This is a genomic window from Haloferax sp. ATCC BAA-644 (assembly GCF_000336975.1).
GTDB lineage: Archaea > Halobacteriota > Halobacteria > Halobacteriales > Haloferacaceae > Haloferax > Haloferax volcanii.
Genome location: NZ_AOLF01000004.1, coordinates 1 through 44,217, shown reverse-complemented (window position 1 = coordinate 44,217; position 44,217 = coordinate 1). Strand labels below are relative to the sequence as shown.

38 protein-coding genes and 6 pseudogenes are annotated in these 44,217 nt (G+C 58.5%); 12 read left to right on the top strand and 32 right to left on the bottom strand.

Translation table 11 applies throughout. From position 1 onward, the window contains the following. Positions 1-106 (top strand): IS6 family transposase (locus tag C458_RS17770; RefSeq protein WP_008573311.1); only part of this gene is annotated, 106 nt, incomplete at its 5' end. A gap of 3 nt (positions 107-109) precedes the next feature. Here the strand turns inward: C458_RS17770 and C458_RS18915 are convergent. The 4 genes and pseudogenes from C458_RS18915 to C458_RS03665 all read right to left on the bottom strand — a co-directional run. After that, a pseudogene (locus C458_RS18915) lies at positions 110-583 on the bottom strand (hypothetical protein); the annotation flags it as partial. After that, positions 576-1,265 carry a nucleotidyltransferase domain-containing protein gene (locus tag C458_RS17760; protein WP_008573309.1) on the bottom strand — a complete coding sequence of 230 codons (690 nt, stop codon included), beginning with the start codon at positions 1,263-1,265 and terminating at the stop codon, positions 576-578. The pseudogene C458_RS18915 and the gene C458_RS17760, both read right to left, overlap by 8 nt. A gap of 419 nt (positions 1,266-1,684) precedes the next feature. Continuing rightward, positions 1,685-2,152, bottom strand: a complete 468-nt coding sequence (locus C458_RS03670) for a hypothetical protein (protein ID WP_008573308.1) — start codon at positions 2,150-2,152, stop codon at positions 1,685-1,687. After that, a complete protein-coding gene (locus C458_RS03665) occupies positions 2,133-2,441 on the bottom strand; it encodes a DUF6516 family protein (RefSeq protein WP_008578693.1) in 309 nt (102 codons plus the stop codon). The genes C458_RS03670 and C458_RS03665 overlap by 20 nt, the downstream gene beginning before the upstream one ends. A 416-nt stretch (positions 2,442-2,857) precedes the next feature. On the opposite strand from C458_RS03665, the gene C458_RS03660 reads away from it, so the two are divergent. After that, positions 2,858-3,142, top strand: a complete 285-nt coding sequence (locus C458_RS03660; protein WP_008573305.1) for a PadR family transcriptional regulator — start codon at positions 2,858-2,860, stop codon at positions 3,140-3,142. 110 nt (positions 3,143-3,252) lie between these two features. Here the strand turns inward: C458_RS03660 and C458_RS17755 are convergent, their stop codons facing one another. From C458_RS17755 to C458_RS03620, 10 genes and pseudogenes are all read right to left on the bottom strand, one after another. Beyond that, complete coding sequence (locus C458_RS17755; RefSeq protein ID WP_008578692.1) at positions 3,253-4,434, bottom strand: tryptophan--tRNA ligase; 1,182 nt, start codon at positions 4,432-4,434, stop codon at positions 3,253-3,255. 834 nt (positions 4,435-5,268) lie between these two features. Then, positions 5,269-6,141 (bottom strand): hypothetical protein, encoded by an 873-nt coding sequence (locus tag C458_RS03645; protein ID WP_008573300.1) that lies wholly within the window; start codon positions 6,139-6,141, stop codon positions 5,269-5,271. Between the two features lie 410 nt (positions 6,142-6,551). Beyond that, positions 6,552-8,138 carry a hypothetical protein gene (locus C458_RS17750; protein ID WP_008578687.1) on the bottom strand — a complete coding sequence of 529 codons (1,587 nt, stop codon included), beginning with the start codon at positions 8,136-8,138 and terminating at the stop codon, positions 6,552-6,554. Next, the gene (locus C458_RS03635) at positions 8,135-9,352 is read right to left on the bottom strand and encodes a poly-gamma-glutamate biosynthesis protein PgsC/CapC (protein WP_192815226.1); all 1,218 of its coding nucleotides are present in this window, start codon (positions 9,350-9,352) and stop codon (positions 8,135-8,137) included. Before C458_RS03635 ends, C458_RS17750 begins: the two co-directional genes overlap by 4 nt. Then, the gene (locus C458_RS17745; RefSeq protein ID WP_255348184.1) at positions 9,349-11,247 is read right to left on the bottom strand and encodes a CapA family protein; all 1,899 of its coding nucleotides are present in this window, start codon (positions 11,245-11,247) and stop codon (positions 9,349-9,351) included. Before C458_RS17745 ends, C458_RS03635 begins: the two co-directional genes overlap by 4 nt. 347 nt (positions 11,248-11,594) lie before the next feature. Further along, a complete protein-coding gene (locus tag C458_RS18340) occupies positions 11,595-11,762 on the bottom strand; it encodes a hypothetical protein (protein WP_008573292.1) in 168 nt (55 codons plus the stop codon). A gap of 88 nt (positions 11,763-11,850) precedes the next feature. Then, on the bottom strand, positions 11,851-12,711 hold the full coding sequence (locus C458_RS03630) for a hypothetical protein (protein ID WP_008573290.1): 861 nt from the start codon (positions 12,709-12,711) through the stop codon (positions 11,851-11,853). Between the two features lie 307 nt (positions 12,712-13,018). Next, a pseudogene (locus C458_RS17740) lies at positions 13,019-13,838 on the bottom strand (IS5 family transposase). 220 nt (positions 13,839-14,058) lie between these two features. Next, positions 14,059-15,123: a TrmB family transcriptional regulator gene (locus tag C458_RS03625; protein WP_008573287.1), complete on the bottom strand. Its 1,065-nt coding sequence runs from the start codon at positions 15,121-15,123 to the stop codon at positions 14,059-14,061. A 119-nt stretch (positions 15,124-15,242) separates the two neighbouring features. Further along, on the bottom strand, positions 15,243-17,243 hold the full coding sequence (locus C458_RS03620) for a glycoside hydrolase family 15 protein (RefSeq protein ID WP_192815227.1): 2,001 nt from the start codon (positions 17,241-17,243) through the stop codon (positions 15,243-15,245). Between the two features lie 97 nt (positions 17,244-17,340). Here C458_RS03620 and C458_RS03615 point away from each other — a divergent pair, with 97 nt between their 5' ends. The 4 genes from C458_RS03615 to C458_RS03600 all read left to right on the top strand — a co-directional run bounded on the left by C458_RS03615 (position 17,341) and on the right by C458_RS03600 (position 22,129). Then, entirely contained in the window at positions 17,341-18,828 is a 1,488-nt protein-coding gene (locus C458_RS03615) for an extracellular solute-binding protein (protein ID WP_049897105.1), read from the top strand. Between the two features lie 63 nt (positions 18,829-18,891). After that, positions 18,892-19,884, top strand: a complete 993-nt coding sequence (locus C458_RS03610) for a carbohydrate ABC transporter permease (RefSeq protein ID WP_008573282.1) — start codon at positions 18,892-18,894, stop codon at positions 19,882-19,884. Beyond that, entirely contained in the window at positions 19,884-20,858 is a 975-nt protein-coding gene (locus C458_RS03605; RefSeq protein ID WP_008573280.1) for a carbohydrate ABC transporter permease, read from the top strand. The genes C458_RS03610 and C458_RS03605 overlap by 1 nt, the downstream gene beginning before the upstream one ends. A gap of 2 nt (positions 20,859-20,860) precedes the next feature. Then, positions 20,861-22,129 carry an ABC transporter ATP-binding protein gene (locus tag C458_RS03600; RefSeq protein ID WP_008573279.1) on the top strand — a complete coding sequence of 423 codons (1,269 nt, stop codon included), beginning with the start codon at positions 20,861-20,863 and terminating at the stop codon, positions 22,127-22,129. Between the two features lie 216 nt (positions 22,130-22,345). Here C458_RS03600 and C458_RS03595 read toward each other — a convergent pair whose 3' ends face one another. Beyond that, positions 22,346-22,819, bottom strand: coding sequence for a hypothetical protein (locus C458_RS03595; RefSeq protein WP_008573277.1), 474 nt, complete (start codon positions 22,817-22,819; stop codon positions 22,346-22,348). A 127-nt stretch (positions 22,820-22,946) separates the two neighbouring features. Between C458_RS03595 and C458_RS03590 the strand changes: the two genes are divergently transcribed. Then, complete coding sequence (locus C458_RS03590) at positions 22,947-24,125, top strand: PQQ-binding-like beta-propeller repeat protein (RefSeq protein ID WP_049897104.1); 1,179 nt, start codon at positions 22,947-22,949, stop codon at positions 24,123-24,125. Here the strand turns inward: C458_RS03590 and C458_RS03585 are convergent. Both C458_RS03585 and C458_RS18665 read right to left on the bottom strand, forming a co-directional pair. Continuing rightward, entirely contained in the window at positions 24,122-24,772 is a 651-nt protein-coding gene (locus tag C458_RS03585; RefSeq protein ID WP_008573273.1) for a DUF6735 family protein, read from the bottom strand. The genes C458_RS03590 and C458_RS03585 overlap by 4 nt on opposite strands. A gap of 67 nt (positions 24,773-24,839) precedes the next feature. After that, positions 24,840-25,049, bottom strand: a pseudogene (locus C458_RS18665) (hypothetical protein); the annotation flags it as partial. Between the two features lie 8 nt (positions 25,050-25,057). Here C458_RS18665 and C458_RS03575 point away from each other — a divergent pair. Further along, entirely contained in the window at positions 25,058-27,097 is a 2,040-nt protein-coding gene (locus C458_RS03575) for an ABC transporter permease (protein WP_239638799.1), read from the top strand. Here C458_RS03575 and C458_RS03570 read toward each other — a convergent pair whose 3' ends face one another. Then, the gene (locus C458_RS03570; RefSeq protein ID WP_008573270.1) at positions 27,098-28,027 is read right to left on the bottom strand and encodes an ABC transporter ATP-binding protein; all 930 of its coding nucleotides are present in this window, start codon (positions 28,025-28,027) and stop codon (positions 27,098-27,100) included. It lies immediately after the preceding gene. Positions 28,028-28,737: 710 nt separating this feature from the next. On the opposite strand from C458_RS03570, the gene C458_RS03565 reads away from it, so the two are divergent. Further along, entirely contained in the window at positions 28,738-29,076 is a 339-nt protein-coding gene (locus C458_RS03565; protein WP_008573269.1) for a hypothetical protein, read from the top strand. A gap of 43 nt (positions 29,077-29,119) precedes the next feature. On the opposite strand, the gene C458_RS03560 is transcribed toward C458_RS03565, so the two are convergent. The 10 genes and pseudogenes from C458_RS03560 to nikR all read right to left on the bottom strand — a co-directional run bounded on the left by C458_RS03560 (position 29,120) and on the right by nikR (position 34,686). Further along, positions 29,120-29,446: a hypothetical protein gene (locus C458_RS03560; protein ID WP_049897103.1), complete on the bottom strand. Its 327-nt coding sequence runs from the start codon at positions 29,444-29,446 to the stop codon at positions 29,120-29,122. Between the two features lie 6 nt (positions 29,447-29,452). Then, positions 29,453-29,806 (bottom strand): hypothetical protein, encoded by a 354-nt coding sequence (locus tag C458_RS03555; RefSeq protein WP_008578681.1) that lies wholly within the window; start codon positions 29,804-29,806, stop codon positions 29,453-29,455. A gap of 79 nt (positions 29,807-29,885) precedes the next feature. Next, positions 29,886-30,101: pseudogene (locus C458_RS18875) on the bottom strand (PemK-like protein); the annotation flags it as partial. Then, a complete protein-coding gene (locus tag C458_RS03550) occupies positions 30,098-30,457 on the bottom strand; it encodes a helix-turn-helix domain-containing protein (protein ID WP_008573265.1) in 360 nt (119 codons plus the stop codon). The pseudogene C458_RS18875 and the gene C458_RS03550, both read right to left, overlap by 4 nt. Before the next feature lie 64 nt (positions 30,458-30,521). Continuing rightward, positions 30,522-30,857 carry a hypothetical protein gene (locus C458_RS03545; RefSeq protein WP_008573263.1) on the bottom strand — a complete coding sequence of 112 codons (336 nt, stop codon included), beginning with the start codon at positions 30,855-30,857 and terminating at the stop codon, positions 30,522-30,524. Continuing rightward, positions 30,857-31,024, bottom strand: a complete 168-nt coding sequence (locus C458_RS18330) for a hypothetical protein (RefSeq protein ID WP_008573262.1) — start codon at positions 31,022-31,024, stop codon at positions 30,857-30,859. The genes C458_RS03545 and C458_RS18330 overlap by 1 nt, the downstream gene beginning before the upstream one ends. A gap of 218 nt (positions 31,025-31,242) precedes the next feature. Then, positions 31,243-31,680: pseudogene (locus C458_RS18870) on the bottom strand (hypothetical protein). 495 nt (positions 31,681-32,175) lie between these two features. Further along, on the bottom strand, positions 32,176-32,715 hold the full coding sequence (locus tag C458_RS18660) for a hypothetical protein (protein WP_239638797.1): 540 nt from the start codon (positions 32,713-32,715) through the stop codon (positions 32,176-32,178). Positions 32,716-32,750: 35 nt separating this feature from the next. Then, positions 32,751-33,656, bottom strand: coding sequence for a halocyanin domain-containing protein (locus C458_RS03530; protein ID WP_204365584.1), 906 nt, complete (start codon positions 33,654-33,656; stop codon positions 32,751-32,753). 601 nt (positions 33,657-34,257) lie between these two features. Beyond that, positions 34,258-34,686 carry a nickel-responsive transcriptional regulator NikR gene (gene nikR, locus C458_RS03525; RefSeq protein ID WP_008573258.1) on the bottom strand — a complete coding sequence of 143 codons (429 nt, stop codon included), beginning with the start codon at positions 34,684-34,686 and terminating at the stop codon, positions 34,258-34,260. A 595-nt stretch (positions 34,687-35,281) separates the two neighbouring features. Between nikR and C458_RS03520 the strand changes: the two genes are divergently transcribed. Beyond that, positions 35,282-36,322, top strand: a complete 1,041-nt coding sequence (locus tag C458_RS03520) for an ABC transporter substrate-binding protein (protein WP_008573257.1) — start codon at positions 35,282-35,284, stop codon at positions 36,320-36,322. 351 nt (positions 36,323-36,673) lie between these two features. Here C458_RS03520 and C458_RS03515 read toward each other — a convergent pair whose 3' ends face one another. Then, positions 36,674-38,275, bottom strand: a complete 1,602-nt coding sequence (locus C458_RS03515) for an oleate hydratase (RefSeq protein ID WP_008573256.1) — start codon at positions 38,273-38,275, stop codon at positions 36,674-36,676. A 168-nt stretch (positions 38,276-38,443) separates the two neighbouring features. Then, positions 38,444-39,097, bottom strand: a complete 654-nt coding sequence (locus C458_RS03510; RefSeq protein ID WP_004061589.1) for a helix-turn-helix domain-containing protein — start codon at positions 39,095-39,097, stop codon at positions 38,444-38,446. 274 nt (positions 39,098-39,371) lie between these two features. Between C458_RS03510 and C458_RS18910 the strand changes: the two are divergent. Then, positions 39,372-40,038: pseudogene (locus tag C458_RS18910) on the top strand (aminotransferase class V-fold PLP-dependent enzyme). 94 nt (positions 40,039-40,132) lie between these two features. Here C458_RS18910 and C458_RS03505 read toward each other — a convergent pair. After that, positions 40,133-41,107 (bottom strand): ABC transporter substrate-binding protein, encoded by a 975-nt coding sequence (locus C458_RS03505; RefSeq protein WP_004061593.1) that lies wholly within the window; start codon positions 41,105-41,107, stop codon positions 40,133-40,135. Between the two features lie 525 nt (positions 41,108-41,632). Here C458_RS03505 and C458_RS03500 point away from each other — a divergent pair. After that, a complete protein-coding gene (locus C458_RS03500) occupies positions 41,633-43,438 on the top strand; it encodes a PAS domain S-box protein (protein ID WP_008573253.1) in 1,806 nt (601 codons plus the stop codon). A gap of 104 nt (positions 43,439-43,542) precedes the next feature. Here C458_RS03500 and C458_RS03495 read toward each other — a convergent pair. After that, positions 43,543-44,217 (bottom strand): HEAT repeat domain-containing protein (locus tag C458_RS03495; protein ID WP_008573250.1); only part of this gene is annotated, 675 nt, incomplete at its 5' end.

Genomic DNA, 44,217 nt, shown 5'->3' with positions numbered 1-44,217 from the left:
TCGGCTGAGTGTCCGCCAGTGGCTTGCAGTGTTCGTTCATTACTATAATTTTCAGCGACCGCATCAGTCGCTCGACGAAAGAACGCCAGCTCAGGAGGTTAACTAGACAGTGCCCGTATTTCTTTGTGGATTGATTCACTACGTATTCGTGTGTCTCTCGTGCGAGCTCGAACAGTGTCTCCGCACGATTTTTTGAAGCAAGCCCATCCTGATAATAGGTTTTGGCGCGATGATTCCGCCAGAGGTCCTGGAGATTCTCAGCGACATGCTGCGAGATAATACCGCGTCTCGCCGCTTCTGTATACACACCTGGATGTGTACCGGGAAGGTCACGAGGTTCGAGACCTCCCTCAAGCAGTTTGAATTCGATCACACGCTCAATCGCGACGAACGATGCCTCAATCACGAGTGTGTAGAAACCCTGTTCTAGAAGCACCGTCGCACCAGCGAGGAGACGACACGACTTCCGCAACTGAAGGATATCTGCTTCGTTCGTCTCAAGTCCAGATTCAATCGTACTAGGACGATGATCGAATGCGGCTTGCACTTCATCAACGAGCGTCTCGATTCGAGTACTACTCATCGGTCATCACAGCCGTCCGGACATGTTGGAACCCCGCGTCACCATAGACGGTGACACCGTCGCGAAAGATCTCGTGGAGTTTCTCGCTCGCTCGAAGTGCGCTTGCTTCGGACTCGACAAACGGTTCAAACGTGTAGCGGTCGCCGTCGAACCGTTCTTCACCCAGGTCAGCGGCGACCGTCGAGACGACGCGTCGCGCGATAGTCCGGTCACCCTCAACGAGCACAAAGACATCAATATCGCTTTTTCGGTCGGCTTCACCACGGGCGACACTGCCAAAGACGAGAATGCCGAGTACGTTCGTGACTGCATCTGTCTGTTCGATTGAGGCGTTGACCCGTTCAACGAACGCTCGAACCGGTGCGTGATACTCCACTTGCGGAATCCCCAGAACAGGGTCGTCTTTCTGCAGTCGAGCGGGGTTGATTGAGACGTACTTACGCTGTGTTGTCTGTCGAACCTGTACGATATCAAGAGCTTCAAGGAACTCAACTGCTCGCCAAACTGTCGACCGACTCCGGTCTGTTATCTCACTCAATTCTTTGAGTGTGAACTCGGACTGGTGTGCATCGATGAGGTGGCGTACCACGTCATCGGCCGCACGCAGCCGAAACACTCCCGTGTCGCCACGTGGATCAACTGGCACGCAGACATTTATCCCTTGTTCTGTATTCTCAGACACTGTCTGATTATATGAAACAGCTTATAATAAACCTATGCGTCAACTCTCTGCAAAGAGACTTACTCCAACAGTCCACTCCCATACTGCGGTGTTCGGCACACGGAACACCGCCAGACCGGTTCACCAGCCCACGCTGCAGGCGGACTATCGTCGCGTGAGTCGAACCGATGTGGTGTCTGCTCACCACACGACTGACAGCGGAGCAGTTGCCGTGTTGGTGAGGTAGATGTCGGCTGTGACGGCGACGTGTCGGGAGACGCTCGTCGAAGTGCAATCGCCGGGACAATCCACGTCTCCGAGTCAGAGACCAACCGTTCACGACGGGAGTCCTCAGTAATCTGCGTCCCAACAGCGTCGTACCATCGGGAGCATGAATAAGGTTTCAACAGTTCAAGAAAATCGCAACCGCGAATCTCCGGCTACGCTGATGCGGGCGACGAAGACCCCTCATCACGCGGCAGACCGAACTCAACCTCAATCCGGACCGTATCGTAGGGGACGTACGGCTTCTTTGCGCGACCATCCGTCTCGAAATGGATGATGTCGTACTCGGCTAGTAGGTGTAGATCGTCGTGCACATCATGGACGTCGCGCTCCAAGCAACTAGCCAGCGCGCGGATACTCTCTGGCGGGCGTTCCATCACCTCTTCGAGGAGTTCCATCCGCCGGTCGGTTAGCAGTTGGCGGAGCCGCGTCCGGTCCTCGAAGTTGACGACATGCGGTACCTCTTCCCCCTGCTCCCACCGTTCGGCCCGCTCAAGAGCCGCTGCCTGCGCCTGTTCCGCTGGGAGTGACGTGATACGGAGAGTCGAAGGGTACTCGACCCCGTCCGGGTCGGGAGTGAATTCGTCGTGCGTCGGTTCAGTGTCAGTTGGTTCGTTGCTCATAGATCTCGTTCACCTCGTTTTGGAAATCGTCGACTAGGTCGGACAGCCCTGTGAACTCCAACTTCGTGATGTCGCCCTCAGGTGTATGTCGGTGGTGTCGACCGACGTCCAAGTGGTACGGCGAGTTATCGTACCGCAGGAGTGTGTCGCCATCAGCGCCCATGTACTGAAAGCTGTACTTTAGTCCCTGCGGGAAGTCTTCGCTCGACGGAACCTGCCACGCGACCATCTCGTACCGACTTCCGTCTGGCTTCTCATTTTCGTCCCGGTACACAACCGTTGCAGGCATCGGTTTCCTATGTTGTGGTACAACCCCAACAAAGTTAAAGCTTAGCGTTTGGAACGTCCCCGATAGACAGATTCCGTACACTCAGCACTACTTTGAGCTTTTTAGCGATAGTATCTCGAATTTACTCTTTCTTTGGATGGTATTCAACGCCGTCTCACGCGGTGCTTGACTCTCGTGTGAGAAAGTCCGTCTCAAGCCCATTTGCAATCGCAGCGGGGCGTCGTCGAATGCTGCTTGCACCTCACCGACGAACGTCTTCGTTCAGTCGAAACTCAGCGGTCGGAGCATGGTAGGGCGGCATACCACGTCGTGGCCGTACGTTCCGATATAAACGTTCGTCTAGCGAGGTCACTGTGAAAACCTGACCGGGGGCCAACAGACGTTTATGTATTCTTAAACTAGCTGTGGGCAGCAAAATGTACGATCTGACCGGGTTCCAACGCGACCTGCTGTATGTCACCGCCGGCTTGGATGAGCCGCACGGACTCGCAATCAAAGACCAACTTGAGGGCTACTACGAAACCGAGATCCACCACGGCCGGCTATATCCTAATCTCGATACGCTCGTTGAGAAAGGTCTCCTCGACAAGGGCGAAAAAGACCGCCGAACGAACGTCTACGCAATCACCGCTCGCGGTCGCCGAGAAATCGAAGCCCGCGACGACTGGGAACAGCAGTATACGAGCGAACTTACAGAATAGTGTGTCGAAGGCGTGTTGAATGCATCTCGCGAGTCAATCAGTTTGTTCATGCAGAGATGTTGCCCAATCCAACTACCGCCAAATCAGTAAAAAGCGGTGAATTGAGATGTCTACTGATGTGAGAGTGCGTTATCCGGATATCCTGCTCGCCTTCTTGCAGCCTGCCGCTCGGTTTCAGTCAGCCGGTACGGAGACAACTCTTCATCCAGCGAACCGAGTGCCGACCGACGGGCCTGATGAGATTCGAGGAAATCCGCGATACGCTCTGCCGCGACTTCCTTGAGTTCACCACTCAATAGAGACCCCTCACGGTAATCTGCTGCCAGTTGTTCAACCCGCTCGTCGCTCTCCTCAAAGAAGTAGTGCAACAACAAGTATGAGACATCAACCTCTGGATTCCCACCTTGCGAGCGATGTTCCTCGATGCTCGTCTGTCCACCTGAGTACGCGTACGTCCGGATTTTATCGGTGACCGTCTCTCGGTCGTCCGAAAGGAGGATACTCGGGGCGTCGTCAGACGAACTCATCTTTCCCGGCCCTTCAAGGCTCGGGAGGAATTTCGAAAGCAATGCCCCGGGCTTTCGTACGTCGTACCGTTGTTTCGCGGCAATGTCACGACAGACGCGTACATGTGGGTCTTGGTCTACTGCAATTGGAACGAGTGTCGGATGGGGCCCTTCGACAAGTTGTGGAAGGAGCAGATGAGTTGCTTGCACGGCGGGATAGAACGACAGGCCGATATTCTCCGGTTCTCCGTACGTCGCGTCGACTGTCGATTGGGTCACTTCCTTTGCAAAGGCAGTAGCAAGTGGGTACACCACGTCGGCGTCTGCTGTATCAACGATGATGCGAGTGCGGTCAGGGTCGAAGCCGACGGCAAGGAGATCGCGGAGATTCTGGCGAGTGTAGTCGCTGATTTCGTCCAGCGATTTGTCCTTGAGAAAGTACTTCTCGTCGTCGGAGAACGGTATGTAGACGCGTGTGCCAGTCCGTTCTTGGAGATATTTTGCAAAGTAAAACGGGAAGATGTGGCCGATATGCATCGGCCCGGAGGGGCCACGTCCGGTCACGATTGAATGGGGTTCGCCATCGTTTGCGGCATCAAGGAACGAGTCTACATCTCGTTGGGCGTAGAAGACGTCTCGACGGACGAGCGGGTGGCCGGGGTCGGGGAACCGCGTTTTCTGTTCGGGGGTGAGCTGGTCGGCTCCGAATCGGTCAAGGAGTCGGTCGTAGTCGATGTCGCTTTCGACGGCGTAGGGCGTTACGGTGAAGTTGTCTTCTGCTGGCATTGGTGGTGTTGAGAGGGTGGTCACTTGGAGTGCGGTACAGCGAAGAAGCGAGTGAGCATCGCGGTGGTATCGTTGGGTGAAGCCCGTCAGACCCTACACCGAGATACTGTCCACTTCCCGTGACGCGTGCCAACGCCAGCAGCTGGCGGAGGAAGTGGACTGCATATGTCCGACGATGGGCACATGTAATATATATCCTATGCTTCGATAGTTACGTTTTCTTTAAATACTGCACTATCGTGGCTGTCGATTCAAGCTGCTGAACTCACTCTCTGAGTGTGTCACAGCGCTTCTGTCAGATTCCGGGATTTTCAACGGAGTGGCCTGAGGAGAACTCACGAACAGGTGAAAAATCACGTTCAGCCGTGCCACAACGTTGTCTTCTTGTTTACTCGCTTCAATCTCGCCGGAAAGGTCGCATCTTCTACCAGTAACTAAGGTCGTGGCTGCGCGCGCAGCGCCGTAGAAGCGAGCACGGAGCGGAGGGTGGGTCGGTGGGGTCAGGGTCGGCCCGGCAACCACCAAAAAAGAAGGCAACGTCGCGCCGTAGATCGTTCAGTATAGGTTGTTTGTCGACCGGGTTTTCAAGCGGGAACATATCTGAAGAAAGGATTTCAATAGAGCCGCAGCGAAAGAATCGATACAGAAACCAAGATGTCTGGAAACAAAGCAAACACCTCCACTTGGATTCGACGGGCGCTACTTCGATTGTCGAACGACTCGACTTTTCAGGCATGAGACGGCCGGAATCACCCGTCTCAAAACAAGGGAACAGCTGCCCAGCGCAGTGGGTCTGTGAGTGGGCTGAGAGTCCCCAGACGCCCCTCTGGGTGATTATGCCTCCGTGTTAATACGACGGCTGAGAATTACATATAATTCTCTGAAGACGATGGCGGCACCCACACCAAGTGATCCAAGTGCGGCTGCGGTCATGAGTGCGGGAACGAAGAAGACGGGATCAAGGACGTAGTCAAGGGGCGCGCCCGTCAGTACAAATGCTACGGAGTACCCGAGAACTACCGCCGCGTCGCCAAGCCACGCAAGTACAATCCCGCGAGAGTACAAGTAGACGACTGCCGCGACTGGAGCGCCGAATACGGCGAACGCGAATGGCTGGTATGCTGGGTAGAGTCCGTGAAACCAAGGCATCAATATGGCCGCGAGAACGCCGGCAGTGATAATGACAACCAGCGCTCTGTGGCGGTCCTCCGACGAGCCGAGGAAGCGTTCTGACAGCGAACGTTCGTTCGGTGGCGCCCAGTAGCGGGACAGCGACCCAATCACAATGGCAAGAGCGCCGAGAGCGAAGCTGAGACGGAGGTGGGTCGCAAGTGTCACACTAAGAATGTCGGCTTCCAATACGTCTGGCTGCGGGCTGAAAACCCTGCGTGCGAGCGCCGACGCGACTGGTAGGACGGGCGCTGCTGCGAGCGTGTACAGTACGGCACCACCGTGATAGTGGACAACAACAGCAAGCAACGCTGTGGGGAGATATAAGATAGCACCGGCATAAGCGTGTCCGATGTCATGGGATCTTGGAGTGACTGCGCGTATGGCACTAGACTGGGTGGTTACCCCGGTATCAGCGTAGGTCCCCTGCCAGTAGGTAGCATATATAAAAAACAGGAGGACGAACGAGATAACGACGGTGCCAGCAAGACGGTGGCGTGCGTCGGGGCTTCCGAGGATAATACGACGGGCATCCATCGAAAATTACAATTCACTGATTTGACAATAGAGTTATGACATTGTACTCTTTATCGACATGCTGATTCGGGCAAGAATAGCTTTGAAAGGAAGGTTTCAACAGTTTCAATTATGCTCTTGCGTAGCACATTCTTGATGTAGAACTGTCTTAGAGCTGTCTTGCGATTCTATGGTGAATGAGGCGAGGATAGAATCCGGTCGTTGGGCGGTCAGACGATTAGTTTTCGTTGCGACTGTGCTTTCGAGAGCTGTATCAACAATTTCCTACCGAAAAGCGTATCAAGTAACAAACGCCTCGTTGTTCGGGCTGAAATACCGCCCTGTCAATTTACTTGGAAATGGTAGAGGTGGGAAGAAATACCGCGAGACGTTGAGCCACAATAGGCGGCTATGGAGAAACTGCGTGAGAACTACGAAACTGACACTTCATCTAGCCTCTCAACCAGCGATCTGCTCTGGGCTCGCGAGTTGATTTCAGAATCGATCTGTCGCATGAACTCATCAACGGTGTTTCCCATAATCATCACCGGTTGACCGTGATCGAGCAGGCGATCTAACACGGCTTCTGGATCGGCATCAGCGTCTATCTCCGTGACCTCACACTTCGTTTCATTCGCGAATACGGAACTGCCACTGCCCATCACGTATCCAGCATCAATGATGCCCTGGTCAGCAAGATGATCGAAGTACGAAACGAAGGAGGCAGTTCGGCCGCGTCGGTCTGGCCGCAAGAATACAAATGGAATGATACGGTTAGAGTTCTCAAGAGCCTGTCTAACCGCCTCAGTGCTCTCGACGTCGTTCACCTCAGCTGCATTAAAAACGAGTCCGTTCGGGACTGTAGTCCATGCTGGCTGGATCTGATCGAGATACGCTTGGATTTCATCCGAAGGAACTGGGGATTCACCGACGGCTGTAAGGGTGTGGTTCACCGCGTGAACTGTCTCCGCTCCAAGTAGCCCCTGGTGCTCTTCTGGGATCGCTACTTGTTCGATTGTCGCTCCCGTGGCCGTGATCTCACGTTCCAGATACTCGTAGATGACCGGATGCTGTTCACCGCACACGATGTGAGCACTAGGAGGGATTGATTTGGCAAACGACCGTGCAATCTCAGTTCGATTTTCGCCAAGCGTGTCTTGATGATCACGCCGAATATTAGTTAGAACAATAACATGGGGATCTAGGAACGATTCGTTAATCAAACGGGTCGTGTACTCTGTGATACCTTGATTCTCAAAAATCGCGACATCTTCAGGAGCATATTTTTCGAGTTTGGGGACGTACTCTCGAAAAACGTCGATGTTCTCATATAGGGTCGTTCTGGGTCCTTCGCGGTTCAACGGGACCACACCACCGTTATGTATCAGATGGGGCTGATTCCCCGTGATTTTTGTCAATGTATCGTATCCACGCCGTCTAAACACATCGTCAAGCCGGCGAGTAGTCGAAGATTTTCCACGAATACCAGAGACAACTATCCGTGTGTCTATTTTCTGGATTGTCCGGCGGTGTTTGAATCCCCGAATTGGAAGCGTCGCTAGCGAGCGAATCCCCGCCCGTATCGATGTTGAGCCGACATCAAACGCTAATGATTGTTGTTTCTTGTCTTGAAGGAGAAAAACGGTTTCTGTAATGCTGGCAGCCTTACAGAATGACGTGGCTGCCGCCACAGCACCGGATTTGGTCTCGTATACTTCCGTCGACTGTGCAAGCACGTCGTCGCCTTCAACAAGCACCCACTCGCACTGGCCATCAGAATCCACGGTCACACACTGTACGTCAGCAACGCGCTCACTCGCCCGAGTACCATTGAACTGTTGTTCCGGCAGACCTTCGACGACAGATGCCGCGGCACGGATCTGAGTAACTGCCGCACGAGCCTGTTTGGGTGAAGAAAACGTCTCTGTAGACTGGCTTAAGACGAGACTGCCAGTTCGAAAGCGCCACCGCCACCCGGCTTGAGTATCGTACACCTCGAACCGAGTCTCACGGGTCATGGATCCGACTCCCGTGGTGTTTCATTATCGAGCGCAGCAGCATCTTGGGAATTATTAGGCCGATTCAATATGGATCGATCAGAGATCGCCTCTTCGTCAGGTTTCCGGATTGTTTGCCACTCAACGTACCCGAAGCACACGGCGACGATGCTCAGCCCGATTATTATTTCAGTCAAACCAAATTGACGGGGGAATCCTCTCGGTAGGACCGCTCCGGTGAGTCTGGTCAAGCACAGCAAAAAGACGAATGATCCAAACTGGAGTGGGATGAACAGCTGTCGACTGGCCGGCTGTGCGACATGTACGTTGTACGCGTTCACCCCCGCTAAGATACCGACAAAGAGCGCTGAAAGCCCACGTGTAATCGCTAATTCGATCGACAATGGTATGGCTGCGACGATTCCAAACGCTGCGCCAATACCGACGAGCACACGCCCATATAACAACGAGGAACGGTGGATAACTTGGATGGCAATATATGAGATTATGATTAAACAGATGTATAGATAGACGAGCCGGCGGTCAGCGAGCGAAAAGATTGCGAGCAACGCTACCGAAACCACTCCAATCCGGATATCGTACCGCTCGCGGACACGTTCTGACAAGAGCATCCCAATCGCGAACAATAGGACAGTTACAAGCCGAGGAAGAATAACCGGCGACAGAGGCTCATTAACGGCGACACCCTTCCACGTCGCCACATCTGCTGTACGCGAGTAGAGCGTAATAGGAGCGGCGGTCGCAAGTGTGGGGGCAAACTCCGCCGAGACGAAAAACCACCCAAGCCCGAATAAACACACGAACACCACCGCTGCCGTCAATAGGTCCCAGCGACGGGTCTCATCATCAAGCTGATGATAGTTATATGCAGCAAGGCCAGGCAGAATACTCCCGATAAACACAACAGTCTGGAAGAGGTCCTGAATAAGAAAGCCAAATGTCAGGAAGATTGTGACTGGTATTAGGCTCCCAATCAAGATTGCGTAGATCAGTTCAGCCCGGCCATAAATCAACGTCTTGTTCTTTAACAGTCCGAGTCCAAGATACGCGACCGCAGCACTAAAAACGTAGATCGGGAGCATAACGAAGCTTTTCAGGGTGTACACGGCGAGAATCGGTATCGCAATCGTACCGCCAAGCCGGTACCCATACACCTGTGTCAATCCTGCCACTGCTAAGAGTCCAAAAGCAGTAACGATAACTGCGACAATCACTGCCAGCGCACCTCGCCGTCAACCGGGACTGTGCGAACAGTTGCCCCTGGTGGACCTCGGATAGTATCGAACTGCCTACCGCCGCTGACATCAGCCGGCTCCCACTCAACGAGACTTAACGAATCAAATGCCGCCCGCAGGATATTGACCCCGTCAGGCGGGCTCAAGAACAGGAAGACATCGATATGTGTGGCATCGACAGGACGCTCTAATTCAAGTGAGAAGTTGGCCCATTCACGCTCTGTCGTCGCCAAGGATGTTTCCTGTGATTGGAACGAACTCCCAGATGTATCGTCGTACCACGAGACTAGTAGGCGAAGCTCTCCATCCGCGTTCGTCCGATATGTTCCTGACAGTGTGAACTCCTCGTTAGAAACTGGCAAACGGTTCCATGGCGATAGCAATGCTCGATTCTCGTTTGCTCGAACACGTACAAGTTCAATACCGCCGGAGCCATCCTGTCCAATCGGTTGGTCACTGCCACGTGTTTCACGACCGTAGCGCCACAGGGTGCCCTCGTACGCGTCGCTGTCAACATCGTGATCATCAAACGACCCGGTAATGAACCGTTCGCGACCGAGTTGTACCGGGTCATCAGAGTCAGCAACCCAACCACGCACTCTGCGTTGAATTCCACCATCGAGGGTCAGGTGTTCTGGTGGGGTCTGTTCGACATTAGGCTGGTACGCCAGTGTATCACCAGCAATCGCAAACGAATTATCTGAGAGGCCGGCGAGTTCCCACGTCAGCCGGTTTCGGAGTGGTCCCGTCACACCCCGTGGAGTGTATCCTTCAATGAGGATCGGTTCCGCTCGTGCCGACTGGACTCCGTTTGGAGTCACAGTCACCTGTAGGACGAACGATCGATATGTGGCCCACAGGTTTTGGTCAAAAAAGAGGTTCCCCATCGACCATGCGATCAGCGCGCCGTCACGGGACTCGAGTCCTCCCGACACGTGTGGGTGATGGTTTACCACTAAATCCGAACCAGCAGCGATTGCGGTATCAGTCAGATCTTGAAGCTCCCGGGTAGGCGTCCGTTGGTACTCTTCACCGCCGTGAATCTGTGTCACGATCACATCCGCACGTTCGGTCGCAGCCTGTACGCTGGCACGGATCGTTTCGGGCGTCGCTTCAGCAACCCCCGCACGATCCGGGACAGTGAGTGTTTCGTCATCTCCGTCGACTGTGTATGTCGCAGTCGTCTCATCAGCCGCCCAGTTGCGGTCATACTGTCTGCCCGCGGTCGTCGTTACCGAAACGAAGCCGACGGTTACCCCATCACGTTCGAGAACGGCTGGGGTGACTGCGGTGGAAGGGTCCGAACCGGCACCGGAATGAGCAACTTCGGCCGCATCGAGAGCCGCAACTGTCTCTTCGAGTCCTGGCGTGAGGGCATCGAAGGCATGTGTGTTCGCAAGTGCTGCGTAATCGATGCCGGCATCAGCCATCGCCGCTGCAGCGACGGGATGGCTAGTGAAAACAAATGCCTTCGACGGGTGTCGCCATTCTGATGTCGTTAGCGGCGTCTCTAAGTTGATTGATGTAATGTCCGCGTCCCCGAGTAGCGGCGAAACCGAGTTGAACAATCGGTCATGAGAGTCACGGCGGTCACCCGGTTGTAACCGGTAATAAAACCGGAGCGGATCGTCTCTTGGCTCGTAGTACCGTCGTCCAAACATCGCGTCTCCACCGAACGCTAAGCTGATGGCTCCCTCTCCCGACTCTAGTGTGATGTCTCTCGTCGAGCCTGGTGAGAGTGCCCTCGTAACTGAGTTGTGCTCCGGGTGGTCGAAGCGAACCCAAGCCGGGAACCTGCCAAAAGAAATTTGATATGATCCGTCAACATCAGTGGTGGTTCGTGCGATTTCGCTGCCGTTTCGATAAGCGGTCACCGACGCGTCTGCTAACGGGTCACTCCCTGTGGTGACGGTCCCGGTAGCTGTTGTCTCGCCGCTATCGCTATCTGAGACTGTCTGTCGAAGTCGCTCCGAACATCCAGTAAGAGAGGCAATTCCAGCGACTGAAAGCCCTATGAACCTTCTTCTATTCAACTTATATTACCCATCCACTCTTCATATTTGAGATCAACGATATGTCAGAGAGATTCTCGTTATCGGATATTTACAGAAAAATAATTAATCAGAAATTATCGCCGCCATGATCCCGTGTTGATTCTAGTATTTTATTAGAAAATCACACGACGGCCGAATATAATTATTATAAATGAGATACTAGAGTATCATTTACTATCCTCGTCGAGCAACTCCTTCAGCTGAACAAGGTCACAGAGGACGCTGTCGGGATAGCCGTCCGAGTGTCGGTAGACTTGTGCGATGCGGTCGGTTTCGGACTGTTCGTTTGCGGTCTCGCTCCGTTGGATGAATCGGAGTTGACTTCGTGTCGACATCGATCACCGCCGGAGTGTGTGCGCCGGCACCCATCACCGGCGCAAAAACACCATCACACAGTCGAATCCCGCAGACGGCTAACAATCCTCACATGCTTTCTGTTTTTAATTCAGATATTACCCTGTCAAAATCGTCAAAGGTTTCAGGTTTTATTCCCTCCTCGATGTTTTCTACTACCCTGTCTATCAGTTCCAGATTAATCCATTTGGACTCCAAGAGTAACATATTACAATCTGAGAGGAGAGCCTGAGTACAGATCTCTAAGTCCGCAATATCGTTCGCATCGGGTTTCTCGTTAGAATCCATCACTTGAAATCGCTGGAGGTAGACCTCTCCCTTCACATACTTCACTATATCTAATTCGTGCTGATGTAGGACTAATTTCTCACTATCCTCTTGCTTCTCCAAGTGGTCCTTGAAAGCTAGCCCTTTGAGGTTCTCATATCCGTATTCGTGAATTAGGTCTCTATACTCCTCAATACCGTTATAAAATTCGTCGACAGGTTCCCAATTCGAAGAACGGAAAATGTATTGTAGCGTCTCAACCATCCCGATACCCTGGGTCTGTTGTACCGCAAATCTTCGGAAATCATCGTCCGGGATGAGAGAGAGCGGGTTATCTGAGATTCGATATTCATTCCCGCTAGTCGGTGTTGGGGGAAGACAGTAATCCGCAATTGCAGCAATAATTTTCGACATGAGGTCCTGTTCCTCCGCTTTGACTAGATCGATGAAATTCCCGTAACTGAAGTAGACTTTCACATTATTAGAAGAACACACCTCATAGAACTCCTTGAAGAGGTCTGGATTCTTCTTTAGAGCAATCCAGTAGTTGGTGTCCATAATTACTCTCTTCATCTTGGCAATACTCACGAGATAGACCGTCTTAACTCCAGTCTTGAGGACTAAGTGAGCTAGCTCACTTAGATTTGATTCGGTTGTCTCCATGCTATAAAGTTTGAAGTTTCAATTGAGGGTCAGCTGGTCTTGTTGAGTTCCTCTGGCCCTGTTGAAATCCTATTGCCTCGACAACTTTTCCGCTGAAACAGCGGTTGGGTGGGTGTGCATACTATGTGTTCCACCAACAAACCTACAATCAAGACGGAGGTAGTGAGCGTATGTTACCGAATACCTCCATTAAGCTGGCTCTCCTTGGAATCGCTATCTTGGCGGCAGACACTGGTGCCGTGATTTGGGGGAATTATATCCTTTCTTGGATACGTAGCTCCAATAGCTGAGTCCTCTGTATCTAAGTTCAGAGTGCCTTGTCGATGTTGTGAGTGAGACAGCCGACAACGAGTTCCCGGAACTGCTTCCACCAGAGTCGTGAACGGACGAATGCGCCGTACTTCCGTTTGAGGCGAGATTTCTCCGTCTCGTTCTGACTACGCTGACCGTAGAGGTCGGCGTCCAGTCGAGCGTTCCACGCCTTGTGAAGCGACGAAAATTCTCGATGCTTGATGACCGGGCGAACACCAGATTCACGGGCCAACCTGCGAACCTTCTGGTCGTCGTATCCCTTATCGCCAAGAAGAACCGCTACTTCTCCGGTGTTTCGCTTGATGAGCGACGGCGCAATCTGCGAATCGTGTTTTCGCGTCGTCGTCACGTGTACATCGAGAATTACGTTCGACCTCGTGTCTACGAGAAGCGTGACTTTCAACTGCTGAATCGTCAACTTCGCTCGTCGTGTAATGCTTCGAGGCGTGACTCCGGTCGAACCCGGAGGCGTCGATTCCGACGACACCGTTAGTCGGTAGAAGCGTAACTGAGAGATTAAGAAGAACACGCCACACAGCCATGTCGAGTCGATTGAACGCTTTACACAACGTTGAGGGAGAGGGGAGTTCCATCAGGTCGATGGCACTCCGAACCCGGGGCATCTCGATGAGTTCGTCGAGAAGCGTTCGGTACGTCGTATTCTTCCGCACCTTGAGGCATAGCAGGACAATGTGTTGGTGTAGTGTGTATCGGAGTTTCGAGAACTTCGAGGAGTAGCGAGCGACAGCTCGACGAGCTAAGTGAAATGCCTGCTCAACGAACTGGAGTAACCGAGATTTTGGGAGGGCTTGCATCCGGTCAGACTACCGGGCGAACCTGTAACTTACTGAGGATTTCAACAGAGCCGTCTCACTCGCAACATCGACCTCGTAGATGTTCCCTGACTCCGATTTCACCTCGTAGATTCCTCCCTTTGTAGTAACGAGACGTCCTCTCTTCAGTTCGAACTCGCTTAGTGTGCAGCCCGAGTGTCTCTTGAGACGGCGACTAGTCGGTGAGAACGTACAGGAAACGCTATGCCTGTTCTATATCACTGACCGAGCGGAAAATGACGCGTCGGGCCTCGAAATCCTCCAAAAACGCCTTCGAGCCGCCGACGGTAAACGTGTCGTCAGGCGTCTCAACGACGAACGACTCTTGGGTCGGGAAGTCGTTCGAGAAGGGCCGAACGAGGCTCTGTTTCACCGCCACGATCGTCCCAGTCGTCGTCTCGAACGCCGCGTTACTCTGGGTGGGACGGATGTCCATCTCGGCCGTAACGACAGCTCCATCCATCAGATGTAGCGTCGCGTCGAACACCGCATTGCGGAAGCTCGTGAACGTCGCCGGCAGTTGGCTTTTCGACCCGACATGCACCTGCTCGCCCATCGGCCAGTAGTTCGCGATAAACGAGTCGAACAACGAGGAGACGATGTGCTCCTCAGCGTGGTAGATGGCATATTCATCGGAGTTCGAGTTCAGTATCGCATCTGCCGAGGCAATGATACCGTCACCCCGGTCAACGGTCAGCGTTACTGGCGCCGGGGCGCTCCACGTCTGGATGATACTCGCAGTCGCACCGTCGATCGAACTCGTGCCGTCGTATTCCGTGACGAGAAGCATACAAAATACTCCCCGGCTCTGGGCCTCTCTGAGCGAGTCTTCGACCCGATGAAGAACCGATGCGGGAAGTGCGAGAACGAGTTCGGATTCAGCGGTGTCGATCAGCTTGTTGAGCTGAGCGAGTATCGTCCGTCGAGATTTGATGATACTGAACTTCTGCTGTTCGTAGCTCTCGGAGTCAAACAGATCCTCTAACTGGGATTCGACAGTCTGTAGTTGAGAAACGAGATTATCGATGCCCTCTGCGGGCGGAATCGCTCGCAACTGCGTCGGTTGGACGTGATCGTCGATTTCGATGAGGTCGCGCTCTTCGAGTTTTCCGACGATATCGTACGCGTAACTCTTAGAGATGTCAGCCTCTTCAGAGACGACTCGGATTGTCGTCGCCCCGTTACGGAGTATTGTCACGTATGCTCGCGACTCCTTGTCCGAGAGCCCAATTCTCATGAGGCTGTCCACCACCTCGTCTTCCACCATACCCAAGTGTTCGGCCAAGGCGGGAGATAAATCTTAGTAAAGATGAGAGTACAGGCAGGGAGCTGTCCGACGCGTGACTGCCTCGGACCCCGTTGTTGAATGTAACAACCCTACTCGGTTTAGGCACCTCGGGTAACACGGGACGCGTGCGTTGCCAGTCGAATGGCGTGGGACCAACCCAACGGCGTTGCGCTGTCAGGTGCTCCGGTGTCGAAGAACTGCTCTGGGAGATAGCCCGATGGAAGGCAGAGACTGCCGTCGAGATCAATTTCGTCAAACAACCGGTCCGCCCACTTTTCGGGGTCGTACTCGTCAGTCGACGAGAAGAGTCGAATCGACTTTTCGGCCGCGTACGCCCCCCAGCCAGTCGAGACGGTCCAAACCTTCTCGCTTCCCTGCCCTCGCTGCCGCCACGTATCGCCCTCGAATCGCGTGAGTCCGGAGATGTCGCCGGTCTCTTTCCAGAGCCTGGAGAACGCGGTGTGGAGGTGACGCTCAAGCCGCCGCAATCGCGTGTCACCGATATCCTCGATGGCCCGGTAGGCGAGGTAAGCGTCAACGAGCGAGAACGTCGTGCTGTCGACTCGGTCGTCCAAGTCACCGTCACCGTCGTCTAATCGGAGCGCGTAGATACCCTCGTCGGGGTCCCACGCCATATCGAGCGCGTCGAAAACCTCCGTTGCCCGCGTCGCTGCGCGCTCTCTGGTGGCTGCATCGCACGTGACGGCCGCGATCGTGCTGTAGGCCTGAACGAACTTCGCGGCAGTATGCGTGAAACGACCATTCGTATTCTCCCACGCGTTTTCGCACATCGTCGGAAAGCCATCGTCTTCCAGCGAACTGTCGAGCCCGTCAACTCCCGACTGTAACGCGTTCTCGATGGCCTCGACGGTGACGTTTCGGAGCGACTGTCGGTACGCCGAGAGATACTCGGCGAGGAAAACGAGGACGCTCGCAGTCTGGTCGGCTTGGTACTGCGTTTCCGTGCCCTCGATGTGGCCGTTTGCCCATCCCGGCGCAAGCCGGCCGTTCATCGGCCACACCCGGTGAGGCCACCGGCCGTCAGGTAACTGTGTCCGCAAGTAGAACTCGGCGCTCTGTCGGTGTATCTCGGCTACATCGAACCCGAGCGACTCGTCGGCTTCCAAGAGAAACGTCGAAACTTCTCCGTCGTCTCGGAACCACGTGTAGCCGTAGCCGCCGGAGTACTGGTAGTACGGGTCGAAGTCCGGCCCCGCAATTCGGGCCCCAGTCGGTGCGGAGAGTAACTCAAGGACCGAAAGGTCAGTCGCGACAAGTCGGTCCGCGACCGTGGGGTACTGGCCTGCCTGCCGTGCCGTCGCGAGAAGCGCGGCTGAATCGCTGTTGGTTCGTCGCGTCCGGGTCGCGACCGCAGAGAGCGCATCCGAGCGAGACTGCGTTTCGATGTCCGACAGCAGGGTGACGAGACTGGTCTCACCGTCTTCGAAAGCGACGCGGACCCCAACACCGCCGGTGAGGCGACTCTCCTCGTACTCTTCGGACGCGCCGAACTCCGGAAACGACCGCGATTCCGCGGCGAGTATCTCGTCGAACCGTTCGAGCACTTGGGGCGTACACTCCACGAACTCAGTCGAGGTACCGAGATAGTCGTGTTCGCGGTTGTGGTACACCTCGACGGCCTCGTCGTGGACGAGCTGCCCGACGCGCCCATCTCTCCCCTCCGGGCTGATCTCGACGAACCCGGCCAGTTCGGCATCTTCCGGTGCACCGTCGCCAAGCTCAAACGTCGTCGTGTGGGCGAGTCCATCGGTAACGTCGCGTTGTATCACGTCGAATCCATCGAGACGGTGCGTCGTCTCGACGAGCGACCGGCCCGCTCGGTACGTCTGGCTCCCCGTGTCGAGCGCATCGAACCACTCGACCGCGTCACCGACACGGACGCCGAAGCGTGAGGACACGATGCCGCCGAATCCCGAAAGTGGGTACGAGTAGTCTCGGAGCGACCCGGCTGGTGAAACGTGAACGAGGCGTTGGTCCGACCCGCTGAATCTGCCTTGCCGCGTACGCCGTTCGCCCGGAAATACGTCGGTTGCGTCTTCGTTCTGCTTGTAATCGTCGAGTGACCGTCGGAGTCCCATACACCTACTGGCCACAGAGTTCAGATAAAGTTCTTGTGATATCTCAAATCTAATCCCTAAAGTATAAGTGTCCCTATTTTGATGAACAATTCGGACGATGACAGCGAACCCAGAGACGAGCAAGACGACGAAGAAGAGCGTCTCACGACGGCGGTTTATCGCCGCTGCTGGTGCGACGGGAGTCACAGCGGGCCTCTCCGGCTGTGCGAGTATGTTCGGCAACGGCTCCGACACCGGCGGACAGGTCGGTTCCGAAAGCGGTGGAACGACCGTCGTCTGGGGCTTTGACGCGACTGTCGCACAGGACCACGCGGACCAACTCCGTACTGCATTACACGAGAAAGGGGGACTCTCGGACGACATCCGCGTCGAGTTCCAGCCGGGCCAACCGGACAGCGGGAAGCGTCGCTCGACGTACAATCGGCTCCTGAGCTCTCAGGAGACGACGCCGGACATGTTCATGATGGACAACGGCTGGGTGAACATCTTCATCCAGCGGGGACAGCTCGCTAACCTCTCTGAGGTTCTCCCCGAAAGTGCGCGTTCGACCATCGAAAACGAGTACTTCGCTGGATTCACTGAGACGGCCATCGACCCCGCCAGCGGGGACCTGTTCGGTGTTCCGCTGTACCCCGACTACCCGACGATGTTGTACCGGAAAGACCTCGTCGAAGAGGCCGGCTACAATCCAACTGAGGAAAACTGGGCCACCGAGCCGATGACGTGGAAGCGGTGGTCGAACATCGCTGCCGAGGCGCAAGAGGTCTCGGGCGTCGATTACGGCTTTACCACCCAGTGGGATATCTACGTCGGAACCGCCTGTTGTACCTTCAACGAGGTCCTGTCTTCGTGGGGCGGCGCCTACTTCGGTGGTCGCGAGAACCTCTTCGGTCCCGTCGGCGAACGACCCGTCACCGTCGATTCGGACCCGGTCGTTAACTCGTTGAATATGATGCGAAAGTTCGTCCACGACGAGAGCTTCGACGGGCAGTTCAGCGACTACGGCGGTGGCTTCACGCCGACGAACATCCTCGGGTGGATCGAAGACAGTTCGCTCGCGCCGTTCGTCGACGGGAACGCCGTGTTCCACCGCAACTGGCCGTACGCGATTAACCAAGCAGCGTCGGAGTTCGGCGACGACCTCGGGACGATGCCGCTTCCCTACGGCGTCCCCGAAAGCGAGGCGCAGTTCCCCGGAACCGGTGGGTCCACCTCCGCACTCGGTGGCTGGCACATTACTGTCAACCCGAACAGCCAGAAGCTCGACGCCGTCACACAGGTCATCCAAGCGTCGATGCGCGAGGAGTTCCAGCTGTTTCTCCTGGAGGTCGAGGGATGGCTACCGCCGCGGGCGAGCCTGTTCAACTCCGAGACGGCTTCGGAGCTCGAACCGACCGGCGACTACATGGATACGCTCCGCGTCGCCGGTGAGAACACGATGGCTCGACCGGTTACGTCCGTCTGGAACAACCAATCGAGCAAAATCGCAGAACAGGCTAATCGTGCGGTCGGACAAGAGGTGTCGTCGGCCGAGGCGATGGCGACGCTCCAATCCAGCCTCGAAGAGACTGAGAGAAGCAACTGACGAGCTGAGAGCTCCACACTCAACAGATCAAACCATGAGTCCCACACCTCTCGGAGGGATAGTATGAGCGCCGATACGGCTGCGGAGCCGGCACGCGAGTCACGGCAGTCGGGGCCAGTCGTCGTCTTCTTGCGGTGGCTGGAGAACCTGAGCGACACGCAGTACGCGTACCTACTGCTGACCCCGGTATTCGTCCTGCTTGGTATCGTGGCTATCTACCCGCTCTTGCGGACGTTCGAGCTGTCACTGTACGCCGTCTCGACTGACCTCTCCAGTGTCCGTTTCGTTGGTCTCGACAACTACGTCGCGCTGTTCACCGGAGAGAAAAACCGGTTCCTCCCCGGTGGAACGACGTTTCTCCCGACCGGATTCGATGCCGCGAGTCTCCTCGATAGCGCCCTCGTAATAACCCTCATCTTCGCCGTGGCCAGCGTATTGTTCGAGACCCTCATCGGACTGGGTCAAGCGCTCGTCTTAGATCAAGACTTCTACGGCCGGCGGTGGGTCCGTGCGGCGATTATCATTCCGTGGGCCGTCCCAATCGTCATCCAGGGGATGATGTTCTTCTTGATGTTCGACTCGAACGTCGGATTCGCGACGCCGATTCTCGCCGACCTCGGAGTAGTGGCACCAACCAACACGCTGAACGATACGGTCAGCGCGACGTTCATCATTATCGTCGCTGACATCTGGAAGACCTCGGCGTTCATGGCGCTACTCATCCTTGCCGGGCTCCAGAGCATCAATCGTAATCTGTACGACGTGGCCCGCGTCGCCGGTGCGAGCAAGTGGCAGCAGTTCAGATACATCACGCTCCCGCTCATCCTGCCGACCATCGGAGTTGCAGTATTATTCCGCTCGGTGCAGGCGATGCGCGTGTACGGTATCATCGATACGGTCTCAAGCTGTACTGCTGTCCCCTCACTCTCCTGCATGGTCGTCTCGACGTTCAACACGCACGAGGGGACGTCCGCCGCTATCGCGTTCGTGACAGCGGCCATCATCGGCGTCGTCGTGATGGGAATCATCCTGTGGCAGGGGGAGGACGCGATATAATGTCCAGCGAAACCGACGGCACGGCAGACGACGCCGGTCCGCTCGCGCGGTGGGCACGGAACGCGATCCACAACCCACGACGGGTGTATCGAGCGCTGTTCTACGTCGCGATGGCGTTTTTCATGGTCACGACAGTATTCCCGTTCTACTGGTTACTCGTCCTCGCGGTGACGCCGCAGGGGAACCTGCTTTCCGGGAGTTTCCTCCCGACGGTCGAAATATTCGGTGTCAGCGGCACGTTCCCGCTCCCCGTTCCGAAAGGATTCAATCCGACGGCATTCGTTACCGTCTTCGAACAGGTCCCGTTCCACCTGTACGTGCTGAATAGCTTCGTACTAGCTGCCACGACGACAGTTATCGTCCTCGTCGTCGCGAGTCTCGCGGGCTACGTGTTCGGACGGATCGAGTTCCCCGGACGCGCGCTGTTGATGCTCGGTATCCTTGCCATCAGCTACTTCCCGCCCGCAGCGTTCGTCATCCCGCTGTTTCAGGCGTTCGCCGGTAACGCCCCGATAACGATTCCGTTTATAGGTGTCCCGCTATTCACGCCGCCCCGACTACTGAACACCCCGGGGTCGATGATCATGCCGTTCAGCGCGCTGTTCCTGCCGCTGTCGATATTCATCCTCACGACCTTCTACGGGCAGATTCCCGACGGGTTGGAGGACGCCGCGCGNGCGCTGTTCCGCGTCATCGTGCCGCTTTCGGCACCCGGCGTGGCGACCGCGGGCGTCCTCACGTTCATCAGCGTCTACAACGAGTTCTTCTTCAGCTCGATTATGGCGACGTCACCCGAAGCGTCCAAGTGGTCGCCGATCGTCGGCGGGATTCTCAGCTACCAGACTCAGTACACGACGCAGTACAACCTCATGGCCGCAGCGAGTGTTGTGGGGGTTATCCCCGTCGTCATCCTCGTCATCATCGCGCAGGAACGCATCGTCAGCGGACTGACCGCAGGAGCACTTAAAGAATAACAATGGCACGAGTACGACTCGAACACGTAAGCAAGCACTACGACGACGTAACGGCGGTCGACGACATGAATCTCGACATCGACCACGGCGAATTCATCTGCTTTGTCGGCCCGTCGGGATGTGGGAAGTCGACGACGATGGAGAGTATCGCTGGACTCACGAAGCCAAGTGAGGGCGAAATCCACATCGGGGACCGCGAGGTGACGAACCTCCCGCCGAAGGACCGTGGGGTGGCGATGGTGTTCCAGAACATCGCGCTGTTCCCCCACATGGACGTCTACGACAACATCTCCTTCGGGCTCCGCCTCCGCAACTANGGGGTGGCGATGGTGTTCCAGAACATCGCGCTGTTCCCCCACATGGACGTCTACGACAACATCTCCTTCGGGCTCCGCCTCCGCAACTACGACAAGGAGGAAATCGAGCGCCGCGTCGAACGCGCCGCCGAAATCGTCCAGTTGCAGGGGATGCTCGAACGCATGCCCGACGAGATGTCCGGCGGCCAGCGACAGCGCGTCGCCATCGCCCGCGCCATCGTCCGTGAGCCCGATGTCTTTCTCATGGACGAGCCGTTAGCGAACCTCGACGCGAAGCTCAAGGTCCACATGCGGACCGAACTCCAGCGCCTCCACAAGGAACTGGACACGACCATCATCTACGTCACCCACGACCAAGAAGAGGCGATGACGCTCTCGGACCGTATCGCCGTCCTTGACGCCGGCCAACTCCAGCAGATCGACCCGCCGCTCGTCTGTTACAACGAGCCGGCGAACCTGTTCGTCGCCGGCTTCATCGGCTCGCCCTCGATGAACTTCGCCGAGGCGACGGTCACAGAAGACGCGCTTTCGACAGCGAACTTCTCGCTCGCGTTCGACCCGGCGTCTGTCGAGGCTGTGGAGGTAGGTGACGAGGTGACTGTCGGGATTCGACCCGAAGACATCTATCCCAGCGGAGCACGGGTCGAAGTCGAAGACTCCTCTTCGCTCATCGCCGCGCGCGTCGATATTCTCGAACCGATGGGTGACGAGATATTTGCGTACATGCTGTTGGGCGAGGGTCGAACCTCAATGGACCAGTCAGGGACTGATGACCAGTTGCTGATGAGCGTTGAGCCTGACTCGACGATTCGGGAAGACACGGACGTCGAAGTCGTGATAGACCGAGGGAATGTCCACCTCTTCGATACGGCGTCAGGAAACGCACTCGCCCACGGCCTATCCCCCGTTTCAGGCAAGTTAGAGACCGAGACGACAGCCGACGCAGACGACTGAAGCGACCCGGCAACCTCGCCGTCGGCGACGGTGAGACGCAGTAACTCTTGGAGGCCACCGAAAGAAACCGCTCTCTTGGGCCTCCTCTCCTCACACCAAGGGTGTGCCGAGCACAGATGGGTTCCGCAGTTTCTATCGAGGCGCGTTGACATCCATACTTTCCTGCAGGGCGGAGTTTAGCCTTGGTTTTCCATAATGGGGGGAGAATAGGTTCCGCTACCCCTCATCGTATAAGTGTATTAGTGGAAACGGTGAGGTCTGATATTCGTCAGACAGTCTAGATAGATTCCCAACGTAGAGAAGAATGCTGTTCACTCGTTGGTTATCGAAGTCGACTGCGAACGAGTCCGCCCCGTAGGCGGCGTGGTAGGCGCGGTGGCGTTCGAGTGAGCCAGTCACCTTGAAGTGGAAGAATGCGGCCGCCGTGTCGGGCTTGCTCTGTGTTTCGACCTGCGACTCGACGGATGCGGGGAGCGCGATTTGGGGCGTCTCCGTGTCGATACTCGCAGCGAATTCCTCCGCTTCCTCGACGGTTGCTTGCGAATGTGCCGGTGTCTCGCCGGTGAACACGTTCACCGGGGGTTCCGTCCCATTGGTGAACAGGACATCTTCGAAGGTGTGGGTCCCGAGGATCGCCTCGGGGGCTAACTCGCAATCGTCGAATGGATCGTCGCCTTGTTTCTCGGGCATCAAATCACGAGCCTCCGGCGGGACTCACCCATTCCGGCCCCTGAAAAACAGCAGTTGGCTTCGAGTAACCCGCCCACCGGTAGATACCCAAAACCCCTATGGATTCTGTATCCGATGTTTCGGTCAGATGCCCTCCATATCGCGCCGTGAATACCTTGTAGTCTCAGCCACGACAGTTCTCGCGGCAACTGCCGGCTGCCAGACCAATTCGTGTACTCCGACAGATCCTGGCGTCGCGCAGTGGCCACAGACACGTGCCTCTCCGCACAATACGAACGCCGTTCCCGATCAGCCGACGCTCACGGCTGGCGGTGATTATTGGACGAGTTCCCTCGCAGACGATATCGATATCACCGGACTCGTTGCCACAAATGATACGGCTGTCGTCGTCGGCCGCGCGCCTCGCGAGCAGAATGGTATCGTGACAACCGTACAACTCGACGACGGGTCCTCCGAGACGACCCACGAACTCAATCGGCGTCCAACTGGGCCGCCAGCCCTCGCGGATTCGCTCGCTGTGACGCCCGTACTTGGCGACTATACTGAACCATCGACTGGCGGGCTCGTCGCACTCGACACCGATAGCTGGACGACCACTTGGACACACGATACGGCTGGCAGACCCAATCCGGCGACCGTCGCTGACGACCTCCTCGTTGCCACGAGCGATCGGGGCGATGTAACCGCTCTTGAGGCGTCCACCGGCGACACGCGGTGGACGCGATCGTTCGGCGACGATCACCAGCGTGCAAGCATCCCGGCACCACCGGCCATCGACAATGACTCTGTGTACATCACGGCAGATGGCTCTGCCGCCCAAGGAATCTACGCGCTAGACCGCGAGACGGGTGAGACCCAGTGGGGGATCCCTGGGCCAAATATCCCGGAACCGCTCGTCCGCACGGAGGATGTCGTCCTCGCGAGCTACGACCGTTACGAACTCGTGGCGTTCGATGCCACCAGTGGAGACCGGCAGTGGTCAAAAGCGATGTACGATGGTGACCTGTTCGCGCCAGCGGTCGGGCACCGCCGCGTTTTCAGCGCGGACAAGAAAACCGTGTATGGGCTGGCCGTTGAGAGTGGAGACGTCCAGTGGGAACAAGCCCTCGATGTCGCAGGCCCCCCATCGGTCGTTGGGGAGTCAGTCGTCGTTCCGACGACTGACCGGACTGTCGGTCTGAGCATTGAGGACGGGAGCGAACTGTGGGCTCTGTCTGAGACTTCTGCAACGGGATGTGTTCCTATCAGTCGTGGTCTGCTTTACACGTCAGGGAATTCGGTGACGCTACGAACGAACTGTGACTAACCAGAACGAACGGGGTGCTGGTCGGTGCTGGGGATGCGCAGTTCTTGGCGGTCCCCGACTCGCTCGGCCAGCTTCCGTTGCAGGTACTGCCTCGCCGTCGACGGGGTGAACACGCCTGTGTCAAGTACGTCGCCGACGACGTGCTTAAGGGCCACGAACTGTCCCTGCAGGTGGTCGTCGCCGACCGGCTCGCCGTCGTACCAGCGCACCGTCGCAAGCGCGCCGTTCCCGACGGTCACCCCCTGTTCGACCGTCTCCGAGTCGTACTGGAGGCCGAACCACAGCGTCCGATAGGCGGTCACCTCGAACGTCGTCGACACCACGAAGAACGCCTCGTGGTGGAGGTAGTCGAGATGGTCCGCGACGATCTCATCGAGGGTGAGCCCGGTGGTGCGGGGTTTCGGCTCGACGACCGTCGACGGTTGATCCTCGCCAGCGAGGTAGCTGTCGACGGCATCTACCTCGAGGCCATCGGCCAGTTCCGCCAGCAGCTGTTTCGCCCACTTGGAGTCGGTGTCGTCGCCACCGAACGGCGATTCAGCCGAAATTCGGCGCTTGAGCTTCAGGTTCGCTGCGCCCCAATGAGAGTAGTGGAGCGTGTACTGTCCGTCTGTCCGTTCGTACGCAACGAGTGCGCGGTGACCCATCGAGCAATCACCTCACGGGGCGACCGCGACTGGATCGCCCCGCACCCCTCCCGGGGGACGAACAACTCTACTCGTTGATCGGCTTGAGGGAATTGAGATCGGCGTGGAGGACTTCGCCGTCGCGAACGACGTACCGCTTCGCAAGCACGGGGAAGCGGCAGTTCGTGAACCCCGCCGTCTGGATGTCGAGTTCTTCATCGGGTTCGAGATAGTTGGCCAGCTTTCGGAGGAACTCGTGAGTGACGAGACTTCCTTCGTAGTCCGGAAGTCCATCCTCACAATTCGTTGAACGGCACCGTAGTTCCCGCAACGAGACAGGAGGAACAGAAGCTGAGCAAGCGCTTGTTCACGTCTGACTCGATATACCCGACTACTAGACTGAACAGAATCAACAGTCTTCCCCAATCACAAGTTCTTATACAAGTGCGCAAAACCTGCTCCAGTATGCCCTCCATGTCAGTCGTACGAACAGAGTTCCAGCGATGCCTCCGAGGAAAGACGCCGTGGCTTCTGGCGCTCTGTCTCCTCCTCGTGAGCCGCGTCCCCACGAGTCCCGAACAGGCCGTCGTCCGACACCTCGGCGACGCCGCCGCGTTTCCACGCGCTCAGACCGCCGTCGCAATTGTCGTTCCGTTCGCCGCCGCCGCGCTGGGCTTCCGATCAGTCGTCGGCGAGCGCGAGAGCGGCACCGCCCGCGTGCTCCTCGGAACTGAACTCTCCCGCACCGACCTCGTCGTTGGGAAGGCTCTCGGCCGCGGAGCCGCCATCATGGTTCCCGTCCTCGTCACCATGCCGCTGCTCGTCGCCTACGGTACGTACACGTACGGGAGTATTTCTCTCCCCGTGCTCGCTGGCCTCCTCGTCGCGGCGGCCGCCTATGCGTTCGCGTGGACGACCGTCACCGTCTCGCTCTCGGCCACGATGTCCTCGACCACGCGCGCCGCCGGCGTCGTCTTCGCCGTCACGCTCCTCCTCGGGATATTCTGGAGCGACATCACGGTTGCGCTCCTCTGGAATCTCGTGACGGGCTCCACGCCGAGTAACGAGATGGCCCACCCCGAGCTGTTCTCTGCTCTCAAATGGTTCTCTCTCCCGAGCGCCTACTACGTGCTCACGGATTGGCTCCTCGGGGTCCCGGTCGGTCCCGGAAGTGCCGCGCTCCAAGTGAGCGACGCGCTCCGCAACAACGGGACGCTCGCCACGGCGTCCCCGCCGCTGCCGGTATGGGTCGGAGTCCCCATCTTCCTCGCGTGGCCTGCCCTCGCGCTCCTCGTGGGCGTCTCGGCAATCCGCTACGGCGACCTCACCCCGCGTGGTGGCCCCGGCCGGCTCCGCCGTACGTGGGCGAACCGTCCGTCACTCCCGCGTATCGCCGTAACGCCGGCCACAGCGGTCGTCGGCCGCGGAGGCTGGGTGGATTCGCTCCCCGGACGGTGGCAGCCGCTCGCGCGACGCGAGTTCCGCCGGCTTACGCACGGCTCCGGCGTCTGGCTACTCGGCGCGACAGTCCTCGTCGCCGGAGTCCTCAGCCTCTCGCCGTCAATACTTGTTCGAGATGCCCTCGGAGCGTGCGTGCCGCTTGCTGCCCTGCAACCGCCGATCAGCGTTATCGGCGGGTTTGGAACGCTTCTGCTGACATTTCGCACGGTCGTCACCGAACGCGACTCCGGGAGCATCCGTATGACGGCCGGGACGGCCGTTTCGCGCTCCGCGACGCTCGTCGGTGTTATCATCGGACGAGCCAGCGCAATCGCGTTCTCGCTCGTCCTCGCTGTCCTCGGAACGTGCCTCGTCGCCATCCCCCAGCACGGCGTCGCCCCACCACACGTACTCGTCGGGTTCCTTGCGGTTACTGTCGCTTTCGTCTACTGCATGACGGGATTCGGCGTCGCGCTCTCGACAGTCGTACGCCGGCAGATGATCGGGGGCGTCGCCGTCCTTGTGCTTGCCGGCCTCTACCTGACGTGGTTCCAGATTTCGAACATCGTCTACGGCACGCTCACCGGGACGGCCGTAAACGGCTTCTCCCCGCCAGCGAGCCCGACGTACCTTCTGCTCCGGTGGGCGCCACCAGCGAGCCTCTATCACGTCGTGACGAACGCCGTGCTCGGCGTCCCGAACTCTGCCGGGAACGCGGCCGGGGTACTCACCGACGCGCTTCAGTCGAACGTCTTCTCAAATATTGTGGTCGTGCGGGCGGCCTACGGCGCGGATGTCCCTGTCTGGTATCTTCATCCGGCGGTCGCCCTCGGGGAACTCCTCTGCTGGTTCGCACTCCCAGTCGCGCTCGCCCTCATCAGCTATCGGCGCCGCGCACTCGATTGATTACGGCGCGTCCTCGCTTGGCGCCGTCGGCTCACCGTCGGCCATGGCGACGAAGGCGTCCTCTATCGTGCCCACATCGACGTCGAACGACCGAATCGTCGCCCCGGAATCGGCGAGTGCTTCGAGCGCACGATAGCGAGTCGCGGCGTCGCAGACGGCCTCGATTCGACCGTCCGTTCGCGTGATACGCGTGACGCCATCGATGGCTCGCACGGCCGCGAGCGCGGTATCATCGGCGTCGGCGTCGATACGGAGGCGGCTTTCGACACCTGCCGTCGCGCGGAGTTCTGCCGGCGTGCCTTCGGCGACGAGTTCGCCGTCGGCGAGCAGGCCGACGCGGTCGCAGACGCGCTCGACTTGGTCGAGGACGTGACTGGAGAAGAAGATTGTCGCACCGCGGTCGCGCTCGTCCGAGACGACTTCACGGACTAACCGAACTCCATACGGATCCAGTCCGGAGAACGGCTCGTCGAGGATGAGGAGGTCTGGATCACCGGCGATGGCCATCCCCAGGCCGAGGCGTTGTTGCATCCCCTTCGAATACCCCCCGGCGCGTTGGTCAACGGCGTCCGTGAGGCCGACACGGTCGAGGATCGTCTCGGGGTCGCCGGTCGCGTCGTTCGCGTCGAGGATGTAGGCGACGTGTTCGTGGCCGGTGAGCGAGCCGTAGACGCCGAAACGGTCCGGGAGGATGCCGGTGCGGGCGTGAATCGTGCTTGCCTCCTCGCGGACGTCTAACCCGAAAATTCGCGCTGTCCCCGTACTCGGGCGTGTGTAGTCCATCAGCATATCAATGGTCGTGGACTTCCCGGCGCCGTTCGGGCCGAGGAAGCCGTACACCTCGCCCTCGTCGACGGTGAGGTTGAGGTCAGCGACGGCGGGCGCGCCGTCGTAGCGCTTCGTGAGGCCGCGCGTCTCGATGGCGGTCATCTCCGGTCACCGCCCGCTCTGGGCGTTCGTTCGCTGGCGACGCGTGTGGGCTGGAGGGCCATGCGCTCCCGTATTCTGTGAACGTGCAAAAACCTTCGCGGTACCCGGCGCGACGAGGAGCGACCACATGGACATGAACTCGTGATGGCCTAACGAAGCGAAGCTCAGACTCTCCCGAAGAAAATCCAGCAGGCGAAGATTCTCGACGCTGATGTTACGGAATGGTCGGTCGCGAGCGACGCGGAGGGCGGCAGCGGCGAGCGGGGCGGGCCGTAGAGAAACACCGTTCAACCACGCTCGACGCTCAGTAACCCAGCCGCCATCCTGGCGGACTCAGAAAAGGCGAGGGCGTCTCGGCCGTCCCCCGACCCCGAAAGCACCGCAGGGACGAGGCGCGCAGCGGCGTTCTCGTGAGCTTAGCGAACGAGGGCCAGCAAGACGCAGTCTCGCGTGGTCGCGGGACGTCGAGCGGCCGAGGGCTTTCGACGGTGATGCTTTACAATCACGTGCTCACTATCGACACCCGAATGTCTGGCCTCTATAATGCGATTATGTCGCGGGCTGCGGACAGTGAATACATCGATCCCGAACACGTCTAGCCGCTCGGAATCGGCTGCACCGTCGTCCTCATCGCTCTCGTCGATATTCGTGCTCTGAACCAGCTCCTGGCGTCCCTTGACGGATTCACGCAGCTACGACAGCTGCTGGTAATGGCGTTGAAAGGGATTGGCGCGGGGATGATCGCACATTTCGCTTACAGTACGAGCGAGATCTCGTTTCGAAGCCGCCAAACGCTCCAGAGCAAGGAACGCGCGCTTATGATCATCCTCGGAGTTGGTGTCGGCGCCGGCCTATTGGTCGACGTCGTCATCCCTCGGCTAATCGAACCCTTTCCGTTCGTCGTGGTCCAGACCGCTGGACTCCTGCTCGTGGTCGGCATGTGGTATCTGCACTTGTTGATCGAGAATTGGAAGCTGTCGAACGAGTGGCCCCATGTGCTGAGTGGGCTCCTCATTGCCTTCGGTCCGTATGTTCCCTACTTGTTGTAGGATATCTCTGGGGACCTTCTGAGGGGCGGTATCAGGATAGGTCTCAATCGCCCTGTGAGTTCAGTTCGTTGAGAAACTGGCCAGCGGTCGTCCCGATATGAACGCCGTCGATGTTGGACATTTCGAGGTTATAGGTGGCGGTCCGGAAAGGCGTCCCGTCGACGAGAACACGATGAATGACGGTACGGACGGGGCTGGTCCCGTACCTGTCGACGGCACTCGCCATTAGCTCGTCGAGATGCCCGTCCTGGTGATCTGTCCGGGGATGCTGGGCGCGCTCGAACACAAGTTCCACCACGTCGTCTACTGACGCGTGTTCTGGATTCTCGGTACGTTCACGAACGTCGTAGAGAGTCTCGGAATCGGTCATCGGTACTCACTCTGGGGTATCCGCGTCAGTATCTGCCGTCGATGGCTCCAGTCGTCGCTGCTGACGAACCTCGGCTAGGGCGTCTTCGAGCGTGGTCAGACATTCGATCGCTACGAGTTCGTCGGTGATCTCGTCGAGGAGTGCGGCTCGTTCGATAGCGGTCTCGTCTCCCTCGGTCGTCTCGATCGAGGCAACGCAAACCTGGCGCTTCTCGTGCCATCCACAGTTCCAACAATTCCGTGAGACCTCGATACACTCGTCTTCATCCGCTGCAAGGAGGGCGTCGGTGAGTGACGCCGAAGGCGGGTGGTCCGGCCCGACTTCGAGTGTAACCGAGGACCCGCACGCGGGGCAGTCCATGATCTTCCCGAAGAGCGCCCGTCTGTTGAAGATAGTGGAGCGATTCGAGTGTCGCACAAATACGCCGTGAAGGGAGAAGATTTCTTTTTCCGAGTGGGTCGCCCTCGTAGTCGTCGTCTCGGAGGGGGAGTGCCTCCTCGTGATAGGTCTTCGTAGAGAGCAGGACCGTGATGAGTTGGGTACCATGGTTCGGGAGTTGAGGCGCTCCCAGAATGAGCATCGGGCGACCTTTCTCCGAGAGCGGGTCACTCGCCCAGATAATGTCGCCACGTTCCAGATCCTCGAACGCAGTCACTGTACGTCGTCCATCTCGTCTGTCTGGAGGTCCTCAAGACGTTCCTCACCGTACTGTTCGGCTGCCGTTTTATGATGCCGGTGGAGCCGGTAGGCAGAGTGGAGCCGTTCCTCGTCGTCCGTGATCGCCCAGTACGGGCGCTTGTGCCGCACGAGCTCGCGTTCCTTCAATCGTGAGAGAATCGCACTGACAGCGTCCGTCTCCAGCCCGAGTCGCTCCGCAATCGTCGCCGCCTTCCACGCCCGGTCGTCGTTCTTGTCGAGGAACAGTACGATTCGTTCAGTGTCATTCCGGTCCTCGAATTCGTCGGCGTCAGCGTTTTCGAACTCGTCGATATCGATAGTACCGCTCGACATGGATCAGTATTGGGACTGTTGGAACATAGTTGTTTGGTATGTTTGTTACTTGGATTGGAGAGGGTCACTCCGCTGGCATCGCAACGATATGTTCCTCGAGGCCGCGGGTCCAGTACATCGCCAAGCCACCTGGGCCACAGCGCTCGCACAGCTGCAACGAGCCTTCGAGATGGCCGAGTTCCACGCGGAAGCGCGTGAGCGCCGCGAGTGTGTCGACGACCAGTCCACACCCGTCACAGGCGACGTGGTCGCGCTCATCGGGGTCTGACTCTGTCTGGATTGCGCAGTCGACGCAGATGGGGTGGGTGACCCGTTCGTCCTGGCCCCACGTATGCGCCTCGCCAGCCTCGGTGCCCGGCGGGGCGTCGCAGAACGCACACCCCGTGAGCGTCTGCTGCATCACTCGCCCTCCGCGTCGGCGTCGCGGCCAGCCGTCCAGCCACGGGCCGTCGTGTCGTCGACGTCCGCCGTCGCGACGCCGGCGGTATCGCGGTCCTGGGCGAGCTGTGCTTTCTCGAACTGTTCATGGTCGGCACTCGTGTCGTCGTGAGGATCGGGATCAGGCATGGTGAGTCACGCCGCGCACGCTGTCGCGCGCTGCACGCCTCCCGGCGCCGATAAACAACTCATGGCGTAAAGATTCGGCACCTCCTTGGATCGCCCGGCCGCCAGGGTACACTCACTCGAGGAGTAGGGCGGTGGGTGGGGGCGAGGGAATGGATCCGCCTCCAGTATTAACCAACACTATGCCGGTATCGGCCGAGAATGTTGGTTAAGTCCAGCCGCTACGGTGTTCGAAGATCTCGTACTGGCTTCACCGCGAACGTGTCTGGCTCGCTGGTTGCTCCTTCACCAGCCCACTCCGCCGACGTCGATGCCGACCGCGTGAGCTGGGTAATCAGTTCGTCGCGAACGGTTCGTCGAGGGATGATGGTCTCATGCCAGCCCAGCCGGTCGTCGAAGTGCCGCTTCTGAAACGTCGCCGACATCGTCGACCGCGACGTACTGCGTCCGCGTCGACCGCCCGACCTGCCGAGAGACGAGGACGGCGCCCACGGCCTCGTGCGTGAGCTCGACGAGAGCACACTCCACGAGAGCAACGACCGACGTGTGACCTCGGTCGAGCGGGAGCACCACCTCAAGGTCTACCCACGGTGACTCGCCGTCCGGGTACTTACCGCTTGATTCGCTGCTCGTGTCTCACTGCGTCGTTCCGAACCCATCGTCTAACGGGGGCACGTGATGCGTCCCGCCACCCCCTTGCGGGGGCGACAGACACCACCGGAACACAACCGCTCAAACTGTGCGCTACATATGATACGTTTCTGAATCCAAGATCCCGATGACGACCCCTCGGCCTGAGAGAGCCGGCGGCCTTCGCACACTACATATCGCCGCTTTCTTTGGACGAAAACCGCGGTATGCAAGACACTATGACGGTCTCAAATCTCAGAAGAGCCCCGTCGGGCTGATTTGAGGGCGTAGAAAATACCTCGACGAGTTCCGAAGTAATGATGTAATCTCAAAAATTGCTCGACGGCTGGGTAATGAAGGTGATTACGGCCGTATCTGGATACCTTGGAACCGCTGCTTCACCTGTTCTGAGTCTCTCGAGGCCCCCGACTCGGTACTTCGAATCGTGAAATACTCCCTATTCCTTCGGTTCAGACCGTGATGGCCGCTGAAAATTGCTCGACGGGAGTCAGAAGAACTTGATGCTACCCGTCTGCCTGGTTGCCGACCTCTGCAATGACCAGTACGATTCCGAAAACGAACAGCCCGTAGCCCGCGATACCCGCCGCGAACGACTGCTGGAACAGGCCGACCGTGCTTCCCGCACCGATGCCGCCGCCAAGCATCCCAATCTTCCATGAGGTACCCTCGCCGGACAGGGTTCGAATCGTCTCTGCGTTGTCGAGCGCAAACGCCGTTGTCGTCCCGTATATGAGTGGAATCATTGCCATGAGACCGAGATTACCGTCGTCAACGACGGCCGTCAGCGACATGACGCCCAGACCGACAATCGCCGATAGAACGTACCGAATGGGTCGTCGCACAGCGGCGTATCGTCCGAGCGTTACTTCAATGTCCGAGGTTGTCTCTTGGACGCCAGTCTTGTCAGGTTCTGGAGAATTCAACAGAACCGAGTCGTCTGAAACCCTCTTGTTGAGTTCCGAATCAGCGATGGCATGCCGCGAGCGTGCGGACGTCTTTTGTGTCGGTGTTATCTTGCGAGAGATATCGGAAAAATCCAGCACTGTCTAACTCGCTGCCGTCTCATGAGCGGCAATAGTTATTCGACGATGATTGCTCCTTTCTGGTCGAGTGATCTGTGGGGCTGACAGGCGTAGCGATACGTTCCGCTCTGTTCGAACGTATGTCGGAAGTGGACTCCGGATTCGGGCGTAACCTGACCGGAGTGGATGTCTGAATTCAGGAACACCACGTTGTGCCCGCCGCCGGTTCCGGTCCAGTTCCACTCGACCGTCGTACCCGTCGTAATCTTCAGAACCGGGGGGTCGAACGCGAAATGACCTCTGTTGCCCCGAGTCCCGACAGAGACTGTCGCCGTGTCGACGTCGGTTCGGTCAACCACCGTACCGTCGAAGTTACTGCTGTCGCCGACCCACCTGTCGACGGTCTGGTTCCCCGTCGACGGAGGTTCTTTGACGAACACGGCACCGCGCATTCCTTCATCTCGGTGCGGTTCCGAGACGAACGGATACGTCCCCGGTTCTTCGAAGATGTAGTGATAGGATGTACCCGATTGGGCGTTCGGTCGTCCGCTGTCGAAGGTGCCGTCGAGCGCAACGATATTGTGGAGACCGCCGTGACCGGTCCAGTCCCAGGTCACATTCGTCATGGGAGCGACTTCGATTACGGGCGGGTCGAACGACAGTCCGTCCTCAACGGGGTGGCCAACCTCAATCAACGGTTGGGAACCAAGCCCGTATCGAAGCGTATCCCCCCGGTAGCCGTTGGCATTTGCCAGCCAGTCGTCGATTGACTCGGGGGGAGTCAGGGTTGACTCCGTGGTCGTCGTTGCGGTGGTTTCGGAGTCGTTCGTGCTCGTCGACGACGTCGTACTGGTACTGGCGGCGTCCGGTTCACGATTTGCTGTGCTACAACCAGCTATCGCTACGGTGCCAGCGAGAGCGGTGCTGCGGAGGAGTTGCCTACGAGTCGGGGACCGTTTCATTGCAGTTTGACGGTCGAGTTATTGTCAAATCAGCGCTATGACGCTTCCCCAACACTGGGAGTACGCCCACACCTACATATGTATAGGGCGTGTAAATTTAGGGTTTTAGTATTAGGTGAGAGCCGCTACCGGTCGACCGATTGTCTCGTTGTGATTGACAGAACAGAGATTCCGTGCGAAGACGAGGAAAGCGGACATCCGATACAAGATGGGCGGGAGGACTCGCGGCATCCGTCAACTAGCGACCCCAGCCAAGACGGCTGGATCAGATTTCCGAGGTCTGAGCGGGAGACTTCCAAGACGGGTGGCGTCGAGACAGCTAGTGTTGCATGGCCGGGGAAACCGGGACGTACGCGACCGTGACAGTATCGAGCGTCCACCCCCTCCACCGAGATAGCCAGCGACTCCCGCTGCAGCAATCGTGGGTGCGCCTGCCTTCTGGAGTAGTCTTCGGCACGAGATTTGAGCCATTGGTTTTGGCAACTTTATCGATATATCAACCGATTCTTGTGATTTCCCCATCTAGAGTTGATACTAACGAGGATTGAAGTTCGTAGATGTTGCTAGGGGTAGCGTGAACGCAGAGAAGGACAGAACAGAATTAGTTCATGTCGGCCAGCGGGCCGAAGTCGTCGACGGGGAGTACTGAGTAGTCGATTGTGAGGGTGTCCTTCGTCGCTCGAATCTTTCCGACGAACGTCGAGATTTCTTCGAGCGACCCTTCCAACACGAACAGCTCCATGCAATGATGGCCGCCGACGTGGCTATGGAAGTTCGATGCGACGATGTCCTCGTGCTCGTGGCGGAGGTGCATCATTTTCTCCTCGACACTTGTCGTTTCGTAATCGAAAACGACTGTGACGACGCCCATTAAGTCTCGGTCTTCGAGTTTCTTGTCCTCGAACTCACCGAGAAGGTTTCGGCTCGCCTCGCGAATTACTTCACTGCGACCAGTATAGCCGTGGTCGTCCGCGAACTGGTCGATTCGATTAAGCAATTCTTCCGGCATCGAGACGCTTACCACGCTCATATAACAACGCAGGGCGGACAAAATATTAAATATTATCATCCTCAGCTTCGGAAGAACAGTAATTGTGGTCTGCCCGCTCACGATGGAGGGAGACCAACACTCGATGAAATCGACGCCAAAGACGAAGAAACGTCGGCGCTCCTCACCGACCGCGTACGGTTCTGTCAGCACTATTTGGGGAACGAGTCGTCCGGGTCGGTTGCAGCGAGAGTTGGCACAATCAAGTCTGTTCAGGATGGGACCGACGACGGAGTCGAGGAGATGAACGCTCCTGACGGCAGAGTGTGTCCGCGTTGCGGATCCGCTTTCACCGAGGGTGGGCCGCCGATGTGCCCACGCCGCGGTGCTCCTCGCCGATATTTTGGGCCGCCTAAAATTCGGAACGCTTTTGCGTATTTAGGCGAGCCTAAACCACATGCCAGACGGTTCCAGCGATCACGAGACATCGACGCGACGAGACGCAATCAAGTACGGTGGAGCAGTCATCGGTGGGGGACTGCTCGCTGGCTGTATCGGACAGTCAAACTCTGCGTCACCGTTGACTGAGACAACCGCGAACGACTCGTCAACCGCGACGAAGACCACAGAACCGGAGGTGGAGAGTTATTCGGTGACGATGGCACCAACCGGTACTGTCGAACTCGACGAGGTTCCCCAGAACGTATTCACCGTTCTCGTTCACCACGCAGACATGGTCGTCGCTCTCGGTCACGGTGATGCCCTCAATGCGATGTACAGTCCGTCCAACTTCGAGGGCAATTACGACAAGCTTCTCGAACGGCTCAATGGAGTCTCGGTCGATTGGTCGGAGCTCTACAACTCGTGGAATCCGGACAAGGAAACCCTGTACGAACTCGACAGTGACCTCCACCTAGCCGACCCGGCGTACGTCTCGACAATGGATGCGTGGGACACCGCGGATGTCGAGGAAGTCCAAACGGAAATCGCCCCCTGGTTCGGGAACTCCCTCAGTCGGAACCACAGCGAACCGCCGGCAGACTGGGCAGACCAGTACCAGTATTATTCCCTCTGGGATATTTTCGGCAAAGTAGCGCAGGTCTTCCAAGAACAGGAGCGGTACGAAGCGCTCTCTGACGTCAAAACTAATCTCGACTCGGCAATCTCGTCGAGTCTCCCAGCAAGCGATAACCGACCGCAGACGGCGCGAATCATGACGACTCCGGAGCTGGATACCATCTGGACCTTCCACATGAACGGCCCGGGATTCATTCGGTCGCACACGCGTCCGTTCGGCGTCCCCGACGCACTCTCGGATGTGGGAGAGAGCAGCACGATTGACCTGGAGACCCTCGTCGAGACCGATCCGGAAGTAATCCTCGTCGAAAACGCGTTTGCCAGGAGCGACGATTGGCGAGCAGTAAAAAAGGAGTTCCACAACGACCCGGTTGCGGAAGAAATTTCGGCAGTGAAAAACGACCGGGTGTATCCGCTCAGCGCCCGGTACGGCGGCCCAATAATGAACCTCTTCCAGTTAGAGATGGTCTCCAAACAGCTGTATCCGGAGCAGTTCGGTGAGTGGCCTGACTACGACGGTGGTCCGTATCCCGACTTTTCCAAGGAGGAACAACTATTCGACCGCGAACAGGTCGCGAATATCATCAACGGCGACTTCTAACTAAGGTTTGACCCCAGGACCCAGGACCCTCAACGGGCAGAAAGCGGGTCTACCGAACGTCCGATTCAGTCTCGATGTTGCTGAACGCAAGTCGCGCATCAAAATCAGCCTCCGAGGTTGTGAATCGGTGATAATGCAACAGCCGCACTCACTAGCTCTCGAAGTTCGGGAAGAGCCCTGAAGTCATCAGTAATCAGAAACGGTGCATCCACCTCACGGACCGCGGTTACGCAACTGGCTTCACCATCGTCGATTCGGCTCGTTGCGAACACAGATATCGCCGTCGAGGAGTTCGAACGCCAACGGTGCGAGACGGCCGCCGAATCCGAGCCAGCGTCGTCTCCGAGGTCGCTATCTGAAGGCGGCCCGTACCGTGTCGAGAAGTACGTCGGGCTCGTACTGATGGGTGCTCACCGGCGGCACATCGCCCTCGGCGTCGAACAGTTCGTGAACCGCCATCAGTGCCGAGCGAACCGAGTACTCGACGGTGAACACCACGTCGTCGGGAACCTCGGCGAACTGGCCGAGGAACGCGAGATTGTTCGATCCCGCAGGGACGACCTCGGGGCGGTCACCGGGCGTCCGCGGCATGAACTGACTCGTGATGAACGGCATCATACAGGGGATACAGGTGGCCGTCTCGCGTAGCTCTTCGAGACGGTCGGCGTAGCCGAGGTGGTGACAGAGCTCCGCCAGAATCTCCTCGCCCGTACAGTCCTCCATCTTCTTGTTCACGTGATTCCCGCGTTCTTCCGGGAAGAGGCCGTACCCCCAGATGACCTTCACGTCATCAGGTTGGTTCGCGAAGTGGGGCTGGACGGCGGTGACGATGGAGAGCAGCCAGTTCGACTCCGTGAACGTCACGAGCGCGTTCCCCGGCTCTTCGCGGGTGACCTCCACGACGTGTTCGAGGAAGTCCGGCTCGCGGAGTGTGAGCGTGAACGACTCCCACTTCGACTCGGGCACGTGGTCGGCGAACACCGAAGGGTTCCCGAACTCGGGGAAGTCGTCCGCGAGTGCCTTCCAGAGTTCGAACGACGTGCCGCTGTCGTGCAGGTCGGGGGCCTCGGTCATCGACCCGAGGCTCAGCGCGTCCGTCATCGACCCATTCGTCACGAAGACGACGTCGGTCGGCTCGACGGTGATAGTGCCGGCAGAGCCGTCTTGGTCCTCGTAACGGATGGTTTCGACCGTCTTGCCCGCGCGGGCCGGGACGATATCGAGGTCAGTGACGGTGTGGCCACCCAAGAAATCGACGCCGCGTGCCTCCAGCCAGCGGCGGAGCGGTCGTACTACGGAGTCGTACTGGTTGTACTTCGTCCGCGACACGCCGCTCAGCGTGTGGAGTCGGGGGAATTCCCGTGTGAACCGCTGCATGTACCGGCGCATCTCCGCCGCGCTGTGCCACGGCTGGAAGGCGAACGTCGTCGCCCACAGATACCAAAACGTGGTATCGAAGAAGGTCTCGTCGAACCACTCCTCGATGCGTGTCTCTCCGAGTCTCTCCTCGGGTGTGAGAAGGAGGCGGAGCAGCGATAGACGGTGTTGCGTCTCGAACCCGTAGGAGGAGACGTCGAGTATCTCTTGGTCCGCGCCGACGAGGCGGGCCTCGGCGCACGTCTCGTGGTTCTCGTTGAACTCGTCCATCTCCTCCCTGATGGTCGTGTCGGGGTCTTCGAGCGACGGAATCGACCGGAAGAGGTTCCACGTACACTCGTAGGTCGGAAAGTTGAACATGCGACCGCCGGGTAGGACGTAGCCCTCCTCGGGGGTCCCGCGCCCGTCGAGCGCGCCGCCGAACACCTGCCGCTTTTCCAGCACGTGAACGTTCTCGCCCGGCGTCTCGGTGTCTCGAAGGAGGAACGCGCCCCCGGCGAGAGACGCGATGCCGCCGCCGACGAAGTAGGCGTCGCGTTCGGCCGCGTCCGCTTCGGTGCCGACCGTATCGGTCACGCGCAGGTCACCCCGTCAACCGTCGTCATGCGGCGGCCTACCCGCCGGTTCGGGTGTCGTCCGACGCCGTCCACGGGGGGGTTTCGTACCCGTGGTTGTAGCTTCGATGCCATGTCTGTATCCCGGGGGCGTGCGGCGATAAGTACTGACTCTAACCTGTTGTGGTGTTTAAGATGTCTTTTTATCTGAGGCGACGGTGTGCCGGACGAGTCGGTCTTGTGCCCGCCGGAGTCGCTCGGAGACGGACGGGGCGGTGACGCCGAGTTCGGCCCCCAACTCCGCCAGCGAAGTCGTTCGCGGAACGGAGAAGTAACCCGCCTCGTGGGCGGCGAGCAGCGTGTCGCGCTGTTTCGCGGTGAGTCCGTACTCGTTGCTGTCCGAGGGGGCGACGTCGACGACGCGGTCGAGTCGGAACGTGATGCCGTTCTCTTCGCAGTCCTTGTTGAACTCGGCGAGCGTCGCTCGGTCGGAGAACCGCGTCCGCACGTCCCATCCGCTCGGGGTTATCGTCGCTGAAATGGGGGCGGTGTCCAGCCGGATGAACTCCGTGTAGATGGCCGGCGGCCGCTCCGAGAGTTCGACGCGATAGAGACGGCGGTCCACAGTCGACCCGAGCACGCTGTGAGTCGCCACCGACGCGTCCCGTAACGCCGCGTCGACCGAGTCCAACCGGCCGCCATCAGCCCAGAAGATGAGCACCGGTCGGCTCCGCGCGGACGTCAGCGTGTTCTCTACCCGGAGGGTCACGTCCGGTACGGCGGCGGCGACGTCGGTCAGCGGCAACCGCTCCGAGACGAGACGACACTCGACGACGAGGGTCATGGTCAGTGGAAGACGACGGACGAGGTCCCCAAAAGTCCTGAGGTCAGAACGTCTCGGCTCGCTCTGTTTGATGAACCCGCGTTGACTTCGTGTCGACATCGACCACCGCCGACGCGTGTGCGACGGCACCCATCGCCGGCGCAGCAATAACCTCTCCAAGTACCTCACGAAGCACGGTGCGGAGGGATGTTCTCGATAGTGGATACAGATACCCGGTCGGCTTAGGAAATGAGTTCGATACAGAATACTTCGGGCGAATTACTAAGTCGGCTCTATGGCTACGATACTCATGGCGGATTGGAATGCGGATTTCGGGCCGTTCGATGGACATACTTGGCTGAACTGCGCCCATCAAGGGCCCTTACCGAAGCGAGCCGTCGAGGCGGTTGACGATGCGGTTACATTGAAACGAGCGCCCCATCGGCTCCCAGAACGGGCCTTTCGCGAGGTACCAGCCGGGGTCAAACGGGCACTCGGAGCACTCATCAACGCCTCACCCGACGAAATTATCCTCGGAAACAGCTTCTCGTACGGGCTACACCTGCTGATTCATGGGCTTGAGTGGAACGAAGGTGATGAAGTAATCCTCGTCGAGGGTGGTTTCCCGGCGACAATGCTCCCGTGGCAGCTGCTCGAATCCCAGGGAGGTCCAACTGCGGTTCGTCGATGCCGAGCGTTCGACACCTTTGACACAGCAGCTCGCCGAGACAGCGACCCCGCGGACACGCGCCTTCTGTACGACGTGGGTGGACTCGTTCACTGGGCGGCGGCTCGATATCGACGAGATCGGAACCGTCTGTCACGAACACGACGTGCTCTTCGTGCTAAACGGCACGGAACAACACGGGCCACACGCACCCGTCGGTGCGGTATCGTTACACGCCCGAAAATGTCAAAAATTCCAGTATCGTTTTGTACCCTCGCGTCGCGCACCCAGGTGACTTCGACCTGAGCACGCCGGGGGCGAACTAGCGATACTCGGCGTAACTGCCCGAAGCAGAAACGGTCCCGCGGTAGGTATTATTCTAACCCGTCTCAGATGTTTCCGTGGACGATTTCTGCGACGCGTTCACGGTCGAATAGCGTCACGTCCTCGAACGAGTCCGGGTAGATATCTTTCGCCGCCCGGTCGGTATGGTAGAAGTTGATGATCGGCCCTTGGTCAAGGTAACCGGCACTGTAAACCGCGTCATCCTCAACCGCCTGCACGCTATGAGACCCCGCTTGGTCTTGGAGTGGTTCGACGACTTCCTTCTGGAACGTCGACTCGGACGCCCCGCCATAGTTTCGCACCAGCAGCACCTCGGGGTCGATTTCGATCAGGGCCTCGATATCGAGCGTCCCCCTGTCAGAGAAACTGTAATGACCGACATCCGTCGCCGCAAGCGCATCGGTCAGCCCGAGGTCACGCCACTGCTTGGTGCTGACTCCCCCGTCATCAAACCGGAATGGGTAGAACTGGAAGCCCGCTCCGTCGGCCGGATATACCAGTAAGGCGGTTGGACGCTGGTCGGCTGGCGGCAAGTGCTCATCGACTAACGCAAGCATCTCCTCGTGGAGTTCGACGAATGCCTGGTATCGGCCCTGTGCCTGAAAGACCTCAGCCATCAGTCCGAAGGCCTCGTACAAGGAGTAGTAACGGTAATCGTGCCAGTCGTCGCTGTGGCGGCGGATAAAGTTGCCAAAGAACGGGCCGAGGTTGTCCGCAATCTCATCGACGTCAGACTGATCCCAGCCGTACCAGAGTCGCAGTATATGGGGGTCTATGAAATGAACGTCCGCGTTCATCTCATAGAACAGTTCCTTACTCACACCGTCGGCAACCAGTTCCACGGTGTCATCTGCGTCGAAGTCTATCCCGGGAAGCTCTTCGAAAGCCTCGCTCGCAAAACGGTCGTGGTTCTGAATACCAAGCGTCTGTCCACCACCGAGTGCGAACGCCATATCCGCAAAAGTGGGTAGTAATGCGGTCCATCGCTCGGGCGGGCCGTCGAACGAAACCTCACCCATCGGTTCGATTGTGACGGTGTACGGCTCATCTGACCCGGTCGCCGTATCCGTCTCCGAGACCGTCTCCGAAACAGCCGTCTGCGTCGATGGCGTACGCGACTTCGAAGACGAACTGCTTGGATCGGAAGTACCAGAACAGCCTGCAAGGAGCCCGCTTCCCGCGATTGTTCCGCCGTACTTCAGACAGCCACGCCGTGTCAGTTCCCTGTTGGTTTCGGAATCGTCCACCATATGATTTAGGCCAGCCTAAACATACAAAACAGTTCCGAACTTTAGGCCAGCCAAACATTCAGCAACGTCAAAACAACCACCGGGGGCGACTGGCTTAGCGTATTCGTTTTCGTAGAGAACGACCGTCTGCAAACGCGACCCGGTTCACGCGTTCACGTCGCTTCGAAATCCACCAGAAAGCACTCGTCGAGCAGATCGGTGAATGTGAGCCCAACCTAACTCAACGACCTGCTCGGTCCTCAAACTGCGACTATCGTTAAGTACCTTCTCAGCACACATTCAATCGGAATAGACATGAGCGAGTTAGTGAACGAGGTGGCCGTCCTGTACGTCGACGACGACGAGGACTTCACCGACCTGACGGCGACGTTCCTCGAACGGGAGCACGACCGGTTTCGCGTCGAGACGGCCACGTCGGTCGCCGAGGGACTCAATCGTGCGACAGATTCGACGTTCGATTGTGTCGTCTCGGACTACGACATGCCCGAGCGCGACGGGTTAGACTTCCTCGAAGCCCTCCGCGAGGACGCACCCGACCTCCCGTTTATTCTCTTTACCGGCGAAGGCAGCGAGGAGGTCGCCAGCGATGCCATCTCCGCGGGCGTCACCGACTATCTCCAGAAAGAACGGGGAACCAGCCAGTACACCGTGCTCGCGAACCGTATCGAAAACGCAGTCGAGCGGCACCGCTCGCAACGCGCGCTCGAAGCGAGCGAACAGCGCCTCTCGTTGTTCATCGAACAGTCGCCGCTCGGCGTCCTCGAATACGACAGCGACTTTCGGATCGTCGGGCTCAACGAGCGCGGCGAGGAGATTCTGGGCTACACCGAAGAAGAACTCCGCGGCCACACCTGGGAGGTCATCGTCGCGGACGACAGTTACGACAACGTCGACGCCGTCACAGACCAGCTCGCGGTCGCGGAGGGCGGCTACCACAGCATCGACGAGAACGTTCGGAAAGACGGCGAACACATCCGCTGTGAGTGGCACAATCGAGTTATCACCGACGACGACGGCGAGGTCGTCGGTATCATCTCGCTGTTCCAAGACGTGACCGAACGCGTCCGCCGCGAGGACGAACTCGAACGGACCAACGCGCTGCTCTCGACGCTCATCCGGTCGCTCCCGGTCGGCGTCCTCGCGGAGAACAGCGACCGGACCGTCCTCGCGATTAACGACCGACTGCTCGAACTGTTCGACATCTCGGAACCATCGGCGGAACTCATCGGCGCGGACTGCCAAGTATTGGCGCGGGAGGCCAGCGAACTCGCGATCGACTCGAGGGACTTCGTCGAGCGCGTCGACGAGCTAATCGCCGGAACAGAGTCAGTCCACAACGAGTCAGTCTCCCTGACGAACGGTCGGACGCTCAACCGAAGCTACGAACCGATTGAACTCCCCGACGGGACCGGCCACCTGTGGATGTATCGCGACACGACCGAGCAACGCGAGCGAGAACAGCAGCTTCAGCGCCAAAACGAGCGATTGAGCGAGTTTGCGAGCGTCGTCAGCCACGACCTCAGAAACCCGCTGAACGTCGCCGCGGGGAACGTGGAACTGGCTCGCGAAGCCCGCGAGAGCGACCAGCTCGCGACTGCCGCTCGGGCGCTGGCCCGTATCGACGACCTCATCGACGACCTGCTCACGCTCGCCCGGAAAGGCGACAACGTCGGTGAACGAGAACCGGTGTCGCTGGGGACGCTCGTCACCGACTGCTGGGAGACCATCGAAACGAGCAACGCCGAACTCCGAACCGACCTGACGGCGACGGTCGTCGCCGACCGGAGTCGGCTCCAACAGCTCATCGAGAACCTCGTCAGAAACAGCATCGAACACGGTGGCGACGGCGTGGTGGTCACGGTCGGCGGACTCCCCGACGGATTCTACGTCGAGGACGACGGGGTCGGCATCGCGGCCGACCGACGCGACAGCGTCTTCCAAGCCGGACAGACGACATCACGGACGGGAACCGGGTTCGGGCTCGCAATCGTAAAGCAGGTCGCAGAGGCCCACGGCTGGACGGTCAGTGTCACCGAATCGGACGACGGCGGCGCGCGATTCGAGATTACGGGCGTCACGTTCGCTGCGGCCGACAGGTGAACGGCAGCGGCTGTCGTCCGAGGTGCGGGAGCGAACGTGGGAGCGACTTTCGGTCGGCACGGCCGTGACGGACGACCGCTCGTCGGTCACGCCGGACGCGGAGTTCAGTACGGCGCGCCGCAGCTCGGACACATCGGCGGCGCGCCCTCGGGGAGGTCGATACCGCAGTGGGGGCACTCCCCATCCACATCGGGCGATGTTAGCTCGGTGACCGCGTCCGCGGTCGTGCGTCGAACGCCGGCGAGCGTGCCAACGTCCTCGACCGTCGACGCCGCAGCCGCGGTCTCGCCCTCCATCGATGCCCGAAGAAACCCGACTCGTTCGGCGGCGAACGCGGTTTCCTCCTCGGACTCCGCACCGAGCGCCGAGTCCGGAACCGCCACCGATTCACCGTGGTCACGGCGGTCGCCGCGCTCACCGGCCAACAGCCCGAGCGCTTCGGCGGCGCGGCCCCGGACGAAGGCGTTCTCGTCGACGAGCCGAGCAGAGAGCGCCCCCCGAATCGCCGCGAGCGCGTCGGGCGAATCGCAGCCGACGCCCGCAATCGCCGTACAGAGATGGTACCGGACGAGTTCGTCCTCGTCGTCGAGATGTTCGGCGAGCGCCGAGACGCGGTGTCGGAGCCGACCGGGGTCACCGAGCGCGACGCATTCGAGCGCCTTCGCCAGCTTCTGTTTCACCTCGGGTTCGTCGAACGAGAGGCCGACGCGGAGGTCCGCGAGCACCGCCGGCGAGGCGACCGCGTCGGGGTGGTCGAGCGCGACGTAGCCAAGCGCCTC

Bases quoted from the DNA above. Each gene is read 5' to 3' on its own strand.
- C458_RS03670 (WP_008573308.1), bottom strand. From the start codon at position 2,152: ATGAGCAACGAACCAACTGACACTGAACCGACGCACGACGAATTCACT.
- C458_RS03665 (WP_008578693.1), bottom strand. From the start codon at position 2,441: ATGCCTGCAACGGTTGTGTACCGGGACGAAAATGAGAAGCCAGACGGA.
- C458_RS03660 (WP_008573305.1), top strand. From the start codon at position 2,858: ATGTACGATCTGACCGGGTTCCAACGCGACCTGCTGTATGTCACCGCC.
- C458_RS17755 (WP_008578692.1), bottom strand. From the start codon at position 4,434: ATGCCAGCAGAAGACAACTTCACCGTAACGCCCTACGCCGTCGAAAGC.
- C458_RS03645 (WP_008573300.1), bottom strand. From the start codon at position 6,141: ATGGATGCCCGTCGTATTATCCTCGGAAGCCCCGACGCACGCCACCGT.
- C458_RS17750 (WP_008578687.1), bottom strand. From the start codon at position 8,138: ATGACCCGTGAGACTCGGTTCGAGGTGTACGATACTCAAGCCGGGTGG.
- C458_RS18340 (WP_008573292.1), bottom strand. From the start codon at position 11,762: ATGTCGACACGAAGTCAACTCCGATTCATCCAACGGAGCGAGACCGCA.
- C458_RS03630 (WP_008573290.1), bottom strand. From the start codon at position 12,711: ATGGAGACAACCGAATCAAATCTAAGTGAGCTAGCTCACTTAGTCCTC.
- C458_RS03625 (WP_008573287.1), bottom strand. From the start codon at position 15,123: ATGGTGGAAGACGAGGTGGTGGACAGCCTCATGAGAATTGGGCTCTCG.
- C458_RS03620 (WP_192815227.1), bottom strand. From the start codon at position 17,243: ATGGGACTCCGACGGTCACTCGACGATTACAAGCAGAACGAAGACGCA.
- C458_RS03615 (WP_049897105.1), top strand. From the start codon at position 17,341: ATGACAGCGAACCCAGAGACGAGCAAGACGACGAAGAAGAGCGTCTCA.
- C458_RS03610 (WP_008573282.1), top strand. From the start codon at position 18,892: ATGAGCGCCGATACGGCTGCGGAGCCGGCACGCGAGTCACGGCAGTCG.
- C458_RS03595 (WP_008573277.1), bottom strand. From the start codon at position 22,819: ATGCCCGAGAAACAAGGCGACGATCCATTCGACGATTGCGAGTTAGCC.
- C458_RS03590 (WP_049897104.1), top strand. From the start codon at position 22,947: ATGCCCTCCATATCGCGCCGTGAATACCTTGTAGTCTCAGCCACGACA.
- C458_RS03585 (WP_008573273.1), bottom strand. From the start codon at position 24,772: ATGGGTCACCGCGCACTCGTTGCGTACGAACGGACAGACGGACAGTAC.
- C458_RS03570 (WP_008573270.1), bottom strand. From the start codon at position 28,027: ATGACCGCCATCGAGACGCGCGGCCTCACGAAGCGCTACGACGGCGCG.
- C458_RS03565 (WP_008573269.1), top strand. From the start codon at position 28,738: ATGGCGTTGAAAGGGATTGGCGCGGGGATGATCGCACATTTCGCTTAC.
- C458_RS03560 (WP_049897103.1), bottom strand. From the start codon at position 29,446: ATGACCGATTCCGAGACTCTCTACGACGTTCGTGAACGTACCGAGAAT.
- C458_RS03555 (WP_008578681.1), bottom strand. From the start codon at position 29,806: ATGGACTGCCCCGCGTGCGGGTCCTCGGTTACACTCGAAGTCGGGCCG.
- C458_RS03550 (WP_008573265.1), bottom strand. From the start codon at position 30,457: ATGTCGAGCGGTACTATCGATATCGACGAGTTCGAAAACGCTGACGCC.
- C458_RS03545 (WP_008573263.1), bottom strand. From the start codon at position 30,857: ATGCAGCAGACGCTCACGGGGTGTGCGTTCTGCGACGCCCCGCCGGGC.
- C458_RS18330 (WP_008573262.1), bottom strand. From the start codon at position 31,024: ATGCCTGATCCCGATCCTCACGACGACACGAGTGCCGACCATGAACAG.
- C458_RS03530 (WP_204365584.1), bottom strand. From the start codon at position 33,656: ATGAAACGGTCCCCGACTCGTAGGCAACTCCTCCGCAGCACCGCTCTC.
- nikR (WP_008573258.1), bottom strand. From the start codon at position 34,686: ATGAGCGTGGTAAGCGTCTCGATGCCGGAAGAATTGCTTAATCGAATC.
- C458_RS03510 (WP_004061589.1), bottom strand. From the start codon at position 39,097: ATGACCCTCGTCGTCGAGTGTCGTCTCGTCTCGGAGCGGTTGCCGCTG.
- C458_RS03505 (WP_004061593.1), bottom strand. From the start codon at position 41,107: ATGGGTGAGGTTTCGTTCGACGGCCCGCCCGAGCGATGGACCGCATTA.
- C458_RS03500 (WP_008573253.1), top strand. From the start codon at position 41,633: ATGAGCGAGTTAGTGAACGAGGTGGCCGTCCTGTACGTCGACGACGAC.